Below are 55780 nucleotides of genomic sequence, written 5' to 3'. Positions count from 1 at the left end.
GGCTACGCTGGTGTACAACGGTGCCATGGTGCCCCTGCTGGTGGAGCGCGACGATGCGCTTCGAGTTGCCCTAGGGCAAGACCGTTGGGAGGTTGGCGATCGCCTGATTTACCTCTGGCATGACTCCAAGCCCAAACTGCTCAAACAGCTTGCGGGTGGTATTCAGCCCAGTCGGCTCACCCTAGAAATATTGCCTGTGGTGGAGGCCGTGCCCTCAGCGCCAAAGGATTCTCCAGCAGAAACCGCCATAGCAGCAACATTGATTTCTGAAGGGCCAGTTGCGTCAGATTCTAGATAAGCTGAATTTCCTGACGCTATGGCGCTCCAGTCTTCACCATCGACTTTATGGCTTCCAACCCACCTCACGTTTCAGCACTGGGTACGCTCACTGGCATAGGCGTTGGCCCTGGAGACCCCGACTTAATTACGCTCAAGGCGCTCAAGTGTCTTCAGTCAGCTAATGTTGTAGCCTTCCCCCAGGGGCGCAGCGGTCGACCCGGTTTGGCCCAAACAATCATTGCGCCGCACCTGGATCAGCAACAGCTACTGCCGCTCGATTTTCCCTATATTTTCGACCCAGACCAGCTCACCAGCGCTTGGCAGCAGGCAGGCGATCGCGTTTGGCAGTGTCTCAGCCAAGGCCAAAACGTGGTGTTTGCCTGTGAAGGTGATCTCAGCTTTTACGGCACTTTCAACTACCTGGCCTTGAGCCTTGAGCGCCGGTACCCAGCAGCACAAATCACTCGCATCCCTGGCATTTGCTCACCGATGGCAGCGGTCAGCGCCCTCGGGTTGCCGCTCACGGTGCAGTCAGACAAGCTGGTGGTACTGCCTGCTCTTTATACCGTGAATGAGCTGGACGCTATTTTGGCCTGGGCTGATGTCGTAGTGCTGCTCAAAGTGGGGTCAGTGTACAACCAGATTTGGCAATTGCTACACCAGCGACGTCTCTTGGAGCACAGCTGGGTCATAGTGAACGCCACTCAACCCACCCAGATCGTCTATCGCCCCCTGACGACCCATCCCAGTCTAGAGCTGCCGTACTTTTCGCTGATGGTCATAAGGTCGGGGGCAAATCCGCTACCCTAGAGATGACTAGGAACCCAGGTTTACAGGGTTAAGTCAATACCTCATAGCGATCGCAAACAGCACAGTACGGCATGAATTCACCTAACTCGCCCAGGTTAAACCAACTGCTCAAAACCGCCCGTCAACCCCAGTGGATAGCGGCGCTGTTGTCCTTGGGGTTTCACGTAGTGTTGTTTGCTGCTGGTCCCTCCTTTTCCAGCTTAAGCGCTACCGCTATGGGAGAAGGCGATTCAAATTCAGAAGAGCGTCGGGTTCCGTTGATTGAGCTCACCCCCGAGGAGCAAAATCGTCTACCCGACTTTTCGACCCCTGCCTATTCTTTAGATAGTGGAGACGATTTGTTGAGTTTGTTTCCCCCCTCAGGCAGCAGCCTACCCCTTGAGCCCGGTTCAGACTTTGGTGCGTCCTTGGCGATCCCTGCTCCTAGGTTGCCCTCTAATCCTTTTCCTTCGGGCATCTCACCCTATACCTCCTCTGGTCGTTCCTCTATAACGCTGTCTCCCCGCCGTACTCCTTTCCCGTCTTCACTCAATAGGAGCGTGATCCGACGCCCTGTTAGGCCTCCTGCTGAAGATGCTGCATCCCAAGGTGCTTCGACACCAACCGCTACTTCTCCAGAAGATATCAGCGAAAATAGTGCTGCTGATTTAGAGCCAAACCAAGCTAATGGACAGGGACCTGATGCCGCGAGTGCTCCGTTAGAACCTACAAACCCTGCTGCTCCATCAGCAGAACCAGAGACCGAGCAAGCTAGTGAACTGCTAGCTAGGGTAGAGTTTGACGATGCTCAAACCAGCGCCAGTGAGGTTGAAATTGCCAAGGCGGCCTGGCTGCAATCCGTGCAAGAAAAATTAGGAGATACGGTTACCGAGGCATCTGATCCTATTGTTCTCAAAGTTCCCTACAGTGGTCGACTCTGCCTATCTCCTGAACCTGCCGATGCGTTACTGGGCGTAGTTGGTTTACCCGGTGAAACTAGCGACAGCCTCGAGTTATGGACCACAGTGCTCAAAAGCACCGGTTACCCATTCTTAAACCAAGCCGCTGAACAGGCTCTTCAAGACCTCCAGAAACAGAATGCCGACGGTAGCGCCTTGGCAGTAAATACCTTGTATCAAGTCACTGTAGAGATAGAATACGACGACCAAAACTGCATCAGTCGTGAGGCTCTTCTGCAATCGCGTACAGCTGCATCAGAAGAACCTAGCAACTCAACAGCTGAGTGAAAGCCTCTCAGAGAACTTTGACTGATTTTACAGAACGGTAGTTGGTTAACTGAGCCATTGAGCTTTGACCTCAGCGCTTAGTCACTAAAGGCCACCAGTAAGCATTTGTTCAAGCTCACTGGTGGCCTTTCAATAAGTACGATCTATTTTTGAGGTGCGAGAACGACATCAGCATAGGTTCCAGACCGAGCTACTGTGCCTTTGTCGAGAACGTAAATGCGATCGCAGTGCTCAATCGTTGACAACCGGTGGGCAATGATAATTAGAGTTTTAGAACCAGCTAAAGCCCTGATTGATTCGCTAATCAATCGTTCCGTTTCATTATCTAAAGCAGAGGTTGCTTCGTCCAAGACGAGGATCTCTCTTTGGTGATAAAGTGCGCGGGCAATGCCAATGCGCTGGCGTTGTCCGCCCGAGAGACGTACTCCACGCTCACCTACTGCAGTATCAATGCCGTTGGGCAAGTCTTGAACCAGTTCCTCAAGCTGCGCTGCTTTGATTGCATACCACAAACGTTCATTGTCAATCTCAGCTTTCGGAACTCCAAAAGCAATATTTTTCTCAATAGTGTCGTCGGTCAAAAAGATGGACTGAGGTATATAGCCAACCAGCTTTCTCCAGTTCGGCAAATCACCATAAATTGATTTCCCATCGAGAAAAATATCGCCACTCTGAGGAATCAGCAAACTCAACATCACATCTACTAGAGTTGTTTTCCCTGCCCCAGATTGACCTATCAGTCCAATAGACTCTCCTCGCTTGATCTCCATTGAAACGCCCACTAGAGAAGGCTTTGGAGAACTGGGATATTGATAAAAGATGTCGGAAATCTTCAGGCTTTCAGAAAAATTAGAAGCATGTTTTTGGTCGGGAGTATAGGAAGAGCTTGCTAGCAATGAGGGGTTTTCATATTTGCTGGACTCGTTGTTTTCAATCTCTTTCAGATCTAAGTACATCATGTCCAGACTATGGGCTGAGTTCCGCAGCTTGCCAACGCACTCTGCCAAGTTACTAGCAGCCGGAATTAACCTCAAAGAAGCAACAGCAAATACACCCATGCTAGCAATTGCTGCTTGAAAGTCCTGGCCTATAAGTAACTGAGAAACACAGACAAAGCCAACAATAGCTGTTATTAAGAGAGTCTCAATCATTGTCCGCGGCACAAATTGAGCACTCTGAAAGAGAATTTCTACTCGAGCTTCCTCGTGTACATGCTCCTCTAATTCCTTACGAAAGTAATTTTCGCAACCAAAGACCCGAGTTTCTTTGATGCCTCCTAATCCATGATTGACAGCCTTGATGGTTTCTTCTCGAGCAATAGTTGACAATTTACCCCACTGCTTTAATCGCTTTACCAAAAAAGAGAAGACCACAAAAGCGGGGAAAAGCGCAGCTAGTGAAACAGTTAATAATAAACTGTTAGTCTTTGCCATTAACACTAAAAGTGTGGCAATTACAATGGCATGAGAGACCGATTCTACCATAGGCAAAGAGACCATAAAGCAGAATCGATGCGTTTCATTAGTTATTTTATTAATATAATCCGCAGTATTTCTTGTTAAGTGAAAATCGTAAGGAGCAAGCAGATAGGTATTAAAGAGACGTTCTTGAACAGCGGCTCTCTGATCGAAGAGAACTTTATATGAATAACGCTTGCTCAAGAAGTAAATAGCTCCTTTTAGCAGAAAGATAACAATAATAAAGATACCAAACCAAAGAACAAACTTCTCTAGGCTGTTGAATCCGAAGGTTTGATAGATCCAATTAAATGTATCGCTTTGCTGAACAACCTTTTCTGCATCACCTGCCAAGTTTAGAAATGGACCAATTAAGCCTATTCCAAAGGCTTCTAAAAGAGATGTAAGCAGAAAAATGCCAACTAACCAAATTAATTGGCGTTGATGTCCAGAAAAAACATAAAGAAATTTTTGAAAATAACTCACTACTTCTCCCTCAAAATAACTGCTAAATGCTCTAACTGAATTAGCCGAGCAAAAGTACTTGACAAACCTTCTATACTAAGCATGCAGCAGAACAAATGATCTATCGTCTAGATCCCTATGATGTTTGACCGAACAATTATGCAATTGATTGTAACCTAAGCTATGGGTGGAAAAAACTGCTAAGTGTCCCATTACTATAGTACCCAAATCTTAGTAACGATAGATTTAGTAGAGCGAATTATTCATGCTCCTAGGAAAACACTTTAAAGAAGCTTCACAGCATCTTCCTGCTTATCTAAATCTATCCTCAGAAAGTTTCTCTTTCTCTGATTTTCTGCCAATAGGGGAAGACTCGTTAATGCCAGCTTCTCATCACGCTTATAAAATGACTTTATGGGTGAAAGCAATTGGCAAAGAAAGAACCGTGCCATGAGGTTGTGTAATCCAGGAGCTCGTCAAGCCTTTTGACCATGAAATTTCATCAGATATTTACATCTACACCTTGCCGCATAGGATATATCCAATAAAAGGCTAATGCTCATCCACATCTAATATAATTATTTCTAAATAGATTTCAAAAAAACGTTGTGGTGAAATAGCTACGCAAAACGCCAGAATTTGTTCCCATATTGTTTGTTAAAGCCCTTGACGCCATGCAAGCTCAAAAACTTACCCTTAACGGTAACACCGTAGTATCTGGAAAGCAAATTGATTTTGCGGAGACATGCTTTGCAGTCTTCTATCTTCTATTTTTTGCAGGAGCTTTTGGCTTTGGAGCAGATCTCGCCGCAGCTCCGGTTATTCCAACACCAATTATTACCTTGATTCGGTATGCTGCCTACGCAGCTGTTGTGTTGTTATTGTCACTGCGTCCTATTGAAACACTGAAGACGGCTCTTAGTAACAAATGGGCATTGGGGATAATTTTCATTACTTCCATTTCCTTTTTGTGGTCCTACAATCCTTCAGTCACGATAGATTCCATCTGGAAAGAATTTATCCCAATGTTTTTGTTGAGTCTTTATATTGCCTCTAGGTTTACGCTAGAGCAGCAATTTAAGATAATTCTATGGGTTTTGGTTATAGTTTTTCTAGAAAGCGTAGCTCTAGCGGTTGCTATGCCGGGGGTAGGGCGTCATATTGAGGGCCCTTTTGTTGGTAGTTGGAAAGGGGTATTTGCTCAGAAAAATCAGTTTGGTGCGCACTCAGCAATGACTTTAATAGCTCTTTTTATGTTAGCTAATTATGCCAAAGAGAAGCAGAGATGGGCGCTAATACTTCTTGGGGGATGTTTTGCGGCGTTACTTGTTAGTAGTTCCGTTACAGCATTAACTCTTTCTTTTGTAGGACTAACGCTAACAGTTTTCTATCGTCGCTTTGCTTGGCTAGGCAAACGCTCAGTTCTACTAGGTGCTTTGTTTGTGCTAGTTTCAGTTAGCTTCTTTTATGTTCTATTCTCCAATTGGGTAGATATTCTTGATTACTTTGATAGAGATCCTACATTATCTACGCGAACACTTATCTGGCATCTTGTTATCAATGCGAAAATTCCAGGCAGCCCATACCTTGGATATGGAAGAGGTGTATTTTGGGATTCGGTAGGTTTGACGACTGGCTTTGAGTCTTTCGCATATCATGTTCCACCTCATGCGCATAATGGCTTTTTAGATCTTATTCTGGATGTTGGTTTTATCGGCTTTTCGTTCTTCTGCGTCACATGGTTTATGACTTATGTCAGGGCAGCAAGGCTTGCCTATGACCGGAAAGAAGCAGCTTATCTGTGGCCTCTTTTATTTTTATCAATGCTTGTTTTGTTCAACACCTTCGAAAGTTATCTGGCTCGTCTAACCACCTTGTATTGGATCATTTTTATTATCCTAGCTTTCTCTTTAACCCCAAAAGTTTTCGCCTCAAAGGATTAGAGCATTTTTATAGAACTTAAAGCAGTAGACCTTTTAGAGTAGGTATTGGAATACTATTCAATTTACTGCAGAATATCTGTTTAGTGGCAAGCTACTTTTGAGAGGTTGAAATTGCACCTATTAATTTTGCAATGGAGTGTTGGTCGATAAGCTTCCCATGCATATAGCCAAAAACGAACTAACATTCGAAAGTAAATCAGCTCATCATCTTGATAGTCTAGTTATCAGTTTAGTGGCTTATTAGTCAAGCAAGCTTAGGGCAAAAGTCTAGAACTAACGTTCCTGATTACAAGATGTTAGGGAAGGCTATATTTTAATCAGTAATTGAGCTTTTTGACAGTGAAGGCTAGTCTGTATTAACTCACCGGTAGAATGCAAAACTTGGATCTTTTAGATGTTAATGCTATAGATGATGAATGCTTGATTTTGCATTCTCTTCTTTATATGGCTGAACAGAGGATTGCTCTAGAGTTTCCATACAAGTAGCGAGACTGACGAAGTGTTATAACACTGACTGCTGTGTTTAGCACACAAGTCATTGCCACTGATAAAAAGGGGCCACACTACACAGACTATCGCAATCAAGGGCGATACAGCGTACTTTGATTGATTTGGCGATGGCTATACTACGAATATCAGACGCTAAAAAAACTCCTTGGTCAACCAAGGAGTTTAAGTATAGTAGAGTGCTTTGCTTAGCTAAGCAGTATTGATCTGATAAAATACCTGAACTTTAGGCAGGCCAACTACATAGAGCTAGCTCTCTTACGGTAACCTTGCTTCAACACAGTTGCTTAGTCATCATTAAATATGTTAAAGACATCCAGAATGTTGAAGATCCCACCTAAAGGAGCCAAGATTGGAGTTAAGGCTCGATTTATAGTATCAATACCGACCAGGTAACCTTTCTTAGGTACTAAAATTACATCTCCATCCTGAACTTGATAGTTATCTACCAAGCTGGAAAGGTCTACTTTCTGTTCTTCAACCTGCCCTGTCTCTGAAAGCCGCACGAGGCGAACTTCTCCTAGTGCTGCGTCAGAATTAGGGCCACCAGCCGCAGCGATCGCGCCAGCCACCGAACTGTTGGGCTGTATCTGTACTTCCCCTGGTTGAACTACGCCATCGCCAATAACGCGTACTCGAACGTTGTCTGGAGCAATGCTTGAACTTGCTACTAAAGATGGATCAATCTCAGCACCGGGCTGTGCCTTAGGTACGAAGATAGAATCTCCATCTCTGAGCACCAAGTTGTTGCCTTGACCACCACTGGAAATTGCATCCCATAGGTTCACAGAAATATCCTGCGCCTGACCGTTTGATAGCTGTCGTCGGACTATAACTGAGCGAATATCTGCTGTGCGGCGTATCCCGCCTGCAGCCACTAAGGCCGAAGATAAGGTTGGTGTTGTTGTGGCTGCTGTAATCCGGGCATTTACGTCTAGCTGCGTTTCAGCTGAGGTTAAGCTACTCAGCTGTACAGGTCCAGGACGATAAACCTCACCCGCTACATCTACAACTACTGGACGCAGCGCCGTTAAGCTGACATTGACGACTGGGTTTACCAGATAGGCATTGAGCCCTTGGGTAATTTCTTCGGATAAATTGTCGACAGTTTTTCCTGCTGCTTGAATAGACCCTAAGAATGGAAAAGGCATCGTGCCATCAGGCAAAACCACCCGTGAACCAGTGAACTCTTCGTATCCGAAGACCTCAATAGCAATTTGGTCACCTGCTCCTAAAATATAGTTTCCAGGAGCCTGTGAAGTTGGCAGCTCGATAGTTGGAGAATTAAACTCTGTTGATTGTTGAGCATTTACTGACTCGGTTGGAGAGCTAAATTCTACCGATTGTTGAGCATTTGCTGCTCCTAGGCTCCACAAGCAACTGTGAGCTAATGTGGCTGAGAGCGAAATTAGCGCAATAGAAAACTTATCTAGTTTCATAATCTTAAGCAATAAGTCTAACGAACCGTTGTTTGCATTTCTGATAGCGTTGTCTTCCCATACTCGCCAGCTTTAATGCGAGAGACATAATCGCCGTGCTCGTTATTGATATCCACTCCATTGGCAACTACGCCTAGGACGTTTGCCTGCGACCGTTCTAGGAAAGACTTGGCTGCTAGGGCATTTGCAGAGTCTACTTTTCGAGGTCTCAGCACCAACAGAACACCGTCAGACATACGCCCTAGCACAGCTGCATCTGCAGCCCCTAGGAGCGGCGGTGTATCAATTAAGATGTAGTCGTACTGCCGCTTCATCTGCTGGAGAAAATCTGCCATTCGCTCAGAATCTAGGATGGCTAGAGGGTTAGGTGGAAGAGCACCAGCTGTCATGAGAGTTAGGTTCTCAGAGATTTTGTGAATAACGTCTTGTTGGGTTTCTTCTCTAATTAGTACTTGGCTTAAACCAGCTCGGTTAATAACATCCCAAATATGGTGCTGAGATGGAGAGCGAAGGTCAGCATCAATCAACAATACCTGCTTACCTGATTGAGCCAAAGTAGCAGCTAAATTGGCTGAAACTTCGGATTTACCTTCTTCGGAAACTGAACTAGTAATTGCGATGACGCGATGAGGGGTGTCAGAGCTGGTGAATTTTAGATTTGCCTGAAGCATCTGAAAAGCTGCCGAGACCATGGGTTGATCTCTATCAAGGGCAGGAATATAGGCAGCTCGGTCAAGTCTACCTGCAAGGTAGGCTGTAGAGCCTTCACTCTCAGACTTCGTGCGAAACTTAGGAATTAAACCGAGTAGAGTGTAGCCCAGCAACATCTCGCCATCCTTGGCAGTTTTGACTGATTTGTCGACCAAATCTAGGAAGAAGGCGCAAGCAATACCAAGCAAACTACCTAGAAAGGTGCCAACGACAAGGGACGGAATAAGTAGGCTACCAGCGTCTTCTGCAGGTTCAGCCCTTTCCAAAATTTCGGCGCTGCCGACGGTTTGGTTTTCAGCTAGCTGAGTTTGTTGAAAAGCTGCTAAAAGATTTTCATAGTTTAGCTGAGCTGACTGAAGACGCTGAGTCAATTCCAATTGGCGCTTCTCAAGGGCTGGAAACGCTTGAATTCTCTCGGCATAACGATTTCGAGATTCAACCAAACTTTGCAGTTGACTAGCCAAACTAGAACGGTTTACGACTGCTGTGGCTAAGTCTGTTGTGAGCTGTTGATCTAGAGGGCTCATCTGTAGATTGCCGAGACCCGCAAGCTCAGTTGTGCCTACGATGTCTTCAACTCGTTCCCTAAGCAGGCTTTCCAGTGATTCTACTCGGCGCTCTAGGTTGATTACGGTGGGGTGAGTCTCTCGATAGAGACTACGCTGACTTGCCAACTCTGCTTGGGCTAGCTGTAAATCTGCTAGTGCTTGCTGAACAGCCGTAGACTGGCTTAAAGTTTCGATGCGTTTGGCTTGCTCTAGTGGGATTGCTAATTGTTCTTGTAGCTTGCTTGCCTGAGTGTTGGCACTAGCGAGAGTAGAAGACACATCGCGAATCTGGGTGTCTAGCTCAGCGATCGCAGTAACGGCTACGACAGCTTCGTCTTCCAGAACAACAATGCCATTAGCATCCTTGAACTGCTGCAGTGCTGCGGCCGAACGGTCTAGATCAGCTTCAGCAATAGGCAGTTGCCGCTCAATGAATTCTCTAGCTGTAGCTGCCTTCAGGCGGTTGCTGAGAATGTCTCGTTCTAGATACGCATCCATTACGGCGTTAACAACGGTAGCAGCCTCATTCGGATCGTCGGAACTATAGGCAATCTGTAAGATGTCTGCCTGTTCTGTAGACTCTACTTTGAGTTTGGTGCTTAGATCTGCTGGCTTTAGAGGCACGCCATCATCATCCGTAAGACCCAGGTTCTCAATAACGGATTCCATAACTGCAGTTGAAAGCACAACAGAACTTTGGTTCTGCAGGTTGTTCACTGAGAGAGGGAGTTCCCTAATATCTGTCCCTACCCCAGTCAGTGTTGGCGTAAGGTCTGGCCTAACCAGTATGCTGCCTTCTGCGCTATAGGATGGATCCCGCGTCAAGGCAAAGAGTACTGAACCTGCTATACAGGTGCCTAGCACAAGAGTCGCTGGCAACCAACGCCGTTTCAGCACCAGCCAATAGCGTTGTAGGTCAATTTCTTCAACGTAATCTTGGTAGGTCTTGTTAGTCATAGACGAATAGAAGTGAGATACGCCTGAAAACAATTCGGTTACTTACGCAATGCGGTAAGCTACTGTCCCATTCCACATAGACAACTCGATTGCTTAGACTACAGGTTTTGACCTGCAGTCGGCCGCATTAAGTGAAAATGTCTAGGTCGCCTTAGTGGTGAACGCTAGTAGGTCTAAATAATGAGTCAAAGACTCGTATAACTGCCTATCTGATTTAAATAGATGCTTAAACCCTTTACGCAAGCATATCCTATGGAAGCAGCCGCGGGGGGAGGGGTGTTGAGCTGTCTAGCACTGTCTTAACAATGATGACGATTCTATGATGCTCAAAGCCTATCAGGAACTTGATGTCGTAAGTCTGCTCACTCAGGTGCAGTTTTGCAGGCACAAGCAAATTCGGTGAACAAGACCATCTACGGAAAATAGCCTGATGAAAGAACATCAGGCTATTTCTCAAACCCAAAGAGCTGCGCCACAGGAAACCAGCGACTTACTCAATTGACACCCTGCGGAAATATAGCCTGCCGAAAAAGTTGCTCGACTTAAACACAGGCATATCTGGAAGCTGTACAAGAGGTGCACGGATTGGTGATAACAGCTTTTAATAACCGCTTTACAAGCATAAACCTCATGCTGGAGCCTCAATAGGCATCCTGAAGCTCATAGAAGTCAGGAGAAATATAATCTTTGCGAAGCGGCCAGCCAACCCAGTCCTCAGGCATGAGCAGTCGCTTTAAATTGGGATGGCCCTCGTAAACGATGCCATACATATCATAGCTTTCCCGCTCTTGCCAATCGGCTGCCTTCCAGATCCAGTACACCGAAGGTACTCGAGGATTGCTGCGAGGCAAAAATACCTTAACTCTGACTTCTTCGGGGTTATCGATGTTGTCGTCCAGTTTTACCAAATGGTAAAAACTCACCAGCTCCTTGCCTGGACCATCATCGTAGGCTCCTTGGCACTGGAGATAATTAAAGCCATAGGCATATAGAGCAGTACAAATTGGAATAAGGAATTGCGGTTCTACCGTAATTATCTCTATTCCTAAATGATCGCGGGGCATTAACCTGTGGTCAAACCCGTTTTCAGTTAACCAACTAGATACAGCACCCGCCTCTACCAGAGGCGCTGCCGATGATTCACCGGCAGGCTCTGGCTGCGGAGATGATACCTGGGAGTCTTCTTCAGCCATTTAAACCTCCTTATTCTCGGGAGTCAGCTCTGCTACAGTTTCAGACATGGGCATCCCCATAGCTTCCATAAGCTCCTTGGGCGGCACCGTATGAGTGCCTGTCTGTAAGTACTGACCTGTTAGGATTGCAGGCACTGCTTTAAGCTGATGGCTGCGCTCATAAAAACGATGGGTTTGCAGGGTGTAAGCACGATCCTGCATAGATTCTGTCGCTACTTTCTTCCTGAGCTTGATAATGGCATCAATGATCGCCTCAGGTCTGGGAGGGCAGCCAGGAATATAAACATCGACCGGAATTAACTTGTCGACTCCACGCACTGCCGAAGTGGAGTCGCTGCTGAACATGCCGCCAGTGATAGTGCAGGCTCCCATAGCAATAACGTACTTGGGATCTGGCATTTGCTCGTAGAGCCGTACTAGGGCAGGGGCCATCTTCATGTTGATGGTGCCAGCGGTAATGATTAGGTCGGCTTGACGGGGGCTGGCCCTAGGCAACAACCCGAAGCGATCGAAGTCGAAGCGAGAGCCAATCAACGCTGCAAACTCAATGAAGCAGCAGGCGGTGCCGTAGAGCAAGGGAAACAAGCTGGATAACCGACACCAATTATAAAGGTCATCGACCGTAGTCAAGATGACGTTCTCAGAGAGCCCATGGGTTACAGCAGGCGGCGCTGAAGGATTGGCAAGCCTTTCCCCTGGGGCCAGAGAAAGCGGATCGGTGGCTGGGGGGGGTGTCATGACCATTCCAAGGCTCCTTTACGCCAAGCGTACACAAGACCAACAACCAAAATGGCAATAAAAATCAGTGCTTCTACGAATGCTAACAAGCCTAGCTGGTTAAACGCTACCGCCCATGGATACAAGAAGACAGTTTCTACGTCGAAGATCACAAAGACCAGCGCAAACATATAGTAGCGAATGTTGAACTGAATCCATGCGCCACCAATGGGCTCCATGCCCGACTCGTAGGTGGTTCTGCGGGCAGGACCTCGGCTAACAGGGCGCAACAGCTTGGAGGCTGTCAAAGCGGCCACTGGCACCAGACAGGATATGAGTAAGAAGACTAGGAAATATTCGTAACCAGATAAGACGAACACAGGTTCACCACCCTAGAAGGCTATTACACACAGTGCGGTCTGAGACTTAGCAGCCCATGCGCTTTAGGTGTATTCTAAGGCAATTTAGCTGAAAAACTAGGGTCAAAGTTGATTTGGCAATGGGAGCTTGGTCGTGCGATCGCAAACTTAAGCCAAGGATTAGCCCAAAAGCTGGGTGGCCCAACTGTGTCATAATTGTTTACAACGAGCATCTTTGCCCTGCACGTTGTTTGGTGAGCTTTTTCTGGTCACAGAGGACGGACCACGGAGAATTCTGACCGCCCGGTAACTCTTGATTGAATTTAAGGTGCCTTAGTCCTATGAGTGTTGAGTCTGATCCTTCGGCTAATTCATCTGAATCTGTAGATCTGGCTGCTAATTCTGAGGGAGCTGATGGCCTTGAGAGTAGCCCGGCTGAGGTGGTTGTCCTTTCTCCTGAGGAAATGGATTGCTACGAATGTCGATCCTGCGGCTACTCCTATGAGCCAGTTAAGGGTGACAGTCGGGCTAAAATTCCCCAAGGCACTGCCTTTGAGGATTTACCCGTGAACTGGCGCTGTCCGGTGTGTAGTGCTCCGAAGAAGCGATTTGCCAACATTGGCCCGGTCAACTCTCCCTCGGGCTTTAAGGAGAATTTGAACTTCGGCTTGGGCGTGAATCGGTTGACTCCTGGCCAGAAAAATATTTTAATCTTTGGCGCTTTGGCCGTAGGGTTTATGTTTTTCATCAGCCTTTACGGCTTGAGGTAGTGCTGTAAGCGCTTTTGGGAGGCGCCTCAGAGGTAGAGAGCTGGCTCTGCGGATTTGACTTGAGTGTTGTTTAGGAAGTACGGGTTTTGATTGTCTATGCACGCTGCGTTTGACTGGTTAAAGCGAGGCTTAGTGATGCTAGTGGCAGTGCTGCTGGCAACCAGCTGCTCTGGTTATTTTTTGCCGGACGCAGACGTGCATCCCTGGGAAGTCATCCAGGTGCCCGTGAAGTCTACTCTATCTGACATTGCATTTACCCAAGATGCCAATCACGGCTGGATTGTGGGTAGCCGGAATACCTTGCTAGAAACCCAAGATGGCGGTAACACCTGGCAAGTCCGTGAATTGGCTTTGGAAGATCAGGCTTATACGTTTACCTCCGTCGATTTTGCCGGTAACGAGGGATGGGTTGCGGGTCTCCCGTCGGTCCTCTTGCACACTGGTGACGGGGGCAAGACTTGGGAAAGCGTACCCTTGAGCAAAGAATTGCCGGGTTCACCCTTTTTAGTCACGGCTATTGGTGACAAGTCGGCTGAGATGGCTACCGACATTGGTGCGATCTACCGTACAGAGGACGGTGGCCGCACTTGGAAAGCCCTAGTGCAAGGGGCTGTTGGGGTAGTGCGGAATATGGTCCGTTCTGATGACGGTCGGTATGTGGCAGTGTCGTCTCGAGGAAATTTTTACTCTACTTGGGCGCCGGGGCAGGATCAGTGGATTCCTCACAATCGTCAGAATTCAAGACGTCTGCAAAACATGGGGTTTGATAGCGACGGCAAACTTTGGGTTATTGCCCGCGGCGGCCAGGTGAGGTTTTCTAACTCTCGCTCTTCAGACGACTTCACCGAGGCTCTAAGCCCTGAGTTCGGAACGAGCTGGGGACTGCTAGACATGGCTTTTCGCACCGCCAATGAGATTTGGGTGACTGGTGGCGGTGGTAACCTGCTCTGTAGCTTTGACGGTGGCGAGACTTGGTTGAAAGATCAATCCGTTGGGGATGTGCCCTCTAACTTCTATAGAGTGAAGTTTTTGGGTCCTGAGAAAGGCTTCATCTTAGGTCAGGATGGAACGATCCTCAAATATCAGCCTGAGGTTGCTTAAGGAAAGTTGGGAGAACTTCGCTCAAATAGCTTGTTAGGGTTTCCGGGGTTCTCTATGATTAGATTAGATTCTTCGTGTTCAGAGAGGAGACGTTGATATGGCAGGTTCTACAGGCGAGCGCCCCTTTGGCGACATCGTAACGAGTATTCGCTACTGGATTATCCATAGCATCACCATTCCCATGTTGTTTATTGCGGGCTGGCTCTTTGTGAGCACGGGCTTGGCGTACGATGCCTTTGGCACGCCTCGCCCTAACTCCTACTATCCCGACAATCAAATGCAGCTGCCGATTGTGAGCGATCGCTTCGATGCGAAAGATCAGATCGACACGTTCTCAAATCGATAACGCTTTAGTATTCCAACGTTTGATTGAACCTATGCAAAGCAATTCTCCGAACGAGCCCATTACTTACCCGATCTTCACCGTGCGCTGGCTAGCTGTGCATACCTTAGGGGTACCCAGCGTGTTTTTCCTAGGGGCGATCGCGGCAATGCAGTTTATTCAACGATAAGAGAAAACCATGGATCGTAGTCCAAACCCGAATAAGCAACCGGTAGAGCTAAACCGCACCTCCCTATATCTGGGTCTGCTGCTAGTTTTTGTGCTGGGTCTGCTGTTCTCTAGCTACTTCTTTAACTAAAGTTCTAGGGCTGTCTTAGCCGGCAGTTCTGTGGTGCTCAGACTGTGTTGAGTTTTTTACCAGATTAGTAGGAGGTGGATATTATGCTTCAGAGTGGACGAATTCCGTTGTGGATCGTGGCAACTGTTGCCGGTACTGGTGTGCTGGTGGTGGTGGGTCTATTTTTCTATGGTGCCTACGCTGGTGTAGGGTCTGCCATGTAGCTGCTTCGAGCAGTTCTAGATTTAGAGGCTGGGGCGAGTTGGGTTTAACCCGCTTGTCCCAGCCTTTTTAAGTAGGTTTGGGGATAGCTAGGGGCGATCGAGGGCGCTGACATAGCGCTGCACGAGGTAATCAATACCCGTAATCGCCGTGCCTACGACGACGGCATAGGCACCTAAATCAAGGGCTTGCTTGGCCTGGGCTGGGGAGGCAATGCCACCTTCACAGATGACTGGCACGGGGCACTGTTTTACCATAGCTTGGAGTAGGTCAAACCCGGGCGGGGTTTCGGTTTGAGTTTCTGCGGTATAGCTAAAAAGGGTAGTGCCGACGCAGTCTGCCCCAGCATCAATGGCCTTTAGCGCGTTGTCGAGGGTATCGACATCGGCCATGACGGCGCGGCCTAGACGCTCGTGAATTTGCTGAATAATTTGCTCTAGGGTTTCACCGCTGGGGCGGGGCCGTTGGGTAGCATCAACGGCAATAATCTCGCTGCCGGCCTGGGCTACTGCCTCGGCGTGATGAAACTGAGGGGTGATGTAGACCTCTGAGGGCGGCATAACCTGCTTCCATAGGCCGATAATGGGGGAATTGCAGCGGGCCCGTACGGCTTGGATGTGGTCAGGGCTGTCGATGCGTACCCCAACGGCTCCGCGTTTAAGGGCAGCTTCGGCCATGGCTGCGATCGCCGTCGCATTGCGCAGAGGCGAGTCAACCGGGGCTTGGCACGATACGATTAGCCCGCCCTGCAACGATTCCAAAATGCTCTTCAAGGTAGGACTTACTCCACAACAGCGCTATCTAGTTTGATCTATGGCAACTCGGATTTCAAAAACCCTGCTGGTGGCCTCTATTGGTCTGCTGGCCTTGGTAATTGTGCTCAATAATCTGACGGATTACAACGCCAATTTTAGGTACATTCAGCACGTGATGAGCATGGATACGGTCCTTGCAGACAGTCAGTTAACCTGGCGAGCTGTGACCTCATTGGGCCTTCAGAAGGCGGCCTATGGGGCGATCATAGGGATTGAGTCGGCGATCGCAGCTCTCTGCCTAGGTGGAGCCGTGCGCTTGCTGAAAGTTGTGAACTGTGATGGCATCACCTTCAACCGGGCTAAGGCTACGGCTATTTATGGGCTGACCCTGGCGTTTCTATTTTGGTTTGTGGGCTTCATGGTGGTGGGCGGGGAGTGGTTCACCATGTGGCAGTCGTTGGAGTGGAATGGGCAGCAGCCCGCCTTTCGCTTTATCAGCTGTGTGGGCTTTGTGCTGCTCTACCTCAGCCTGTCCGATGGCAACTTGCTCGAGTAGGTTGGGCTTGGCTTGAGGAGGGGCGATCGCACCCCCCAACCGCGCTTTTACACCCAGGTGAAGCCTGATCTACACCTTGGCCAGTGTCACCTGTTCTGCTTGGTCTTGATATTTGCCTCGGCGGGTTTCGTAGCTAACCTGGCAGGGCTCACCCTCAAAGAAAATTAGCTGCACCACTCCCTCGCTGGCGTAGATGCGACAGTCGGCGCTAGAGGAATTAGAAAACTCTAGGGTGAGGTGGCCGCGCCACCCCGCTTCAGCTGGAGTCAGATTGGCAATGATGCCACAGCGGGCGTAGGTCGATTTGCCGATGCAAATCACGCTGATGTTGTTGGGAACAGAAATTTTTTCTAAGGCTACTCCCAACCCGTAGGAGTGGGCCGGCAAGATAAAGTAGCTGCCGCTCTCATCAGTTTTAAGGGCGGTAGGTTCTAAATTGGCAGGGCTGAAATTTTTGGGATCAACCACCGTACCCGGAACATGGCGAAAGATCCTAAATTCGGCAGGGGATAGCCGAATGTCGTACCCGTAGGACGATAGGCCGTAGCTGATAACCGGCTGTCCTAGGGAGTGGTCGGCGTTCTCTAGCTGCCGCACCAGGGAAGGCTGAAACGGTTGAATCATGCCCTCCTTAGCCATTTTGTCGATCCAGGCATCGTTCTTAATCATGGCAAAGCTTCCTGGACGGCTAGGGCAAAAAGTTACGGCGAAATTCGGTTACTTGGTCGGCCACTGTGAGTAGCGGATCAGGCATGTCAGGGCCAGTGAGGATGACATCGACCTGGGGAGGGCGCTGCTTGAGAAAGTCTACAACGTCCTGGGTGGGAATCAGACCGTAGTTGACGGCTAGGCTGAGTTCATCGAGCACGATGAGTCCATAGCGACCTCGGGCTATCACCGCTTTGGTGTGAGACCACAGGTCTTGAATAGCCTGCTGCTCGCTGGGGCTCACCACTGGGTCGTGAATACAGCGCGGCATATCGGCGCGAATCCAGTCTAAATTTTGGCCAAACTGCATCGGTTGATCAGGCCCCTGATGAATGCCTCCCTTGAGAAATTGCACGATTAGCACAGCCTTGCCCTGGTCAGCGATCCGCAGAGCCTGCACCATAACATTGGTAAAAAAGTTGCGGTGTACGGCGGTAAAGACTTGTACGGTGCCCTCTACCGTCTGTAAGAGCGGATGGCGAACGAGCGAGGCAGGGGACGGCGCTAGGGAAAGAGGTTTGATCTGGGAGACCATGGGCTAGTCCAGCGGGGGCAGAAGAACGGCAGTTATCCATTGACCACACCAAAGCCGGCAGCATAACGCTACGTTTCTAGGTTGGGTAGCTTGGATTGTAGGGCTAAATATAGCGTGATTCCCCTAACGTGACTCGACAAATTACTCTATATGCATTCATGAAGTGCATATGTACTGTAGTTTGGCCCTAAGGGCTCGGCCCGATTGACTCTCCTTTCGAACCTGCGCTTGGGGAGGCGGAAAACCCGCCTAGTCTAGGGGAGTCTGCTGTATTCTAGGGAGGGCATTAGGGGCACCTTGTATGGCTTGGCAACGTCCAGATGGTCGGCAACATCACCAGCTGCGGCCAGTGAGTTTTGAACGCCAATTTACGAAATTTTCGGCAGGCTCTGTACTGACCCGCTGTGGCAATACCCAGGTGCTCTGCACCGTGTCTGTGGAAGAGGGGGTGCCGCGGTTTTTGCAGGGGTCGAGTCGGGGCTGGCTAACGGCTGAGTACCGCATGTTGCCAGGGGCTACCCCCCAGCGCCAGGCTCGCGAGCTCATGAAGCTATCAGGTCGCACCCAAGAGATTCAGCGTCTGATTGGGCGTAGCCTGCGATCGACTCTTGATTTTGAGCTGCTGGGGGAACGCACTCTCCTGGTAGACGCCGACGTGCTCCAGGCCGATGCGGGCACCCGCACCGCATCAATTACGGGAGGCTATGTGGCCTTAGCCGATGCGGTGCAGGGTCTGATAGCGCAGGGATTGTTGGCGCGATCGCCCCTGGTGCACGGCGTTGCCGCTGTCTCCGTTGGCCTCATTGAAGACAACGTCTTGCTCGATTTGCAGTACGACGAAGACGTGGCGGCAGCCGTAGACTTCAATCTGGTGCTCAACGAGGAGCTCAACATTATTGAAGTTCAGGGTACGGCCGAAGAGGGTAGCTTTAGCCGTCAGCAGATGAACCAGATTCTAGAGGTGGGTGAGCTGGGCATTAAGCAGCTCTTAGAGGCTCAGCAGGCGGCGTTGCTGTAGGTACATCGCTTGAGCCGATGGCTGTTTTATCCAGCGCTGCCCTGCTAAAACGGGGGGCGCTGCTCGGAGTTGCATCGGAGTTGCGATCGCTAGAGGGCACTTCTTTCCTAGAACGAGAGAGTAAAACTAATTCCTATCGTTAAGAAACGCATCAAGACTATCAGCTGAATTTTGCCCTTGGGCAGTCTGAAATTAGGCCACAGTCTGGAATCGTAGTTCTCTCGCGCAGGAAGGTTTGCCATGACATCTATAGATGCGTTTTCGATGAAAGAAATCACGGTGAGCCGGCAGTCTCCGGGAGAAGAGCGCCAGGCAGCCCTACACCAAATTTATGCTCAGGTGCTCGAGCGCCAGCCCTACGGGTTTGAACGTAAACAGCTTGCCAAAATCGAAGCGGAATTCTTGCGAAATAAAATTGGTGTCAAGCGGTTTCTGCGCGAGCTGGGCCATTCTGAGGTCTATCTCAATGAGTTTTACTACAATTCTTCCAACCCAAAATTTATTGAGCTGTGCTTCAAGCACTTCATTGGCCGTGCCCCCAGTGATTCGGCAGAAATGCATCGCTACTGCGACATTTTGATGCGTCAGGGCGTTAAAGCCATGATTACTGCTCTGCTCGACTCTGACGATTACAGTAAGCACTTTGGCTGCTTTACTGTGCCTCACGCCTGGGCCGAGGATAGCTACCCGTCTCCAAGAACGTTCTGGGAAACTGAAGTGCTGCTGCATGAGCTGCACGGTCGACGCGGCTGGATTGTGCCCACAATGACCTGGCACGACCTTCAGCTCAACTGCGACGGCGGCAGCTGTAGTTTGCCTGGGGCACCAATACAATCTAGCCATTCCCTGCGGACAACGGCAGCGGCTACAGTAGCCATATCGGGAGCAGAGGCGCTGCACCAGGTGCTGAGTACGATGGGACCTCAGGATTTGGAAGTGTTTGCCGCGACCCTCTCTGTCACTGAGCGCGACAAGCTGCGCCACTTGCTGATGCAGCCCGCCCGATAGGTCATCGCGCTTAGAGCATTCAGCAGCATGTTCCACGGTGGCGGACTCGAACTGGGCTCGGACTCGTCACGGGCCATTTAGTACTTGAGCAAGCCAATTGTGACCAGCTCTAACGGCTTAGGGTTCAAAGTGTAGATAGACAGCAGGCCTTGAGCCATACACCTTAAACCCTGAACCCTACTAGCCTGTCACCTTCGGCTTCGCAGACTACTAAGCTGTGAGGCGAGCGAATTTTTTCTTGCCCACCTGCACCACTTTGCCAATGAGATCGGCGGGGCTGCCAAACTCCTGGTTAGGATCGGTCACTTTCTCGCCGTCGAGCTTCACGGCACCTCCTTGAATTTGGCGGCGGGCCTCGCTGCTGCTAGCACACAGTGGGGTAGACCCCACCAGGTAGAACAGCTTGGCCGGGAAGTTAATTTCAGCTAGAGAGAATTCGGGTACCCCAGCTGCAGGTTCACCAGTGCCTTGAACAAGGCTAATGGCAGCCTGCTGCGCCTGTTGTGCCGCCGTTTCGCCGTGGAACTGGCGGGTGACCTCTAGGGCCAACAGCTTTTGGCGATCGCGCGGGTTCTCCGGCAAGGTGTCAAGCGCGAAGGGCGTCAGCAGCTCAAAGTAGTCTTTAATCAGCGCGTCGGGAACCTTTTCGAGCTTGGAATACATGCTCAGAGGATCTTCCTGGAGCCCCACGTAGTTGCCCAAGGATTTCGACATTTTTTGGATGCCGTCGGTGCCCAACAGCAGCGGCACGAGCAGTCCAAACTGGGGTAGCAGGCCAAAGTGGCGCTGCAAATCGCGCCCAACGGCAATATTGAATTTTTGGTCGGTACCACCCAACTCCACATCGGACTGCACCGCCACTGAGTCATAGCCCTGCATCAGTGGGTAGAGAAACTCGTGGAGAAACACCGGCTCGCCCTTGCCGTAGCGCTCGGAGAAGCCTTCTTTGGCCAGCATCTGCCCTACGGTCATCGTGCTGAGCAGCTCAAGAATTTTGCCCAGGTCGAGGGAAGACAGCCACTCCGAGTTGTAGCGCACCTCCAGCCGACCAGGCGTATCGAAATCGAGAATGGGGCGCACCTGATCCAGGTAGGTCTCGGCATTGGCCTTCACATCCGCTTCTGTGAGCTGGCGGCGCACCTCCGACTTGCCGGTGGGGTCACCGATGCGAGCGGTGAAGTCGCCAATAATCAGCACGGCGGTGTGGCCAGCATCCTGAAAGGCGCGCAGCTTGCGTACCGGAATGCTGTGGCCCAGGTGAATTTCAGCGCCAGTAGGGTCAATGCCCAGCTTGACCCGAAGGGGGCGATCGCACTTCAGCAGCCGCTGTGTCAGGTTCTGCTCTGGGTCGCTAGAGTCTGGCTGGTGGGGAAAAACCTCGCTGATGCCCCGATAAATGCTCTCAAATTCAACCGGGGAGGAGCTGGGGTTAGCCTGGGTCATGGTGACTGAGTTCATGGGATAGGGACGGCGGGTTGGTATTGCCCAGGGGCCAGAGAAAACGGGTTTAGCGCACTAAAGCCACTGACTGATAAGTTGTGGCAAAAGTGGCTCTTAGCTTCTCCTTATAACCATCTGTAAGGCTAGGATAGGCGTGCCTGCGATCGCCCTCAAGCGGTCTTTAGGGCCACCGCTGGCGCTCACTTATCTAGAGGGTCATTATAATGGCCTAACCGTCACCTACTGACGGCCATCTACACCCCACAAAATAGCCCTCTCGCTACGCCGCACCGTCGTTTTACAAGCAGCCTTTAAGAGCCAACGTGTCAACCAACACCATTCGCCACAAAAGCCGACGTCAGCCTCAGCCCCTGCGCCGAGCACCCAACGCGCTGAAGTACGTTCAAGACGTAGGGCAGGTAGCAGCGGCAGCCCTGCTTGGCACCACCATGATCGCCAGTTCGGTACTGGCGGGCGGGCTGGTGGGCTTGGCCATCAGCTTCCGCAACCTGCCTGATGTGCGGGTGCTGCGCAACTATGTGCCTAGCGAGACCAGCTACATCTACGACATCAACGGCACCCTGCTCTACAGCCTCCACGACGAAGCGAACCGCGAAGTTATCGACCTCGACGAGATGTCGCCGCATCTCAAGCGGGCCGTGCTAGCGGTAGAAGACAGCTACTTTTACTCTCACAACGGCATTAACCCCAGCAGCGTGGGCCGGGCCTTACTGGCCAACGCCCAAGCTGGAAGCACGGTAGAAGGTGGCTCGACCGTCACCATGCAGCTGGTAAAAAACCTGTTTCTCACTCCTGAGCGAGCTGTCAGCCGCAAGGTGGCAGAGGCCGTGCTGGCTCTGCGCCTAGAGCAAATCTTCAGCAAAGACGAAATTCTGGAGATGTATCTCAACCAGGTCTACTGGGGCCACAACAACTACGGGGTCGAAACTGCTGCCCAAAGCTACTTCAATAAGTCAGCCAGAGACCTTACCCTACCCGAAGCGGCTGTGATGGCGGGCTTGATTCAGGCTCCAGAAAGCTACAGCCCCTTCCACAACTATGAAGCCACCAAGGAGCGCCAAGCCGTCGTGCTTAACCGCATGCGCCAGCTGGGCTGGATCTCCCCAGAAGAAGAGGTGGCCGCCAGGGATGCGCCCCTGCTGGTGGGCGAAGTGAAATCATTCCGCAGCAGCATTTCTCCCTACGTTACCGAAGCGGCGGTCCAGGAGTTGAAGCAGCGCTTTGGCAACGAAGCGGTGGTGAAGGGCGGTATGCGCGTGCAAACCACCGTCGATCTCAACATGCAGCGCATGGCCGAGGCTACGGTGCAGCGACACAATGCCCGCATTCGCCACATTGCCGATCAGATGGCTCTAGTGTCTATCGATCCCCGTACCCATTTTGTGAAGGCAATGGTGGGCGGGGTCGACTATCAAACTAGCCAGTTCAACCGAGCGATTCAGGCCTACCGCCAGCCGGGCTCAGCGTTTAAGCCGTTTGTGTACTACGTGGCCTTTGCGACAGGGCGATACACCCCAGCCAGCAGCATTGCCGACACGCCGGTTAGCTATCCCGATGGCTATCGCTACTACAGCCCCAAAAACTACGACAGCAGTTTTATGGGGAACATCCCCATTCGCACAGCTCTAGAAACCTCGCGCAACGTGCCAGCGGTGAAGCTGGGCCAAGCGGTGGGAGTGAACCAAATTATTGAACTGTGCCGCACCCTCGGGATTGACAGTCCGATGCAACCGGTCACCTCGCTGCCCCTAGGTGCCGTGGATTTAACTCCAATGGAAATGGCCGGAGCCTATGCCACCTTTGCCAATAATGGCTGGCACTCTGAGCCGACTTTTATCGTGCAGGTGAGCGACAGCAGCGGCAATGTGCTGCTGGACAACACCCCCCAGCCTCAGCTGGTGCTTGACCCCTGGGCAGCTGCGTCGTTGACCGATGTTTTGCAGGGGGTAATTGCTCGGGGAACCGGTCAAGCCGCTCAGATTGGGCGACCAGCAGCGGGTAAAACCGGCACCACCGACTCCCAACGAGACGTGTGGTTTGTGGGTTATGTACCCCAACTCTCGACCGCCGTGTGGATCGGCAACGATAACTACTCACCAATGCGCTCTGGAACTACGGGCGGCACCTACGCTGCGCCGGTGTGGCGAGACTTTATGCAACAGGCCCTGGCCAATACGCCGGCCGAAAACTTCAAGCGACCTTCGGAATTCGTGCAACCCTAGTGGGCTACGCGTCTTGCTCTACGGCCTTATTGCGCTGAGCAATTAGGCGATGTGGATGAGCCATGGGATCTAGGGGAGTGGATGAGCCATGGGATTTAGGGGATCTGAATTTAGAGCCCAGATAAGGATGGTTAGAGATTGACTTCATCGATTTGGGCGAGGACGCGATCGCGAAATTCTGGGTCGCTGTTGGCGAGCCCTAGCAGTTCCCAGTAAGCGGAGAGGGTGAGACCATTGGCTTGAATCAGATCGAGGGCTGCGGCCTGAATCTCCTGCTGCATCTGGCGCGATTCGGTGTCGGTCTCGGCCCGCTGTAGGCCGAGTTCGCGCGACTCAATCAGCTTGACGACGGCCATGTAGGCATTAACAAAACGGCTGACGGTTTCTGAGGGAATATCGTTGGCGTCGGGTTGGGTGGGGGAAACTGCTGGTGTTGGTAGATCCGCCGCTGGTGAGGATGCGGCGAAGGCAGGGGTAGCTGTACCCAGCAGCAGGATGACCACGCCCAGATACACCACCCGATGTACTAGGCGCTGGCCTTGCATACCTAGCGAAGAATTGCGCCGGGTGCCCCACTGTTTCAACCAACGGACGCAGGACTTAACAGCAGCAGTCATCCACTCGAAACCCATAGACCGATGACTCAGAAAGCGTTTCACCAGCCTACCCGAAACCAGATGGCCTATAGTGGTACTAAGCCTAAGCATAAATACATAATGACAAAGGAAACAGACTGTCATGGCAAGCGATGATACGGCTCCAATGCCTGGTCAAGGGAGTCTCTCTGACCGAGAGCTACAGATCGTTGAGCTTGTGGCATCGGGGCTAACCAACCAAGAAATCTCAGAGAAGCTGGAGATCAGCAAACGCACCGTCGACAACCACATCAGCAATATTTTGACTAAGACCGCTACGGGCAACCGGGTGGCTTTGTTCCGCTGGGCGCTCCAGTCTGGTAAGGTCTGCATCGACGAGGTCAACTGCTGCCTACTGCCTGAGGTTAAGGTCGAGAGTCAAGAGGCTTAGGCACCGTCACCGGCCAACCTCAGGCTATGATGGGTGTTCTGTATTGCCCATTGAGAGCGTCTGCCCCGTTATGGAGTCGATTCAATCGCTGCCCGGAACTGAAGACATTTTGCCTAAGGCGCAGTTTGTTGGCCAAGACTTAAAGGTGGCCGATATTCACACCTGGCAGCGGGTAGAGGCGACAGCGAGAGAGATTTTGGGCCGGGCCGCCTACCGCGAAATTCGCACCCCTACCTTTGAAGCCACCGCCCTGTTTGAACGGGGCATTGGTGAAGCTACCGATGTAGTGGGCAAAGAGATGTACAGCTTCAAAGATAAGGGCGATCGCGGCTGTACCCTGCGCCCTGAAGGTACCGCTGGGGTCGTTCGGGCCTACGTGCAGCACAGTCTCTACGCCCAGGGTGGTGTCCAGCGGCTCTGGTATACTGGCCCCATGTTTCGCTACGAGCGCCCCCAAAAAGGTCGCCAGCGTCAGTTTCACCAGGTGGGAGTCGAGGTGCTGGGCAGCGCCGACCCCCGCGCCGATGTAGAAGTGATTGCCCTGGCTACAGATATCTTGCAGGCTTTGGGCCTTAAGAATCTGACGTTTTACTTAAACTCGGTGGGCGATAGGGGCGATCGCACCCGCTACCGCGAGGCTCTAGTCGCCTATCTCACCCCCTATGCGGCAGATTTGGACGAGGATTCGCGCGATCGCCTCATCCGCAACCCCCTGCGCATTCTCGACAGCAAAGACGAAAAAACCCAGGCCATTACCCAGGCGGCCCCCAGCATTTTGGACTACCTGGGCCCCGACTCTAAGCGCCACTTTGATCAGGTGCTGACCCAGCTCAACGCCCTGGGCATTGTCTACGAACTCAACCCACGTCTAGTGCGAGGGCTTGACTACTACACCCACACCGCCTTTGAAATTCAGTCAAGCGATCTAGGGTCTCAGGCCACGGTGTGCGGCGGTGGCCGCTACGACAGGTTAGTGGAAGAACTGGGCGGGCCGTCTACCCCGGCGGTGGGTTGGGCCATTGGGCTAGAGCGTCTCACCCTGCTGCTCGAAGCCCTGGAGCAGGGTAAGGCCACGGCTCCAGATATCTATTTAGTCTCTCGCGGTGAGCAGGCCGAAGCCAATGCCCTGCAGCTGGCCCAAAAACTGCGCCACCGAGGGATAGCGGTAGAGCTAGACCTCAGCGCGGCCGCCTTTGGTAAGCAGTTTAAGCGGGCCGATCGCAGCGGGGCCGCCGCCTGCCTGATCATTGGTGACGATGAGGCGGCCCAGGGAACTGTGCAGATCAAGTGGCTAACCTCAGGCGACCAAACCAGTCTCTCTCAGGCGGCATTGCTTAGCGATACCGATGGTTTTTTGCAGCAGCTTCAAAGCCGAGTATAGAGATAGCTAGAGTCCATGCCAAATCCGATCACATAATCCCGATTCCTCAAAAGGCCAAACTGTAGGGGCGTAGCCGTAGCCGAGCTAGAGGTATGGTATTCGCCCTGTTCAATCAGCCAGGGGTTAACCAAGAAAGATTTGGTATCAGAGCGGTCTGGCTCTCCCTCAAGGGAGGAGTTTCTGTCGCCCGGAAGACCCCACCCCTCCAAGAAATTCGTTACGATTGTTTACATTGGCGATTTTTGTCCAACAACTAATTTATCTGCTGGTTGTATGCCTGACACCATCACAAAACTGGCCTACCAAGCCTTTCAACAGGGCAAAAGCTACTTTGGGCTAGCCCACAAAGCCGTTAGTACCCAAGTTATGCAGACGGTCAGTCCACCCAAAGACCTTCAAACCACGCCCCTAGACATAAAGTCTCTTCAACTGCTACAGCAGCGTATGGGTGACTTGCTAGAACGCGATTGGCAAGATGCAGAAGCTGGAGTTTATCCCAAAGAGCTGCTGTTTGATAATCCTTGGGATGACTTCTTCCGGTTTTATCCCCTTGTTTGCCTCGATCTACCCCAGATTTGGGATCGCTTGAACAAGCGCGATCATCACCGGTTTTCTGACGACATCGACACAGCTGGGTATCCCAAATACTACTTGCAAAACTTTCACCACCAGACCGACGGCTACCTGAGCGACATGTCGGCTAACCTGTACGACCTTCAGGTTGAAATCCTCTTCAACGGCACCGCTGACCCTATGCGCCGCCGCATTCTGGCTCCTCTGAAGCAGGGCCTGGCAGCGGCTGGCGTTGAGGATGGAGCAAAGGTTTTGGATGTCGCCTGTGGCACGGGGCGGACCCTCGGCATGATTCGCGATGCCCTGCCTAAAACGTCGCTCTACGGCGTTGACCTGTCGCCCACCTACTTGCGCAAGGCTAACGAAAATCTGCTGGCCAAGCCCGGATTGTTGCCGCAGCTCGTGCAGGCCAACGGTGAAAGCCTGCCGTTTGTAGATAACTACTTCGATGGCGTAGTGAGCGTTTTCTTGTTCCACGAACTGCCAGCAGTGGCGCGGCAGAATGTGATTAATGAAATGTATCGGGTGGTAAAACCTGGCGGTACTGTGGTGCTGTGCGACTCGATTCAGCGGCTTGACTCTCCTGAGTTTGAGGCGGCAATGGAGAACTTCCCAGCGATGTTCCATGAGCCCTACTACCGGCACTACACTACCGATGACCTCAACCTGCGCTTGACTGATGCAGGATTTGAATCGGTCAGTAACCAGGTGCACTTTATGAGCAAGTACTGGGTATGCCGCAAGCCAGCGACGGTCTAGCATAGCTTAGAACTGAATAAGCGTGTTAATGCTTTGGCCCTCGATTATTCGAGGGCTTTTTTGTTGGGCATGCGCCACAGATAAAGCACCGAATCTTCTTCGGAGGGTTGTAGGTGCAGGGTGCGGTAGGGGGCCCAGTCGCCCATGTCGAACATGTGGGTGACGATGCGGCTGCCAGGTTGCAGTTGGGCCTGGAGCCGAGGCCGCAGGCGCAGGTTGAGGTGAGGCAGTAGGTAGATGAAGACTACCGTAGCGGTGCGGAAATCGGTTTCAAACAGGTTTTCTTGCTGAAAAATTAGGCGATCGCCTACTCCTGCTTGCTCAGCCTTAGCTTGGGCCCGCTGCAGCAAGGCCGCATCCACATCCACCCCAACCCCCCGAACGCCATAGTCTACAGATGCCCGAATAAGCAGCCGCCCGTCGCCACAGCCCAGGTCGTAGACCACATCGCTGGGGCTGAGCTCGGCCAGCTTGAGCATGGCTACCATGGCATCGCCAGGGGTGGGTATAAAACCAATGTCGGGTCGGGGCGCTGACATCAGACCGGGTTAACGGTAGCCCAGTGGGCCTGGATATCTCGGATGGTAAATAGAGCTTTGAAGGGTAGATTGTGGCTCTGATACAGCTCGGCACCGCCCTGCTGGCGATCGACTAGGGCAAGAATCTGGTTGACCTGGTACCCAGCAGCCTGAAGGCGATCGACGGCTTTAAGGGCTGATTGGCCAGTAGTGACGACGTCTTCAAGCACGGTGACAGGGCTGCCCGAGGGTAGCTCAAGCCCCTCAATATAAGCGCGGGTGCCGTGTCCCTTAGCCTCTTTGCGAATGATTAGCGGGAAGAGGGTGCGTTGGCCCTCGGGAGTCGGGCTTTGCCCATCGCCATAGACGCCCACCAGACTCACTGCCGTAACCAAGGGGTCGGCGCCTAGGGTGAGCCCGGCCACTGCTACGGTCTCTGGCGATACGAGGTCTAGCAGGAGGCGACCAACCATCAGTGCCCCCTGAGGGTGCAGCGTCACCAGCTTGCCGTTAATGTAATAGGTGCTGCGCTGGCCCGAACTGAGCACAAAGTCACCCTCTTGATAGGCACCTCGGCAAAACAGGTCGAGCAAGGGCGATCGCAGCTCATCGGTCTTGAGGCTGAGAAGAGTGGCAGCGGGTGCATCAATCAAAAGCTGATCCATGGGTGAGTAATTCCTTTAAAAATGCTCCGGTTTTTTGCGATCGCGCTATAAAGGACATGCACTGGGTGATCGGTGCGGCTAGGTTTCGCGTGATCGGAGGGCCTTAGGGTTCTAGATGTTGCGGGGCTTGGGGTTTGAGCACCACCAGAATCGCATCAATCCAACGAGTTGAGGAGGCTTGGCCATGGGCATTCAATTAAATCATATTTCTGGGCTGACGCTGGCGCTGCTAGCCGCTGCCGTTGTCGTGGCTCCGGCAGGGCAGAGTCAAGAAACCCCCCAAACCATTCCCGAGGCCATGGACGAACTGACCACAACCTACTCGGGTGATTTCTTCAGAAACCGGGGTCTTACCCGTCAGGCCAAGCGGCTATTTGGCCTTGACTTTCCCGATCGCTCTCTTGACTGGGATGGGAACGCCACAGCGGCAGCGGTGAGAGACATTCTGCTGCTGCAGAATACCTCCGATCCCACCATTCGAGTGCCCGACCTGGCGAGCCCTTACACTACAACTCTGCTCACCCAGCCCAGCACCAGCGTGCCCTACGTCGGGTCTGAGTTTATTTTTGAGGAGGAGTTCTAATCGCTGAGCTCGCGCTTCCTCATAGGCAGGTTCAACGTCTAACCGCCCCAAAAAGGTACTTTGATAACGAGTGCAATCCAGGGTGCAGGAGTTGAACCTGCCTGACGCGAATTATGAGTTCGCTGCCTAATCCGCTCGGCCAACCCTGGGATTTATGACCTTACCCAATGGTAAAACATGTCCTATTGTAGGGCTTGAGCCCAAAATCAGATCTTAAAATTTGTTTGAAGCTCAAACCTTATAATTTAGGTGCGTCTGAGTCTGGCTCAGGTTGAGCTCTATAAGGTATTTTTGATCTTAGGTTTTATCCTGCCCCTGCCATGAATCCTGCTGTAGCGTTTACGTTGATCCTACTCTCGCTGATGATTGGTTCCGGGGTGGTGAGCGCGTCTTGGGGGTTTACCCTCGGGCGACAGGCGTTGACTGGTGTGCGTCAGCCAGAAACTCGACCGACTAGCGGTTCCCCTGTAGCCCGCGAGGCAGGTGCAGCGAGCCACGGGAATGTAGTTTTAATCAACGAGGCTGAGGTTTTAGAGCAGGTAAAGGCTCGCGTTAATGGCGGTGGCCAGTAGCGTTTAGGCGCTGGAGCATGGGCGTTTTACCTCATTTATCAACTGTCTTTATCCCTGAGCAGCTGCCTGCCGCTGCGATCGCGTCTCGACTGCTAGCGGTATTGCTGCTGATCAGCATCAACGCCTTTTTTGTGGCGGCAGAGTTCTCGATGGTGTCAGTGCGGCGATCGCGCATCAGCCAGTTGGTCTCCCAGGGGGATTTGCAGGCAAAAACGGTGCAGCAGCTTCAGCGCAGTCTCGACCGCCTGCTGTCGACCACCCAGTTAGGCATTACCCTATCGAGTCTGGCTCTGGGGTGGGTGGGTGAAAGCACGATGGCTGTCATCTTAGCCTTTTGGATTACTCAAACTCCCCTAAGCGCTGCCCAGAGTGAGGCCCTAGCCCACGCGCTAGCGATTCCGGTAGCCTTTTTTCTGGTCGCCTATCTGCAAATCGTGCTAGGCGAGCTTTGTCCTAAGTCGGTGGCGATGCTCTACCCCGAGCAGGTAGCCCGGTTTCTAGGCCCTCCTAGCCTCACTATCGCGCGGCTGTTCAACCCCTTCATCTGGATCTTGAACCAGTCGACCCGACTGCTGCTGCGACTGGTCAATATTCAGTACAGCGACCAGGTAACTTACAGCCGCCTCACTCCCGAAGAGCTTCAGCTAATCATTCGCACCAAGGCCGAAACCCCTGGCTTAGAGGCCGAAGAGCGCGTCATTCTCAACAATGTGTTTGAGTTTCGCGATGTCACGGCTGGAGAAATTATGGTGCCTCGCACTCAGATCAATGCCATTCCTCTAGCGGCGACCTTTGGTGAGCTGATTGAGGTAGTAGCCGACACTGAGCATTCTCGCTACCCGGTGATAGGGGACTCCCTAGACGACATCCAGGGCATGGTTGAGCTGAAGCAGTTTTTGCAGCCTCTGGCTCACCAGCAGATTAATGGTGACACCCCCATTCGTCCCTGGGTCAAGCCCGCTCGATTTGTGCCCGAGTACACGCCCTTGCATGAGCTGCTGGCCACGATACAGCGCACTGGCGAGGAGTTGGTTGTGGTAGTCGATGAATTTGGTGGCACTGCTGGCCTGCTCACCCTGCGTGATTTGACCACTGAAATCATTGGCGAAATCCACGAGCCCGACAGTGAGACTGAGCAGTCTGTGCAGCTGCTCGAAGACCAGTCCTACCGTATTAAAGCCCATACCGATCTTGAGGAGGTCAACACGCTGCTTGACCTTGCGCTACCCTACTCGGACGACTACCAGACCCTAGGAGGATTTTTGATCTATCAGATGCAAAAGATTCCCCATGCGGGCGATCGCCTCACGTTTGCCGATCGTGAATGGGTGGTTTTATCAACTGATGGCCCCCGGCTTGGGGATATTCTGGTGCGATCGCTCGATCTGCCCCCCCCGTCTGGGCGCGGGCCTAACGCTTCAGCAGCGGCGGCCACCGACTCCGATGGCTTTCCCCTCAGCTAACCTCACCTAGACAGCTCAAGAACTGCCACAGCTTACTGAGCGCCCCAGCTCAGTCTCGGTAAGGTGAAATGGAACAGCGAGAAAATCAAGAAATGGTCTGCTAGACCGCGATCGCGCTATAAATCTGTGGCTCTCTCTTAAAGAATGTCGCTATTCTTTACAGTGTGAAGCATTGTGATAATATCTGAGTAATTTTACCTGGCCGTCTCAGTTCTCCACTCGCTCTGACGTTCGCACTATATCAACTGTCGGCGTATCTTTGTCTCCTAGAGGAAGGACAGGCGTGCAAAATCCCATATTGTCATCTGCCTTAGACATGCACCTATCGCGAAATTTGCCCGATCCCATCCGCGTTGGCGTTATCGGTGTAGGTAATATGGGCCAGCACCACACCCGCGTGCTAAGCCGCTTTAAAGATGTCGAACTGGTGGGTGTGTCTGATGTCAACGTAGAGCGAGGCCTTGACACCGCTGGCAAGTATAGAGTGCGGTTTTTTGAAGACTACCAAGAGCTACTCAAGCACGTCGATGCCGTCTGCGTGGCGGTACCCACCCGACTACATCACACTGTGGGTATGGCCTGCTTGCAGGCTGGAGTTCATGTCTTAATCGAAAAACCCATCGCCGCCAGCATCGCCGAGGCAGAATCGCTGGTCAATGCGGCCGCGGCCGCCAACTGCATTCTACAAGTGGGGCACATCGAGCGATTTAACCCCGCCTTCCAAGAGCTCCATAAAGTACTCAAAACCGAAGAACTGCTGGCCCTAGAGGCCCGTCGTATGAGCCCTTACTCCCAGCGGGCCAACGACGTGTCGGTGGTGCTTGACCTCATGATCCACGACATCGACCTGCTGCTAGAGTTAGCTGGTTCTACGGTCTCTACCCTAACCGCTAGCGGCAGCCGCGCCTCCAATTCGGGTTACCTCGACTACGTCACCGCTACCCTAGGCTTTAGCAACGGCATTGTGGCCACGCTAACATCTAGCAAGGTCACTCACCGCAAGATTCGCAGCATTACGGCCCACTGCAAAAACTCTCTGACCGACGCCGATTTTCTCAACAACGAGATTTTGATTCACCGGCAAACTACCGCTGACTGCTCTACTGACTACGGCCAGGTGCTCTACCGTCAGGATGGCCTGATTGAAAAGGTCTACACCAGCAATATTGAGCCTCTCCATGCCGAGCTGGAGCATTTTGTGAACTGCGTTCGCGGCGGCGAGAAGCCTTCGGTCGGTGGCGAACAGGCCCTCAAGGCGCTGCGCCTCGCTAGTCTGATTGAGCAGATGGCCCTAGACGGCAAGCCCTGGCATCATTTTGACCCCACTGCCCTCGGCAAAGAGCTGACGGTGGCCGTGTAGGTTCTCTACATAGTCAAGCTAAGGCACCACTTTTATGGGAGTGCCCACCTTGACGTGACTGTATAGGGTGTGGATGTCGGCTTCGAGCATGCGTACGCAGCCGTGGGAAACGGCCTCGCCGATCAGGGTTTCCTGGTTCGTGCCGTGGATGCCAATGTGGTACTGCCCTTCCACCAAAAAGCCAATCCACCGCGAGCCTAGAGGATTGCTAGGGCCGGGGCCAATGGCTTCTTTGGTAATCGGGTGCTGCCACACCGGGTCGGTGCGCATGTCGCGAATCGCAAATTCGCCCGCCGGGGTTTCCCACTCGTCTTTACCAATAGCTACCGGAAACTCGCTCCGCACTTCGTCGTTCTGATAGAGGATGAGTCGCCGCCGGCTCAGGCTAATGACCACACGAGTGTTGGCGGTCATGAGGGTATCTGGGGCCTGGGTAATGACGGTGGCGAGTCGCACCAGGCGGGTGCTTGCGAAGGGTTCTTCAAACTGCCAGCGAGAGCTAACCTGGTCTTGCCAGGCACCAGCGGCCAGCAGCCCCGCTGCGGCGAAGCACAGCACCATGAGGCAGCGATTTAGGGGAGAGGGCGTATCCATCGAAGTTGGTGTAGTCTCCCGGTACTCTTCTTCAGCATACTGCCGTCTATTAGGGGCAGAACAGGTCCCAACAAGTGATGCTGGGGGTTGATATGATTAAAGCGCAATCACAAAGTCGGGGTTGAAGACGGTGGCCGTAAAACCAGAGTGGCTACGGGTTAAAGCGCCTCAGTGGGAACGGGTGGGCGAGGTCAAGGCGATTTTGCAAGATCTCGGTCTCAACACCGTTTGTGAAGAGGCTTCGTGCCCCAACATTGGCGAGTGTTTTAAAGCCGGTACAGCCACATTTTTGATTATGGGACCGGCCTGCACCCGCGCCTGTCCTTACTGCGACATTGACTTTGAGAAAAAGCCTCAGGCCCTTGACCCCACCGAGCCCCTGCGTCTGGCTGAGTCAGTGCGGCGCATGAAACTCAAACATGTGGTAATTACCTCGGTCAACCGCGACGATCTGGCCGATGGTGGTGCCAGCCAGTTTGTAGCCTGCATCGAGGCGATCAAACAAACGACCCCAGACACCACGATTGAGGTGCTGATCCCCGACCTGTGTGGCAATTGGCAAGCGCTGGAGACGATTTTGGCGTCTCGGCCCCACGTGCTGAACCACAACACTGAGACAGTGCCCCGACTCTATCGGCGCGTGCGACCCCAGGGAGATTATGGGCGATCGCTCGAACTACTGCGCCGCAGCCGCGAACTGGCCCCCTGGGTCTACACCAAGTCGGGGTTAATGGCGGGTCTAGGCGAAACCGACGCCGAGGTGCAGCAGGTGATGGATGACCTGCGGACTGTGGACTGCGACATTTTGACCCTCGGGCAGTATCTCTCGCCGGGGCCAAAGCACCTGCCCGTAGCGGAGTTTGTTACCCCAGCCCAGTTTGATGCTTGGCGACAGGTAGGCGAGACTAAGGGGTTTTTGCAGGTGGTATCGTCGCCGCTGACGCGCAGCTCTTACCACGCTGAAGACGTACAGCGACTGATGGCTCAAAACCCTCGCTAGGCCTGCGATCGCTACTGAGATCCTGAATTGGCCCGTAGCGTTAGGCTTGGGCATCCTAGGTGGAATCGATGGAACCGCGAATTCTGCGCTGCCGTCAAAGGGATGGCAGGGTTGTCTATCGCCGTTAATCGTTCACCTCAGGAGATACCCATGCACCCATGGAAACAGATTTTAGGCACCAGATCGGCGAGTATTGCCCTACTGGCCACAGTAGGGTCAGGACTGCTGCCAGTAGCAATCGTGCTACCGGCGATCGCCCAACGCCCAGCGATAACAGTGGCCCAAGCCGACGTGACGGTCGCCCAGGAGATTCTGCGCCTGGTTAACGTCGAACGCCAGCGGGTTAATGCGCCGCCCCTTGTTCTCAATGACAAGCTCGCCGCCGCCGCTCAGCACCATGCTCAAGACATGGCTACCAGCCGCCGCATGAGTCATACCGGTTCGGACGGTTCAACTATGCGATCGCGCATTGACGCCACCCAGTACAACTGGTCAACTATCGGCGAAAACGTCGCCATGGGGCAGCCCACCGCCGCCGCCGTCGTGGCCGCATGGATGAGTAGCCCTGGCCACCGCCAGAATATTCTCAATCCTGCCTTCACTGAACTGGGAGTAGGCTACGCCACGGGGGCAAATCGCCCCTACTGGGCTCAAGTGTTTGCCAGACCGCGCTAGGTCTCACCTTGAGGATTTTGGGGATCAAGTTAACGCCAGTATTGGCCAGCGGCAAGGATGAGTGTTCTAAGCGCTGACATCGCTATAGCTCTGAGTACTCATCCAGCCGTAGCCACTTTTGAACAGGCTCACAACGGTATACCAGACTACATTGTTGCGGCATATGAACAAACGTTAAGGATGCGTAGCAACTGCTTCGCTCCCTTTTGTCGGGTTGCACTATGTAGTTGGGGTGGTAAGTAGATATTCTCATTGCCATCCAATTGTTGGAGGGCTTTCCATGATTACCACAGCAGCTAATTCAACCCTGACCCGGCATTACACCTTAGACGACATTCGCGATGAGGCTAGGCAACTTGTAGACTGCGGCACTCTAGATCGCTGTCAACCTATCTATGCCCTGTGCGGCTACATTGCTGCCCGAGAGTGGCCATTTATTGAGGCTGAGCTAGAGAGTAACGACTACGGTCTGCGCGATCGCATCGGCGATCTGATCCCCCACGAAACTTGGAGCAATGACTAGCGACTTCTTGAACCATAGAGGGTGGTGGGGCGCTTTCCAGGGGAATCGCTGCGCGAATCGCTAGGGCTATGCACTAGCCAATGCTCCCCCACTTGGTTGAGAGCCGCCATAATGGGCTGCACTTCTCGCCCCTTAGGGGTAAGTGAGTACTCAACCCGTGGCGGAACCTCAGGAAATACAGTTCGCTTGACCAGGCCGTAGCTCTCTAGCTCTCGTAGCCGAGCAGTAAGGGTTTTGGTGCTAATGCCAGGCAGGGCCGACAAAAACTCATTAGTGCGGCGGCTGCCCTGAAACAGCTCTTGTAAGATGAGAATGGCCCACTTGCCGCCAATGTATGACAACACCAGATGAACCGGACAATCAAGCTTCGTACCGTTAAATGCGTGAGGCATAGGCATCACTCCGGTATGGGTGTCATTTTCCATTGTGAAGGATTATTCCGGGGATGTTGGTTACTCTGGCACTGAATGCCAAGAATTTAAGCTTCTTTTTAGATCGATCCCCAAGACTCTCGGGATAGGTCTGTAATGAACCGCTGAGGACTTAGGCTAAAGTGAGTTTGGCTGCACCTAGGCTGATGGGAGAGTAGCTAAGCTCTTAATCAATAGCGGGCTAAGGAGCTGAGGCTTTTGTCACTCCTGCGCTTGCCCGCTCAGATCAGTACCCAGGCAGTCGGCTGCAGAAATTAGGAGTGATAGGGTAGTCGTACGCCGTGCTAGCCTAGGCTTTCTGCTTAATTTTTTGGTTTTTAACCCCTATCAGGTGTGGCCATGTCGTCCCAAAAGCCTTTCCGCAACCCTAACCGTTCTTCTGGGTCGGAGCCTCGCCGAGATGCTGAGGGTTACCGAGGCGACAAACCCCGCCAGGGCGGTGAGGGTAAGCCCCGTTATGACAGCGATAAACCTCGCTATAACAGCGGCAAGCCCCGTTCTAAGGACGACAAACCTCGCTACGGCGAGGGCAAACCTCGCTACGAAGGCACTAAGCCCCGCTACGGCGACGAGAAGCCTCGTTATGACAGCGATAAACCCCGCTTTAAAGACGACAAGCCTCGCTATGAGGGCAGCAAACCTCGTCAAGGGGGTGACAAGCCCCGCTATGGGGACGAAAAACCTCGCTATGCCGGCGACAAGCCCCGCTTCAAAGACGATAAGCCTCGTTATGACGGCGGTAAACCCCGCTTCAAAGACGACAAGCCGCGCTACGACGGTGGTAAGCCCCGTCAAGGGGATGACAAACCCCGCTATGACAGTGGCAAGCCCCGCTTTAAAGACGATAAACCTCGCTACGGCGGCGACAAGCCTCGTTATGAGGGCGACAAACCTCGTTATGGCAGCGATAAGCCTCGCTATGAGGGTGGCAAGCCCCGCTATGACGAAGGTAAGTCTCGCTATCAGGGCGGTGACCGCGCTGCCTCTGCTCCACGCTCGTTTGGGGTCAGCAGCCAAGGGGCGGGCGATAGCGACGATGGGCAGGACGAAACCGATTTGATCTACGGTCGTCACGCGGTGGAAGCCGCTCTCCAAGCTCAGCGGCCCCTAAATCGCGTGTGGGTTAACGATCGCATTCGCTACGATCCCCGGTTTCTACCGCTGATCGATGAGGCCAAGGCCAACGGCGCAGTGATTGATGAAGTAGACACTCTACGGCTCAACCAGATCACCGGCGGCGCCAACCACCAGGGGATCGCGGCCCAAGCCGCTGCCCACAACTACCACGACCTCGATGAGATGATCGAAACCGCCCTGGGAGCGGCTAAGGTGCCAGTGATTATTGCTGCCGACAGCATTACTGATCCCCACAATTTGGGGGCGATTATTCGCACCGCCGAAGCCCTGGGGGCTCAAGGGATCGTGATCCCGCAGCGTCGAGCGGTAGGGGTAACATCAACCGTGGCCAAGGTGGCCGCTGGTGCTTTAGAAAGCCTGCCCGTAGCGCGGGTGGTTAACCTAAAGCGCGCCCTCGATACCCTCAAAGAAAAGGGATTTTGGATCTATGGGCTGTCCTCAGAAGCGAGTCAGCCAGCGCATCGCACCACTTTCGATCGCCCAACGGTAATTGTGGTCGGGTCTGAGGGCAGCGGTCTCAGCCTCACTGTGCAGCAGAGCTGCGACACGCTAGTATCAATTCCGCTGCGAGGAATGGTTCCTAGCCTAAATGCATCGGTGGCTACAGGCATGGCTCTCTATGAGATCTATCGTCATCAATGGGTGGCCCAGGAGCAAATTTCCTCTTTGCAAAATCAAAAGCAAAGCAGTATAACCAAAATTGGTGCGGCGCTGCCTAAGAATGGCCTAGAGCCGTAGCTATCCCTTAAGAAACGTTCGAACCTAGGCAGATAGGCAGGAGCTATGAACAACCTTTTAGGTCGACTTTTAAGTAGCATTTTAGGCTCGAGCAAAGCCTGGTGGGTCGAAATTAAGACCAGTCAGCCCGCCTGCACCTACTACTTTGGCCCCTTTGATAGCGAGTCTGAGGCCCACAGCGCCAAGGGCGGTTACGTTGAAGACTTGGAGCAGGAAGGGGCGCAAAACATTCAGCTAGTGGTTTCGCTGTGCAGCCCCCCTAAGCAGCTCACCATTACCGATGAGTGGGATACCCCAGTGGGAGAATTTGCGACTCCTGCCCTCAGCGGTCAGCCTTAGGGATTAAAGTTTTCCTCTAAAAAGCGTCCTCTTCAGGACTCGTAATTATTCTGCTAAGCCTGCCGTGATAGCCTGAACAGCTATTGCGTTTAAGCGGGTTTATCTTGCTGGCTGTCGGTGTTCCTCAGTGTCAGCTCTGCCCGGTGCCGTCCTAGCCAGATGTCAATATCGGCCAGCAGCTGATCTGTAATTTCCCAGGGCAGCAGGTGAGCTGTGTTGGGGTAGCAGTGGCTTTCTGCCCTAGGTAGATGGTCAGCAGTTTCGAGGCTGGCCTGGGCAGTAATGTGGCAGTCGTCTGCTCCACAGAGCACTAGGCAGGGCACGGCGATCGCCCCCAGGTCGGGCAGGCGGTTATAGTGGCGGGCCAGGGCCCGGTTGAGGGCGCGGGTCGCCAGGGGCGAAGTGCCGAGGTAGGCCCAAAAGCCTTCTTTAGCCAAACGGTGATAGGCATGGGGAGTATGCTGCCGCAGCAGGTAGTGGTAGAGCGATCGCGGCCCCAGTCCGTATCGCACCAGCTCATTACCAGGAGCGATCACATTCAAAATTGATCCCAGACCAGTGTTGACCAACTCCAGCCAGGTGGTGGGCGGGTGGGCCCCCACGGGGCGGGCTGCGGTGGCAATGAGAATCAGCCCCGCTACCCGTTGAGGGTGGCGCAGGGCCAATTCCATTGCCAAAATGCCCCCCAGCGACCAGCCCAGCACCAGGCAGCGATCAATGCCCTGGGCATCGAGCAGCTCTACTAGATCTGTGAGGCTGTCGTCGAGGTCAAAGGGCGATCGCGTTTGGCTAGCACCGTAGCCTCGCAGGTCGGGGGCTATGGTTTGATAGCGATCGCTCAGCCGTTCTGTAAACACCCCCATGGTTTTGGCAGAGCCTGGGTGCCCATGCAGGCAAAGAATGGGAAAGCCTTTGCCCTGGATGGTGCAATGAAGTTTCATGATATGTGGCGATCCCCGCTGTAGCGCAGCCGATTCACCATAGCTTGGCTGAGCAGGATGTTGCTAGACAACCTTGGATCTGAGTTCAGCAAAACGGCTCTAGTCTGGGGTGGCGGAGGTAGTAGCCGGCTCCGGGGCGGCAGCGGGCAGGCCCATGCAGAGTTCGGTGGAATCGTCTTTGCTCAGAGCGCCTAGCTCAAAGCTGGGATCGCTTGGGCTAGCGGGGCTGAATTTTGGCAGCGATGCCAACGAGCTTTGGGCTTCAAGCGCAGTGGGCAAGAGCTGACCACTGGGGGATATGCAGTAGGCAACTGGCAGCCCCTTAGAGAGAGTGCCGTCTGTCGGAATCAGTTGAACCGTTTCGGGGTCAATTTGGCTTTGGTGATGTAAGACAGGCGCCGCGGCGTCCCTCAATGCGGTGACTTCAGTCTGAGCGCTGGGGTTGGGGAGAATGTCTGCCGGTTCAGTGGGTGAGGGCGCGATCGCAGCTTCTTCCGTCAGCATGACCCTTGGGTCAGAGCCGATATCTGTCGCCGCCGGGTCAAGCTGGGGACGAACGAGGTTAGTTCGGGGAGATGCTGAGTTGAGAGGCAGGCTCTCGGGCAGCGCGTTGGAACGGACCGCTTCGCCAGTTGCCGCCCCTGCGCGGACCGACTCCCACAGCACGGGCGACTGACCGACTGTGCTAGGGTTTACCGCCGCTGTCCTGCCCTGGCTCTGGTGGTCTGCGGTGCCTGCTTGGCTAACCAAGTCTGGAGTAGGAGTCAAGGCTACGCTGCCGCTAGACTGATGGGTCGCAGACCTGGTAGCTGGGTCGGGGGATGCTGCTGGTAGGGCGCTAATGGGTGTCGGATTGTTGTTGGCAGCGGTACTGAGGCTAAGGCTACTAGGCTCAGGGGGCGTTTCCAGACGGACAGCAACCTGAGGGATTGTGGTCGCCCTTGGAGCAGGATCCGTTTGTTGGGCCGTCAGAGCTTCCCCGTGGAGCCTAGCGGTAGTGCTAGAGGCGGTTTCTGCTTCGGCCTGGGCTACGGTCAATACGGGGGCCTGCTGCTGTGGGCGGGCGCTATAGCCCTGGTGCGTGAGCGGGGCAATGGGATAGTTGCGGGCTACGCTAGCCGACTGTGCTGGGTTCAAGGCGGCGCTGCTAAAGCCGGGAGCATTGACGGCGGAAGAGTTTGCCTCGGGGGCAATGGGCGTAGGCTGGGAGGGCGTGGGCAGAGGGGCGATCCCCTGGGTGCTGAAGGTGTTGCCCTGGGTAACGTTAAAAGCTGGGTTTTCCGCAACCTCTGCCTTGGGCTGAGAGAGATTCGGCCGGGCCAAAGCTGCGGGCTGGGGAGCGTTCACCAGCGAGGTCGATGGCGATAGACGAGCACCCTGTTGGCCTCGCAGGCGCTGTAGCCGATCGCGCAGGGCTGCCGCTTGGGGGATAGTTTCGCCATTGCTCCTAGCTGTGCTAGAGGCTGTGCCCGCTGGGTTGAGGCGATAGCTGCCTTGGATGACCTGGCGAGGGCGCACTTCGGGGCGGGCCATGGGGCTAGAAGCCGTGGCTGTGAGCCCTGGTTGAGCCTTGATTTCGGCGGCGTCCCCATCAGGGGGAGCCGCGCTCGGGTTAGGAGAGCTGGATTGTTCGGCGCTACAGGCCGCCAAAGCCAGTAGCCCGCTGCATGATGCTAGAGCCCAGACACGCATAACTCAAATTTTCCTAGGATTGGTCAGTCTGTCTTGGTTCTCTCTACGACGATTGCCTCCTCGATCAGCACATTCCTGAGGCAGAAGTGTAAAGATTCTGTTGCATTCCGCTATGGTGGCATTACGCAAAATTCAAACGTTGTAAAGCAGGGCTTTCCCAGTTATGCGAGGTGAACTAGCGGCCCTGATGGCCGCCTTTTTGTGGGCGGTGGCCACGGTGGTTTTTGGGCGGCTGGGCAAGTCGCTGTCGCCGCTGGTGCTCAACCTGGCCAAGGGAGCGATCGCCCTGGTGCTGCTCTCCCTAACCCTGGTGCTAATAGGCCAGAGTGCGGCGGGCCTAGATCGCCAAGCCGTAAGCATTTTGGCTCTCAGCGGTGTGATTGGTATTGGTTTGGGTGATACAGCGTACTTTGCTGCCATCAACCACCTTGGTCCTCGGCGGGCGCTGCTGCTCGAAACTCTGGCTCCCCCCCTGGCGGCCCTGCTGGCCCTGGTGTTCTTGCAGGAGACTCTCAGCGGACGGGCCTGGCTAGGCATAGGGCTCACCCTGGCTGGGGTGGTGTGGGTGATCGCTGAGCGAGCGCCGGGGGCGGCCCCTGGCCGAGCCGACTATCGGGGCGTGCTGTATGGGGTGCTGGCAGCCCTGGGGCAGGCCACCGGAGCAGTGATGTCGCGGGCCGTGCTGGCCGACACCGAGGTTGCCCCCATGTGGAGCTCGCTGCTGCGGCTGGGGGGCGGCTTCATTATCATTGTGGGAATTTTGCGCTGGCAGGGGCTAGTAGTGGAGCAGCTCAGGCCCCTGCGATCGCCCAAGTTATTGGCCGGGGTGGCCCTGGCGGCTGGCTTTGGTACCTACCTGGCCATTTACCTTCAGCAGATGGCGCTGAAGTACACTGCTACTGGTGTCGCCCAGGCGCTGACCTCTACCAGTCCGCTGTTTGTGCTGCCCTTAGCGGCGGTTCTGGGCGATCGAGTCAGCCTGCGGGCAGTGGTGGGGGCGGTGGTGGCCCTAGCCGGCATCGGCATTCTAGTGAATGGCTAGATAGTCATTAAGCGGTGGCGTTGTCGGGGCCCGTTTGAGGTGGGCCAATCAGCTGACTCAGGTTTTGAGGGTCAACGGCGTAGGCAGCGCCAAACCCCATCACAAATCGTCCGGCCTGGGGGCTGAGACAAAAGATTTGAAAGTCGTCGAGCGATCGCAGCATGGGGATAATCTCCCCAAAGCGCTGCTCAAAGCGATCGGCCACCGCCTCCCAATCAGCGGTACCCCGGGGCAGCAGGCTAGCCTGGCAGTCGTAGGCAATCCGCTGTCGGGCAAACACTTGGGAGGCGACTGCTTCGTCTTCAATCAATAAGACGCTCGCTAAACCACTGCTTTGCAGGTTTGCGGTGTGGGCCGACAGCCCGCTGGTAAAGATGTAGATCTGGTAGTCCGCGTCCATGACATAGGGCGCATAGCTGGCGTGGGGCTGACCATCGCTGTTAACGGTGCTCAGCATCAGGCTGTATACCCGGCTGGGCAAGTCTTGGTAAGCCGCTAAAACCGCTGCAAAACTAGGCATTGGCGAATGGCAGTAAGCTATAAAAACAACAGAGCAGGGCTGTGCCGCCACTGCGGCTTAGCGCTACAGTAATTGAGTTTTGGCACTCTGGATATTATGTCGCGTTTATCTCGTCAGGTTCAGCCCGCTGAGGCCTATCTGGGCAAACTAACCCCGGCTGATTGGGCGACCTTAGCCAAACGCGATGTGTTGGTGAAGGGTGGCAAAGGCCAGTATGGAATTATGGCCGCTACCCCGGCATCCCACGCTACGGCTTGGAACGTGCTGACCGACTATGACAACTTCTACCAATTTTTGCCAACGGTGGTAAAAAGCCGCGTGGTCGAGATTGACGGCGATCGCACCGTAGTCGAGCAGCTCGATCGCCGTCGCATTCTGCTCACCACTATGGAATCGACGGTGCTGACCGAAAACCTGGAACTGGACGGTCAGCAAATTAGCTTTCGACTGCTCAAGGGCAACTTGGAGTATATGTATGGCCACTGGCGCATCGACACCGCCACCCTAGCCCCGGGCACTGAGCCGGTGCGGCTACTCTCGCAACAGGTGCGGGCCGAAGCAGATGTCGGTCCTTTCAAGTCAATGTTTTATAACTTGTTTGAGGCTGGCTTAGTCGACACCATCAAGGCCCTGCGCGGCGAAATGGAGCGCAGAACAACTTCGCTTAATCTTTAGGAAACATAAAATCTTAGGCATTTTTACGCAGATCAGAGCAAAAAGGTCGACGGGCAACCGCAACTTGTTCGATACTTAAATCAATGATCCCCAACGCTTTGCTCTATAAGCGTTAGGGTAGTCTAATCAGAACCTGGCCAAAACCAAGGCCAATTTCTTACAGGTTGTAATATTTATCCGGATGCCGATTGTTCCGGGAATTCCACGAAATGACTGTAAGGAATTCATAAAGACCCCTTAGATTGTGACCCTGGCTATGGGTACTCTCAAAGAAGGTGAAGGTGCTGCTGCCGGCTAATCGTTCTTCTGGTCGTTTGATTCTGGTCTTTAGGACATGCAAACTCCGCTTTCCGCTAACCTCAGCCGCTATGCCCCCGACGTCGATCATCTGCTGTTCTACAAGATCGTGCCCGATGCCGACGGCATTCGGCTGCGCATTTGGGAAAGCGCTACTGACTTAGATCAGAGTCCCTCACCCTACCTCTACATTCTCAATTTCCGAGTAAGCTCCATGGCGGAGGCCAAAAGGCGCTTAAAAGCTCACTTGGCGCTCAATGGGGGAACTCTATCCGTTGGCCAAGAGCTGCCTCAAAAAGGCAAAGTCAAGCTTTTGCCCCACCCCACTTGGGACGGCACCGAAGGCATGGAAGACAGCTACTAACGTACTTTGACAACTCAAAAGACGAATCTATCTTTGGTTATAGATTGCTAGGTTCGTGGGCCTGGCCAGCAAGCTGTTCCAATCAACTGGCTACTCCTGGCGCACCTTAAACGATCGCCCGCTCCATGCCTGCTGCGCCGGATAGTAGCTGGCCACCAAGGCGATCGCCATCCACCACAGCGTACTGATTTGAGGCCGATACATCACGGTGTCGGCAATGCCCTGGCCGAGGATGCCGCTAATCGAGGCGATCGCCCCCATCAGCCAGTAGCCCTGCTGATCTTGCGTGGCTCGCAGTCGCTGGAGTTGTACCCAGGCCTGGTGAAAAATTAGCAGCAGCAGCCACAGAAACGCCGTCAACCCGATAATTCCTCCCTCCACTAGCACTTCTAAAAAGACTGAGTAGGCGCTCAGAGCGGTATAGCGAGGCCGTTGAAAGAGGGGATAAACCGCGTTGAAGGCATCATTGCCGGGACCGATGCCCAAAATAGGGCGAGCGCGAACCATGTCAATGACGGCGGCCCAGACATTCATGCGAAAATTGTTGCTGCTGTCGGCCCGGCCCACAAAGATACTCAATACCCGCGCCCGCAGCGAATCGACCGCGATTACCCCTGCTATGACTACTGCCGCCGCTCCACCCAGCAACAGCGGCAGCGCCCAGCGCTTCCAAAATGGCGAAAACCAAACACTCCAGTACTGCACCAGCAGCGTCATCAGTACAAAGCCTGCGATCAAAAAGCCAATCCAGCCGCCGCGGCTCAAGGTCAAAATCAGGCATAGAGTGTTGATCAAGGTGGCCAGCAGGGCTAGACCCTTTGGTGCCCAGCGGGGCCAGGCAAACACAGCCGCCGCGCTCAGCATCACCCCCGGAATAAGGTAGCCCGCCAGCAAATTAGGGTTGCCCAAAAAGCTGTACACCCGCGTCACATCAGCCACCGCCGATTTGCTGTCTACCCAGGTGGCTAGGGCGGTTGCCCCAAAGAAATATTGCCGCAGGCCGTATATCGCCACCGGTAAGGTAGTCAAAATGTAGGCCAAAATCAGCAGGCCCCTGGCCCGAGGCCGTCGCGCTACCCGCGCAATCAGCAAAAACAGCAAGATATTCAGCGTCAGCTTGATCAGCCCGCTGACAGCCGCCCCGCGCACAGGCGAAAGAGCCGTGGCCAGCACCATCACTCCCCAGTAGACCGCCACCGTCAGGTGAACCGGCGATAGGCCCACCCCGGCTTCATCGGTGAGGGTGAGCAAGGCCCACAGGGCTGCCGCCGCCAGCAGCAGCACCCCAATCAGCGTGGTCGAGACGTAGGGAGCCAGGGCAAACAGCACCACCACAATGGCCAGGCCAATCCAGTCACCCCAGCGCAGCAGCCAGCTGCCCTGCCGCCACCGCCGCAGCGGAGCCAGCAGCCGATGGATCAGGCTGGCATCGCGCCACTGTTCTAGGGCAAAACCAGAGAGGGTGAGCTGTTGCCAAAAGTCAGTCAGCATTGATTGAAGAGGGGCGATCGCCGATAAAATCCCTCCCATCATGCCAAGCTTTGACCGAGTTGAAGCAATCGGTTAATTTCTCTTGGCAGTGAAAACCGGGTATAGGGTTCAAGGTACAGGGTTTAAGACGCCGCCTTGAACCCTATACCTTGAATCCCGAACCCTTAAGAAACCGTTAGTAATGGGGGCTCGTTTAGGGGGCACACAATGTTTTGTAACTGCCCTGTAGCTTTAACTAAGGGTTAATGCCTGGCTCAGAATCCCCTGTTTACAATGAAGTCAACACCAGAAGTCCCCTTTTGCCCCCAAATTTGAGGAGAAACCCATGGCCAGCCTCTTAGAGCAGCTTCGGCAAATGACCGTTGTTGTCGCCGACACCGGAGACATTCAAGCCATTGAGAAATTTACCCCCCGCGACGCCACCACCAACCCTTCATTGATTACGGCGGCGGCGCAGATGCCCCAGTACCAGGCCATTGTTGATGACACCCTGCTCAAGGCCAAGGCCGATGCCGGAGAGGGCGCATCGGATAAAGACGTGGCTAACCTGGCCTTTAATCGTCTGGCGGTCGCCTTTGGCCACAAGATTTTGGGCATTATCCCTGGCCGGGTTTCTACCGAGGTCGATGCTCGCCTCTCCTACGACACCGAAGCCACCGTGTCCACCGCCCGCGATATTATCGCCCAGTACGACAAGCTGGGCATTACCCCCGAGCGGGTGCTAATCAAAATTGCCTCTACCTGGGAGGGCATTAAAGCCGCTGAGATTCTTGAGAAAGAGGGCATTCACTGCAACCTCACCCTGCTGTTTGGCATTCACCAGGCGATCGCCTGTGCCGAAGCTGGCACTACCCTGATTTCTCCCTTTGTGGGTCGCATCCTTGACTGGTACAAAAAAGATACCGGTCGCGAAGAGTACTCCGCTCCCGAAGACCCCGGTGTGCTGTCGGTGACCGAGATCTACAACTACTACAAGAAGTTTGGCTACAAAACTGAGGTGATGGGGGCCAGCTTCCGCAACGTAGGCGAAATTACCGAGTTGGCGGGCTGCGATCTGCTGACCATCTCACCCCAGCTGTTGGCTAATCTCGACGAGACTCAGGCCGACCTGCCCCGCAAGCTCGACCCCGCCAAGGCCGCGTCGCTGGATATTGAGCAGATCTCCATCGATGAAGCAACTTTCCGGTCGATGCATGAGAGCGATCGCATGGCCACCGAAAAGCTCGACGAAGGCATTACAGGGTTTAGTAAGGCCCTCGAAGCCCTAGAGGGCTTGCTTGCTACCCGTCTGACTCAGCTCACCGAGAGCAACGGCACGACCACCACCGCTCGGGATGACCAGTTTGACCTATTCAAAGCCTATGACCTAGACGGTGACGGCTTTATTACTCGGGAAGAATGGCTTGGCACCGATGCCGCCTTCGATGCCCTTGACCTCGACCACGACGGTAGGCTTTCCTCCTCGGAGATTGTTGCCGGACTGGGGCCTGCCTTTGAGATTGCTCAGGTCTAAATTTTCTAGGGTTGAGATAATTCAGGCCTTTGAGAACCTGAAGTTTCCCGTCGTCGATACGGGCATGGGAAAATTCTGAGCTGGTTAGCGATCGCCAGCCGAGCCTAAATGCGGGTTCAGCTGGCGATTGTCTTATACAGTTGCCTGACCTAGCCCGCGATCGCTGGGCTGGGTTTGGTGGCTCTGCCAGGGTGTTTCCGCAAAACCGTATTGAGCGCTACAGCTTGTCGCGCCCTTACCCCAGTATTGGTTAGAGCTACTGTGCTTTTCTCTACCCCTGAGAAAAGCCCTGCCCCATTCCTATTGCTGTGCTGGCTAGCGACCCAGGCACCATAGAGATGACCCCTAACCCTGGATTTTTAGGAGACCCCTGGTGCTATTTGACGCCTATGACCCCGGCGACTTTTTTGACGAACTGTTTTTAAGCCAGGGCCAGCCTCGCCCCGAAGCCGAGCTGTTGGTGCGGCGGGTCAACGCCATGTCGTTGGTAGAGCTACAGCAGCGGCAAAAAGCGGTGCAAAACGCCTTGTTTAAGCTGGGTGTCACCTTTAATGTCTACAGCGACAATCAGGGCACCGAGCGCATTTTTCCCTTCGATGTGATTCCGCGCATTGTGCCAGGGCACGATTGGGAATGGATTGAAAAGGGCCTCAAGCAGCGCATTTATGCGATCAACTGCTTTATCCACGACGTTTACAACGATCAGAAGATTTTGAACGATGGCGTGATTCCGCGCCATGTGGTGGAGTCGGCCCCTGGATTTCTCAAGCCCTGCATAGGCCTCAACCCACCCAACAACATCTGGTGCCACATCACCGGCACCGACTTGGTGCGCGACAAAGAGGGCACCTGGTATGTGCTCGAAGACAACATGCGCTGCCCCTCGGGCATCTCCTACGTACTCGAAAACCGGCGGGTGATGAAGAACACCTTTCCCCACCTGTTTGCGGCAATGGATATCGCGGCGGTGGATGACTACGCCAGCCAGCTGCTCGAAACGCTGCTAAACCTGGTGCCTGAGACGCTGATGAACCCTCGGGTGGCGGTGCTTTCCCCCGGCATGTACAACTCGGCCTACTTTGAGCATTCGTTTTTGGCCCAGCAGATGGGGGTCGAACTGGTGGAAGGGCGTGACCTGGTGGTGTCGGACGGCTACCTGAAAATGCGCACCACCAAAGGGCTAGAGCGAGTCGATGTGGTGTATCGCCGCATCGATGATGACTTTATCGATCCCCTAGCCTTTCGGCCTGATTCGCTGCTGGGGGTGCCGGGGCTGATGGAGGTGTATCGGTCTGGGCGGGTGGCCCTAGCGAACGCCCTCGGCACCGGCGTCGCCGACGACAAGCTGGTCTATGCCTACGTGCCGCAGATGATTCGCTACTACCTCGACGAAGACCAGCTGATCCCCAACGTGCCCACCTACCTGTGCGAAGACGCCACTCAGCAGGCCCACGTGCTCGATAACTTAGATCAGCTGGTGGTGAAGGCGACTAACGCCTCCGGCGGCTACGGCATGCTGGTCGGCCCCCATGCCACCGAGGAGCAAAGGGTTGAGTTTGGCGATCGCATTCGCGCTAACCCCCGCGGCTACATCGCCCAGCCCACCCTCTGCCTGTCGCGGGTACCCACCCTGATCGAAGACACCTTCGAGGGCTGCCATGTCGATCTTCGGCCCTACATTCTCTACGGCCAAGATATCTACGTGAACCCCGGTGGTCTCACCCGCGTCGCCCTCAAGCGCGGCTCTTTGGTGGTGAATTCTTCCCAGGGCGGCGGCAGCAAAGACACCTGGGTCGTGAAATCCGTCGATCCCAACGCCAAATTGCCCATTCACCTTGAAGGAGTGGGAGTGTAAGCAATTGATTGTTTAGAAGAGTTTTGTCACTCCTAAAATCATCCACCTAGCCATCCCTCCCTAACTCCCTCACCCCCCTACCCCCTCACCCCTCTACTTCCTCACCCCCATGCTGAGCCGCGTCGCCGATTCGATCTACTGGCTAAACCGCTATGTGGAGCGGGCCGAAAACGTGGCCCGCTTTGTGGATGTCAACTTGAATCTACTGCTGGATGCCCCTCCCGGCATGGAGCAACAGTGGGAGCCCCTGGTCAGAACTACTGGCGATCAGGGGCTGTTCAAGGCCCGCTATGGAGAGGCTTCGGCGGAGAATATTCTGAAATTTCTCACTTTTGATCGCGAGTACCCCAATTCGATCATCTCCTGCCTCAGGTCGGCGCGGGAGAATGCGCGATCGGTGCGGGAGGTCATTTCCTCAGAAATGTGGGAGCAGGTGAACTCGTTCTATCTAATGGTGAATGAGGCTGCCAACGTCGGGCTGCTGTCGGAGCTGCACAACTTTTTCCCGGAAGTGAAGATGGCTAGCCATCTATTTGCCGGGGTGATGGATGCCACCATGGCCCACAACGAGGGCTGGCACTTTGGTCAACTAGGGCGACTGCTGGAGCGGGCCGATAAAACCGCCCGCATTCTCGACGTGAAGTACTTCATTTTGCTGCCCTCGGTGACTGACGTGGGCTCGCCCCTCGACGATTTGCAGTGGATTGCCCTGCTGAAGTCGGCCAGCGCCTACGAAATGTACCGCAAGTGCCAGTACCGAATCACCCCACGCGGAGTGACGGAGTTTTTGATTCTCAATCGGGAATTTCCCCGCTCAATTCAGTTTTGTCTGATTGAAGCGGAGCGATCGCTCCATCAGATCTCCGGCACCTCGATGGGCACCTGGCGAACCGGTAGCGATCGCGCCCTTGGCCGCCTGCGCTCAGAGCTTGACTACCTCACCATCGACGAAATTACCCAGCGGGGCCTACACGAATTTCTCGACGATCTGCAAACCCGGCTCAACACTGTCGGCGGGCAAGTATTCTCTGACTTTTTCGCCCTAGAGCCAGCCTCACTGCCCTAGCGCACCAGCACCAGCACCAGGCTCAGCAACAGTAGCCCCCCCAGGGCCATCAGTCCCGGATGGTTGCGCAGCCAAAAATTCAGGCGCTGACCGAGCGCAGGGCCGGGCAGCGCCAGGTCTTCAGCAGGCTTGACTGAGCGGTACAGGGTGCAGGTTGTGGCCTGGGGGCGCTGGGGAAAGTTGCAGGTGTCGTCGGCGTCGTAGCGGCAGGTGGCGCAGAGGGGCTCATCCCCCTCGGTGCGGTGCAGCGGCATGCCGGGGTGCCCGTGGGCCTTGAGGGTCAGCTGGCAACGGGGGCACTGAATCGTGGTGAGTTCGATGGGGGCTTGGCAGCGGGGGCACGAGAGCATAGCAACGGGGGCAGCGCATACCGTCAACAACTATGGCCGTATGCTAGCGCAGGCCAACGCCCACCAGACGGCGAAATAGGCGATACCCAACCCGCACCCAGTCCAACATAACGTAGGGCATTCGCAGGCCCAAGGGGCGAAAAAAAGGACGATAGATCCACCAGTAGGCCCGTTTGACGTCCTGCCAGGCGCGATCGGGCGCTGTATTTAAAAAATCAGACACATCAACTACCACCCCGCGCCCCTCGTTCTGCATCACATTGCGCCCGTGGACATCGTGGGGAAACAGCCCCCGCTGGCGGGCGTAGGCCAAGGCAGCATCAATATCTCGAATTACCTGGGGCGGAATGTCAATGCCCCGGTGCAGTGAGTCGTATAGGTTTACCCCAGGCAGACGCCTCAAAATCAAAAAGGGAGTTTCACTGAAGTAGCACTGCGAAAAGGCAGGATGCTCGCCCAAACGGCGATAGACTTCCACCTCCGCCTCAATCCCCGGTCGGCCGGGAGCATAGACCTTGACGACCTGATCGGGATAGTCAGGGTGCACAAACACGGCCGCATAGTTCCCGGCCCCCAGGCAGTTCCAGGGCACTGGCAGCCGATGCACTACGACCGGATCGCAAGGGTCGATACTCTCTAGGTGCAGGTTTGGCAGTAGCTCTTGGCGAACGCGTTTTACTAGCGCCTGAATTGGGTCCAGCATGGGGTGAGATGAGTTTGCCGGTTAGGGGGAAGGGTAGCGCCGCACCTGGTATTCGCGGGCATCGATCATGCGGTAGGAGAAATTTACGGCAGCGTCAAACTGCTGTTCGATCGCATCTAAATCGGCTTGAGGAATGGCCTTCCACTGCTCGCGAGTTTGCCAGCGCACGACATACACCACCTGGTCGAGCAAATCGGGTGAAATCCACACTTCCTTGGAGATAAAGCCAGGATACTGGCTCAAGGCAGCTGTCCAGATATCGTTGTCGAGGCGAACAAAGGTTTCACGGTTTTCGGGATCGACCGCGAAGGTGAGCCATTCAATCACCATTAGGATGCTTCCTCTAGGAGACGGGCAATCTGTTCTTCAAAGTAAGTTTGTTGGGAGCCGAGCACTCGCGCCAGCACCAGCCCTTCTCGGTAAGCGGCCAGGGCTGACGGAGTGGCCCCTAACTGCTCGTGCACCTGGCCCAGCTGGTCGTAGGCCGCCATCATGCCGTAGGCGCTGTGGGCCTGCTGCTCTACCAGCAGGAGCTGTTCGTAGAGGTAGCCCACATCGGCCCAGCGGCCGAGGGTCTTGTAGATTTCGGCTAAATCGTTGATGGCGATCGCGGCCACCTCGAGCTGCTGTTGCTCGATCGCATTGGTGTAGGCAATTTGGTACTGGCGGGAGGCGGTGTCGAGATCGCCCAGGGTGCGGTAGTTGTTGGCAACCCGGTGCTGTAGGGCAGCAATTTGCGGCCACAGGCTTTCGTCGCTTTGGTAGAGGGTGAGCAGGCGCTGCTGTAAGGCGATCGCCCCAGCAAAATCCTGAGCCTCCTCCAGATTCTCGGCCTGGAGCCCGAGGTAGCGAATTTCGTCGTCGCGATTGCCGCCGGTTTGGGCTAGCGCCACCAGCTCGCCATAAACCTGGGCCGCCTCCGGAAAGTAAAACCAGTCGGCCCGCAGCACCGCCAGGGCATCGAGCTGGCGGCGGTGCTCAGCGCCATCGCCTCCGACCAGGGCGGCATCGGCTAGATCGCGGCGGATTTCGGCAGCGGCATCGACATCCCCTAGCACTTCGTAGGTGGTGGCCATGCCCTCTAGGCGATCGGCGTCATCTGGCAGCGTGAGGTCGGCGCGAATCTCGTCGAGGCGCAGGGCGTAAAGCTGTAGATCGGGGGTGGCGTTGCGATCGCGCAGCACCTGGCCTACCCGCCCAATGGCGGCGAGCTCGGCGTCAATGCCTACCAGGCGGCGCAGGCGAATTTCCCGCCGCCAGACAAGGCGGGCCGCCTCTAATTCCCCCGCTTCATCTAGGGCGATCGCCTCTAGGGCCAGCTGGTCAAGTTCTTGCTCCAGAGCGTAAAGCTCTAGCGGGCTGAGGGGGCGAGACACTGTCGGCCTCGGCGGCAGCAGCGGGTCGAGGGGGTTGTCTTGCAGCGGGTCGGCCAAAAAGGGAAATCGAACTTCCGGGCGCAGCGCCTGGGCCAGTGCCAGGGGAGTGGTGCTGAGGGTAAGGGCGATCGCCACAGAAAGACTGCCCAATAGGCGAGTGAGCGGCCTATTTGTCGGTAAAAAACGGGGTGCAAAAAACTGGCGAGGCAACGGTTTTTCCCAAGCTGCTCACCCATCATAAACGCCGCTAACCCCCTAATGTGACAACCCCGTAACATCTCTGGAAGGCTCACCCTAGAGGGAGCCGCATCCTGTAACCTGAAGATTCGGCAGTGATTTAACCGCCCTACCCATAGCGCTGCCCAAACGGCTGAAGACCGGTTGCCTCGTCCGTTGATCGGGATGGCTGTTTGGCCCACAACTGCCTAGGCCGATCTCCCCAGGATCCTGACGTAAATGGCGGTTGTCGTAGCGCCGTTACTAACCCTTTGCAAGCTTGTTTCAGACTATGCAATCCACCGCATCCCCCACCGTTTCGACTTCCCGGCGCACCGTTCGCATCGTGTCTCGCAAGAGCCAGCTGGCGCTGATTCAAACCCACTGGGTGCGGGATGAGTTGCAGCGGCACTTCCCCAATCTCGCCTTTGAAATTGTCACCATGGAGACCCAAGGCGACAAAGTACTCGACGTGTCGCTCTCCAAAATTGGCGACAAGGGCCTGTTTACCCAAGAGCTGGAAGACACCATGCTGCGGGGCGACAGCGACTTTGCCGTGCACTCCCTCAAAGACTTGCCCACCCGTCTGCCCGAGGGGCTGATGCTGGGCTGCATCACCCACCGCGAAGACCCAGCCGATGCCCTGGTCGTCCACGAGAAAAACAAGGACAAGACCCTGGCTACCCTGCCCGAGGGCGCGGTAATTGGCACCTCCTCCCTGCGGCGGCTGGCCCAGCTGCGTCACCACTATCCCCACCTCACCTTCAAAGACATTCGCGGCAACCTCAACACTCGCCTGCGCAAGCTTGACGAGGGCGGCTACGACGGCATTATTCTGGCGGCGGCGGGCCTTCAGCGCATGGATATGAGCGATCGCATCCACGAAATTCTTCCCGCCGAGATCTCTCTCCACGCCGTGGGGCAGGGTGCCCTGGGCATCGAGTGCCGCACTGGTGACGAGGAAATTCTCAAGCTGCTGAGCGTGCTTTCCCACGAACCCACCACCGCCCGCTGTCTGGCTGAACGTGCCTTTTTGCGCGAGCTAGAGGGTGGCTGTCAGGTACCCATTGGCGTGAATACGGAACTGGCGGGCGACACCCTGACCCTCACCGGTCTGGTAGCCAGCCTCGACGGCCAGCGGGTGATTAAGAACGTTGTGCAGGGGCCAGTGGCTGAAGCCGAAGCGTTGGGCGAACAGCTAGCCCGGCATCTGCGAGCCGAGGGAGCGCAGACCATTTTGGATGAGATCAACGCCACCAGCCGTGCTTAGGTAAGCTGCGATCGCATCTCATGGCTAAAGCCTGCCAGTCTGGTCTACCAACTCGCTAGGGGGTGGGTAGACCAATGTTTAATGAGCAAGCGCCAGCTCAAGGTAATCAGGGGGCCAATTTGAAAAGCGGCCCCATTTACCCAGCAGAACTAAAGAAAAGCCTAAAATCTCCACAAAGTAGCTTCTGCATCTGGCCAAAGAGATAAACCATCGGTCACAATAAGCTCAAGATTGGCCGGATGTTTGTGGCCCCGACTCGTCTTCCCTCCGTGTCCAGGCTGGTATTAACACGATGTCAATTTCCTCCTTTCCCCGGCTACTACTGTCTCTAGCGCAACCTTCCCTCCTAGCCTTTATTCCCCTGGTAGCTGCTGTGGCCGCTGAGGCCGCCTTGGCCGCTACACCGCTCACTGAGTTCGAAGACAGCCCTAAGGTTGTTATTGATGAAGCCTGGCAAATTATCAATCGTGAGTACGTAGACGACAGCTTTAACCAAGTTGATTGGCAAGCTCTGCGCCAAGATCTGCTCGGGCGGGAATACACCTCTAAAGAGGCGGCCTATGGGGCATTGCGGGCCGCCCTGCAGCAGCTCGATGACCCCTACACCCGATTTCTCTCGCCGACGGAATACGCTGACCTCACCGAGCAGACCTCTGGCGAAGCCTCGGGAATTGGCGTGCGGCTAGAGCGCAATAGCCAGACTGGGGCGGTGGCAGTGACGAGCGTGGCCCCAGGTTCGCCAGCCGAGCTGTCTGGGATTGTTGCGGGCGATCGCATTCTGCTAGTCGACGGCCAAAGCACCGAACGGCTTACCGCCGAGGGCGTGCTGCAACAGCTGCGGGGCAACGAGGGCTCACAGGTAACCCTTACCGTTTCTCGGGACGGCGGCGCTCCCCGCACCGTAATCATGACCCGCGCCCGCATGGATCTGCCTACCGTTGAATACTCCCAAAAGACGGTGGGCGGTCGCCCCATTGGCTACATTCGACTAATTGAGTTCAACGCTAACGCCCCTGCGCAGATGGCCGACGCGATTGGCAACCTGACCGAGGCTGGGGTCGAAGGATTTGTGCTTGACCTGCGCGGCAACCCTGGCGGACTGCTGATGGCCAGCGTTGACATCAGCCGCATGTGGCTGCAGCATGGACAAATTGTCCGCACCCTCGATCGCCTGGGCAATGACGAAGCGATTTCGGCCAACCGCACCGCCCTCACCGACCTGCCGCTGACCGTGCTGGTTGATAGCCGTTCGGCCAGCTCCAGCGAAATTTTGACCGGGGCTCTACGCGACAACGACCGGGCCACGGTGGTGGGCAACACCACCTACGGCAAAGCCCTAGTGCAGTCGCTCCACGGGCTCACCGATGGCTCTGGCCTGACCGTGACCGTAGCCCACTACTACACCCCCGATGGCACCGACATCAGCAGCCGGGGCATCACCCCCGATGTGGAGGTGGGCTTGAGCGATCGCCAGCGCCGCGAGCTGTTTAGCAACCCCGCCCTGCTCGGCACCGATGCCGACACCCAATACCTCCGTGCTGCCGAGGTGCTAGAGCAAACCATTCTCGCCAGCCAGACCCGACCGACCACTGGCGCTAGCCGTTTAGGCCTCATCAACCCGGCTGAGTAACGGCCAAACCAACTGTTCAGAACGGGAGGGCGCATATCCTGCACCCTCCCGCTCTGGTTTCAAATCCGTCCGGCTTAGAGACGCCCAGCGTAGGCGGTCACCGGCTCTTTGATGAAGCGAATGTAGAGGTGCTTAAAGGTGGACTGCACCACCCGAGGCATGCCGAAGTCAATGGGCATGAGTTCGGCGGGTAGCTGCCAGTCGGTCACCCCAAGATCTTCGGGGGTAAGCAGCGGAAAGGCTATTTCCTCCCAATCGGGGCAAACTCCCAGCCGCATCGACTGAGCTACCGTGGGCACCGTCAGCGGATCAACCCCCAGCAGGGCGACCATGGCGCGATCGAGGGCAAATACGTTGGCCGAGGCCCCCAGTACGCCTAAATCTCTAGGTTCCCCGCCGCTGGGTCCGTTGCCCTCATGGCCCACGATGCCGTCCACAATGGTCAGCTCAGGATCGATCAGCCGCGCTGTTTCTACCAGCATGGTGCCAAAGCGCTGCACATCTTTGCCCGCTTCCATGTGCCACCAGGCCTTCATCTTGCCAGGTACGCAGCCAAACAAGTTTTTGACCCCTAGGGTTAGGGTGAGCTGCACGTGGGACTTGACCTTGGGCAGGTTGATCACCACATCGGCCTCCATCACTTCTTTGGAGAGGCGCAGATGGTCAAACTCGGGATTGTCGGTAGGGTAGCGCTCGCCATGTAGCTCCACGATCGGTAGCCCGAGTTCTTGGGCCAGGGGCAGCAAACCGTTGGCCTTGGCTACACCCCGGGCGCTGCCGAAGGCGGGGCTGTCACCCAAAAAAGGCAAGCCACCAGCGGCCATGACCTGCTGGGCCACGGCGTAAATTAGCTCA

58 protein-coding genes and 1 tRNA gene (2 of these 59 cut by a window edge) are annotated in these 55780 nt (G+C 54.5%); 34 read left to right on the top strand and 25 right to left on the bottom strand.

Annotated elements, in window-relative coordinates:
- From NC979_RS23370 to NC979_RS23360, 3 genes are all read left to right on the top strand, one after another.
- Positions 1–298, top strand: the final stretch of a protein-coding gene (locus NC979_RS23370) for a cation:proton antiporter (RefSeq protein WP_190519980.1). 1661 nt of this gene lie to the left of the window's left edge; only the last 298 of its 1959 coding nucleotides appear in the window; the start codon falls outside the window, past its left edge; the stop codon is at positions 296–298.
- Between the two features lie 47 nt (positions 299–345).
- Complete coding sequence (locus NC979_RS23365; RefSeq protein WP_190519978.1) at positions 346–1089, top strand: precorrin-2 C(20)-methyltransferase; 744 nt, start codon at positions 346–348, stop codon at positions 1087–1089.
- A 71-nt stretch (positions 1090–1160) separates the two neighbouring features.
- Complete coding sequence (locus NC979_RS23360; RefSeq protein ID WP_190519976.1) at positions 1161–2315, top strand: hypothetical protein; 1155 nt, start codon at positions 1161–1163, stop codon at positions 2313–2315.
- Positions 2316–2458: 143 nt separating this feature from the next.
- Here NC979_RS23360 and NC979_RS23355 read toward each other — a convergent pair whose 3' ends face one another.
- On the bottom strand, positions 2459–4258 hold the full coding sequence (locus NC979_RS23355; RefSeq protein WP_190519974.1) for an ATP-binding cassette domain-containing protein: 1800 nt from the start codon (positions 4256–4258) through the stop codon (positions 2459–2461).
- A gap of 653 nt (positions 4259–4911) precedes the next feature.
- Between NC979_RS23355 and NC979_RS23350 the strand changes: the two genes are divergently transcribed.
- Entirely contained in the window at positions 4912–6180 is a 1269-nt protein-coding gene (locus tag NC979_RS23350) for an O-antigen ligase family protein (RefSeq protein WP_190519972.1), read from the top strand.
- A gap of 794 nt (positions 6181–6974) precedes the next feature.
- Here NC979_RS23350 and NC979_RS23345 read toward each other — a convergent pair.
- The 5 genes from NC979_RS23345 to ndhC form a co-directional block, all read right to left on the bottom strand.
- Positions 6975–8126 carry a polysaccharide biosynthesis/export family protein gene (locus NC979_RS23345; protein ID WP_190519969.1) on the bottom strand — a complete coding sequence of 384 codons (1152 nt, stop codon included), beginning with the start codon at positions 8124–8126 and terminating at the stop codon, positions 6975–6977.
- A gap of 17 nt (positions 8127–8143) precedes the next feature.
- Complete coding sequence (locus NC979_RS23340) at positions 8144–10342, bottom strand: GumC family protein (protein ID WP_190519968.1); 2199 nt, start codon at positions 10340–10342, stop codon at positions 8144–8146.
- Positions 10343–10983: 641 nt separating this feature from the next.
- Positions 10984–11535 (bottom strand): NAD(P)H-quinone oxidoreductase subunit J, encoded by a 552-nt coding sequence (locus tag NC979_RS23335; RefSeq protein WP_190519966.1) that lies wholly within the window; start codon positions 11533–11535, stop codon positions 10984–10986.
- Positions 11536–12273 (bottom strand): NADH-quinone oxidoreductase subunit NuoB, encoded by a 738-nt coding sequence (gene nuoB / locus NC979_RS23330; RefSeq protein WP_190519964.1) that lies wholly within the window; start codon positions 12271–12273, stop codon positions 11536–11538.
- Positions 12270–12632 carry a photosynthetic/respiratory NAD(P)H-quinone oxidoreductase subunit C gene (gene ndhC / locus NC979_RS23325; protein ID WP_073607322.1) on the bottom strand — a complete coding sequence of 121 codons (363 nt, stop codon included), beginning with the start codon at positions 12630–12632 and terminating at the stop codon, positions 12270–12272. Before ndhC ends, nuoB begins: the two co-directional genes overlap by 4 nt.
- 320 nt (positions 12633–12952) lie before the next feature.
- On the opposite strand from ndhC, the gene NC979_RS23320 reads away from it, so the two are divergent.
- The 6 genes from NC979_RS23320 (at position 12953) to NC979_RS23295 (ending at position 15326) form a co-directional block, all read left to right on the top strand.
- Positions 12953–13381: a rubredoxin gene (locus tag NC979_RS23320; RefSeq protein ID WP_190519962.1), complete on the top strand. Its 429-nt coding sequence runs from the start codon at positions 12953–12955 to the stop codon at positions 13379–13381.
- Positions 13382–13477: 96 nt separating this feature from the next.
- A complete protein-coding gene (locus NC979_RS23315; protein WP_190519960.1) occupies positions 13478–14482 on the top strand; it encodes a photosynthesis system II assembly factor Ycf48 in 1005 nt (334 codons plus the stop codon).
- 97 nt (positions 14483–14579) lie between these two features.
- Complete coding sequence (gene psbE / locus NC979_RS23310) at positions 14580–14828, top strand: cytochrome b559 subunit alpha (RefSeq protein WP_190519958.1); 249 nt, start codon at positions 14580–14582, stop codon at positions 14826–14828.
- 31 nt (positions 14829–14859) lie between these two features.
- Positions 14860–14994, top strand: a complete 135-nt coding sequence (psbF, locus tag NC979_RS23305) for a cytochrome b559 subunit beta (RefSeq protein ID WP_073607318.1) — start codon at positions 14860–14862, stop codon at positions 14992–14994.
- 9 nt (positions 14995–15003) lie between these two features.
- The gene (psbL, locus tag NC979_RS23300) at positions 15004–15123 is read left to right on the top strand and encodes a photosystem II reaction center protein PsbL (protein WP_190519956.1); all 120 of its coding nucleotides are present in this window, start codon (positions 15004–15006) and stop codon (positions 15121–15123) included.
- A gap of 83 nt (positions 15124–15206) precedes the next feature.
- Positions 15207–15326: a photosystem II reaction center protein J gene (locus NC979_RS23295; protein ID WP_071527210.1), complete on the top strand. Its 120-nt coding sequence runs from the start codon at positions 15207–15209 to the stop codon at positions 15324–15326.
- An 87-nt stretch (positions 15327–15413) separates the two neighbouring features.
- Here the strand turns inward: NC979_RS23295 and NC979_RS23290 are convergent, their stop codons facing one another.
- A complete protein-coding gene (locus tag NC979_RS23290) occupies positions 15414–16097 on the bottom strand; it encodes an N-acetylmannosamine-6-phosphate 2-epimerase (protein WP_190519953.1) in 684 nt (227 codons plus the stop codon).
- A 40-nt stretch (positions 16098–16137) separates the two neighbouring features.
- Between NC979_RS23290 and NC979_RS23285 the strand changes: the two genes are divergently transcribed.
- On the top strand, positions 16138–16635 hold the full coding sequence (locus NC979_RS23285; RefSeq protein ID WP_190519951.1) for a DUF2165 family protein: 498 nt from the start codon (positions 16138–16140) through the stop codon (positions 16633–16635).
- Between the two features lie 69 nt (positions 16636–16704).
- On the opposite strand, the gene dcd is transcribed toward NC979_RS23285, so the two are convergent.
- Positions 16705–17304, bottom strand: a complete 600-nt coding sequence (gene dcd / locus NC979_RS23280) for a dCTP deaminase (RefSeq protein ID WP_190519949.1) — start codon at positions 17302–17304, stop codon at positions 16705–16707.
- Positions 17305–17323: 19 nt separating this feature from the next.
- A complete protein-coding gene (locus NC979_RS23275) occupies positions 17324–17878 on the bottom strand; it encodes a P-loop NTPase family protein (RefSeq protein ID WP_190519947.1) in 555 nt (184 codons plus the stop codon).
- Positions 17879–18179: 301 nt separating this feature from the next.
- Between NC979_RS23275 and rph the strand changes: the two genes are divergently transcribed.
- Both rph and NC979_RS23265 read left to right on the top strand, forming a co-directional pair.
- Positions 18180–18896 carry a ribonuclease PH gene (rph, locus tag NC979_RS23270; protein ID WP_190519945.1) on the top strand — a complete coding sequence of 239 codons (717 nt, stop codon included), beginning with the start codon at positions 18180–18182 and terminating at the stop codon, positions 18894–18896.
- Between the two features lie 240 nt (positions 18897–19136).
- Complete coding sequence (locus NC979_RS23265) at positions 19137–19904, top strand: phycobilisome rod-core linker polypeptide (protein WP_190519943.1); 768 nt, start codon at positions 19137–19139, stop codon at positions 19902–19904.
- A 210-nt stretch (positions 19905–20114) separates the two neighbouring features.
- Here NC979_RS23265 and tyrS read toward each other — a convergent pair whose 3' ends face one another.
- Entirely contained in the window at positions 20115–21362 is a 1248-nt protein-coding gene (gene tyrS / locus NC979_RS23260) for a tyrosine--tRNA ligase (RefSeq protein WP_431191112.1), read from the bottom strand.
- Positions 21363–21667: 305 nt separating this feature from the next.
- Here tyrS and NC979_RS23255 point away from each other — a divergent pair, with 305 nt between their 5' ends.
- Positions 21668–23587 carry a PBP1A family penicillin-binding protein gene (locus tag NC979_RS23255; protein WP_190519941.1) on the top strand — a complete coding sequence of 640 codons (1920 nt, stop codon included), beginning with the start codon at positions 21668–21670 and terminating at the stop codon, positions 23585–23587.
- A 131-nt stretch (positions 23588–23718) separates the two neighbouring features.
- Here NC979_RS23255 and NC979_RS23250 read toward each other — a convergent pair whose 3' ends face one another.
- Entirely contained in the window at positions 23719–24204 is a 486-nt protein-coding gene (locus NC979_RS23250) for a DUF4168 domain-containing protein (RefSeq protein ID WP_199308868.1), read from the bottom strand.
- 121 nt (positions 24205–24325) lie between these two features.
- Between NC979_RS23250 and pedR the strand changes: the two genes are divergently transcribed.
- From pedR to NC979_RS23235, 3 genes are all read left to right on the top strand, one after another.
- Positions 24326–24613 carry a photosynthetic electron transport-dependent transcriptional regulator PedR gene (gene pedR / locus NC979_RS23245; RefSeq protein WP_190519938.1) on the top strand — a complete coding sequence of 96 codons (288 nt, stop codon included), beginning with the start codon at positions 24326–24328 and terminating at the stop codon, positions 24611–24613.
- 70 nt (positions 24614–24683) lie between these two features.
- Positions 24684–25994: a histidine--tRNA ligase gene (gene hisS / locus NC979_RS23240; RefSeq protein WP_190519936.1), complete on the top strand. Its 1311-nt coding sequence runs from the start codon at positions 24684–24686 to the stop codon at positions 25992–25994.
- A gap of 273 nt (positions 25995–26267) precedes the next feature.
- Complete coding sequence (locus NC979_RS23235) at positions 26268–27326, top strand: class I SAM-dependent methyltransferase (protein WP_190519934.1); 1059 nt, start codon at positions 26268–26270, stop codon at positions 27324–27326.
- A gap of 44 nt (positions 27327–27370) precedes the next feature.
- Here the strand turns inward: NC979_RS23235 and NC979_RS23230 are convergent, their stop codons facing one another.
- Both NC979_RS23230 and pyrE read right to left on the bottom strand, forming a co-directional pair.
- Entirely contained in the window at positions 27371–27865 is a 495-nt protein-coding gene (locus NC979_RS23230) for an SAM-dependent methyltransferase (RefSeq protein ID WP_190519932.1), read from the bottom strand.
- On the bottom strand, positions 27865–28509 hold the full coding sequence (pyrE, locus tag NC979_RS23225; RefSeq protein WP_190519930.1) for an orotate phosphoribosyltransferase: 645 nt from the start codon (positions 28507–28509) through the stop codon (positions 27865–27867). The genes NC979_RS23230 and pyrE overlap by 1 nt, the downstream gene beginning before the upstream one ends.
- Before the next feature lie 184 nt (positions 28510–28693).
- Here pyrE and NC979_RS23220 point away from each other — a divergent pair, with 184 nt between their 5' ends.
- Positions 28694–29092 carry a hypothetical protein gene (locus NC979_RS23220; protein ID WP_190519928.1) on the top strand — a complete coding sequence of 133 codons (399 nt, stop codon included), beginning with the start codon at positions 28694–28696 and terminating at the stop codon, positions 29090–29092.
- 76 nt (positions 29093–29168) lie between these two features.
- On the opposite strand, the gene NC979_RS23215 is transcribed toward NC979_RS23220, so the two are convergent.
- Positions 29169–29241, bottom strand: a tRNA-Ile gene (locus NC979_RS23215).
- 171 nt (positions 29242–29412) lie between these two features.
- On the opposite strand from NC979_RS23215, the gene NC979_RS23210 reads away from it, so the two are divergent.
- From NC979_RS23210 to NC979_RS23200, 3 genes are all read left to right on the top strand, one after another.
- The gene (locus NC979_RS23210) at positions 29413–29664 is read left to right on the top strand and encodes a hypothetical protein (protein WP_190519926.1); all 252 of its coding nucleotides are present in this window, start codon (positions 29413–29415) and stop codon (positions 29662–29664) included.
- A 17-nt stretch (positions 29665–29681) separates the two neighbouring features.
- Positions 29682–31127, top strand: a complete 1446-nt coding sequence (locus tag NC979_RS23205) for a hemolysin family protein (protein ID WP_190519924.1) — start codon at positions 29682–29684, stop codon at positions 31125–31127.
- A gap of 283 nt (positions 31128–31410) precedes the next feature.
- Positions 31411–32487 (top strand): Gfo/Idh/MocA family oxidoreductase, encoded by a 1077-nt coding sequence (locus tag NC979_RS23200; protein WP_313887296.1) that lies wholly within the window; start codon positions 31411–31413, stop codon positions 32485–32487.
- An 18-nt stretch (positions 32488–32505) separates the two neighbouring features.
- Here the strand turns inward: NC979_RS23200 and NC979_RS23195 are convergent, their stop codons facing one another.
- Positions 32506–33081, bottom strand: coding sequence for a L,D-transpeptidase (locus NC979_RS23195; RefSeq protein WP_190519922.1), 576 nt, complete (start codon positions 33079–33081; stop codon positions 32506–32508).
- Positions 33082–33211: 130 nt separating this feature from the next.
- On the opposite strand from NC979_RS23195, the gene lipA reads away from it, so the two are divergent.
- The 3 genes from lipA to NC979_RS23180 all read left to right on the top strand — a co-directional run bounded on the left by lipA (position 33212) and on the right by NC979_RS23180 (position 35279).
- On the top strand, positions 33212–34081 hold the full coding sequence (gene lipA / locus NC979_RS23190) for a lipoyl synthase (protein ID WP_190519920.1): 870 nt from the start codon (positions 33212–33214) through the stop codon (positions 34079–34081).
- A 150-nt stretch (positions 34082–34231) separates the two neighbouring features.
- Positions 34232–34756 carry a CAP domain-containing protein gene (locus tag NC979_RS23185; RefSeq protein WP_190519918.1) on the top strand — a complete coding sequence of 175 codons (525 nt, stop codon included), beginning with the start codon at positions 34232–34234 and terminating at the stop codon, positions 34754–34756.
- A 280-nt stretch (positions 34757–35036) separates the two neighbouring features.
- Positions 35037–35279 (top strand): DUF4327 family protein, encoded by a 243-nt coding sequence (locus NC979_RS23180; protein WP_190519916.1) that lies wholly within the window; start codon positions 35037–35039, stop codon positions 35277–35279.
- Here the strand turns inward: NC979_RS23180 and NC979_RS23175 are convergent.
- On the bottom strand, positions 35276–35671 hold the full coding sequence (locus tag NC979_RS23175) for a winged helix-turn-helix transcriptional regulator (RefSeq protein ID WP_242024043.1): 396 nt from the start codon (positions 35669–35671) through the stop codon (positions 35276–35278). The two genes, NC979_RS23180 and NC979_RS23175, sit on opposite strands and share 4 nt — an antisense overlap.
- A gap of 378 nt (positions 35672–36049) precedes the next feature.
- Here NC979_RS23175 and rlmB point away from each other — a divergent pair, with 378 nt between their 5' ends.
- Both rlmB and NC979_RS23165 read left to right on the top strand, forming a co-directional pair.
- A complete protein-coding gene (gene rlmB, locus NC979_RS23170; RefSeq protein WP_190519914.1) occupies positions 36050–37585 on the top strand; it encodes a 23S rRNA (guanosine(2251)-2'-O)-methyltransferase RlmB in 1536 nt (511 codons plus the stop codon).
- Between the two features lie 45 nt (positions 37586–37630).
- Positions 37631–37924: a DUF1816 domain-containing protein gene (locus tag NC979_RS23165; protein ID WP_190519912.1), complete on the top strand. Its 294-nt coding sequence runs from the start codon at positions 37631–37633 to the stop codon at positions 37922–37924.
- Between the two features lie 89 nt (positions 37925–38013).
- Here NC979_RS23165 and NC979_RS23160 read toward each other — a convergent pair whose 3' ends face one another.
- The gene (locus tag NC979_RS23160; RefSeq protein ID WP_190519910.1) at positions 38014–38865 is read right to left on the bottom strand and encodes an alpha/beta fold hydrolase; all 852 of its coding nucleotides are present in this window, start codon (positions 38863–38865) and stop codon (positions 38014–38016) included.
- Between the two features lie 99 nt (positions 38866–38964).
- Complete coding sequence (locus NC979_RS23155; protein ID WP_190519908.1) at positions 38965–40557, bottom strand: hypothetical protein; 1593 nt, start codon at positions 40555–40557, stop codon at positions 38965–38967.
- A 163-nt stretch (positions 40558–40720) separates the two neighbouring features.
- Between NC979_RS23155 and NC979_RS23150 the strand changes: the two genes are divergently transcribed.
- Positions 40721–41599 carry a DMT family transporter gene (locus tag NC979_RS23150; protein ID WP_190519906.1) on the top strand — a complete coding sequence of 293 codons (879 nt, stop codon included), beginning with the start codon at positions 40721–40723 and terminating at the stop codon, positions 41597–41599.
- Between the two features lie 7 nt (positions 41600–41606).
- Here the strand turns inward: NC979_RS23150 and NC979_RS23145 are convergent, their stop codons facing one another.
- Complete coding sequence (locus NC979_RS23145; protein ID WP_190519904.1) at positions 41607–42119, bottom strand: HugZ family pyridoxamine 5'-phosphate oxidase; 513 nt, start codon at positions 42117–42119, stop codon at positions 41607–41609.
- 96 nt (positions 42120–42215) lie between these two features.
- Between NC979_RS23145 and NC979_RS23140 the strand changes: the two genes are divergently transcribed.
- Both NC979_RS23140 and NC979_RS23135 read left to right on the top strand, forming a co-directional pair.
- Positions 42216–42794: an SRPBCC family protein gene (locus NC979_RS23140; protein WP_190519903.1), complete on the top strand. Its 579-nt coding sequence runs from the start codon at positions 42216–42218 to the stop codon at positions 42792–42794.
- Positions 42795–43128: 334 nt separating this feature from the next.
- The gene (locus NC979_RS23135) at positions 43129–43455 is read left to right on the top strand and encodes a hypothetical protein (RefSeq protein WP_190519901.1); all 327 of its coding nucleotides are present in this window, start codon (positions 43129–43131) and stop codon (positions 43453–43455) included.
- 90 nt (positions 43456–43545) lie between these two features.
- Here the strand turns inward: NC979_RS23135 and NC979_RS23130 are convergent, their stop codons facing one another.
- The gene (locus NC979_RS23130) at positions 43546–44985 is read right to left on the bottom strand and encodes an IctB family putative bicarbonate transporter (RefSeq protein WP_431191111.1); all 1440 of its coding nucleotides are present in this window, start codon (positions 44983–44985) and stop codon (positions 43546–43548) included.
- 286 nt (positions 44986–45271) lie between these two features.
- Here NC979_RS23130 and NC979_RS23125 point away from each other — a divergent pair, with 286 nt between their 5' ends.
- The 3 genes from NC979_RS23125 to NC979_RS23115 all read left to right on the top strand — a co-directional run bounded on the left by NC979_RS23125 (position 45272) and on the right by NC979_RS23115 (position 49380).
- The gene (locus tag NC979_RS23125) at positions 45272–46459 is read left to right on the top strand and encodes a transaldolase (RefSeq protein ID WP_190519897.1); all 1188 of its coding nucleotides are present in this window, start codon (positions 45272–45274) and stop codon (positions 46457–46459) included.
- A gap of 373 nt (positions 46460–46832) precedes the next feature.
- Entirely contained in the window at positions 46833–48314 is a 1482-nt protein-coding gene (locus tag NC979_RS23120) for a circularly permuted type 2 ATP-grasp protein (RefSeq protein WP_190519895.1), read from the top strand.
- A 109-nt stretch (positions 48315–48423) separates the two neighbouring features.
- Positions 48424–49380 carry an alpha-E domain-containing protein gene (locus NC979_RS23115; protein ID WP_190519893.1) on the top strand — a complete coding sequence of 319 codons (957 nt, stop codon included), beginning with the start codon at positions 48424–48426 and terminating at the stop codon, positions 49378–49380.
- Here NC979_RS23115 and NC979_RS23110 read toward each other — a convergent pair.
- Genes NC979_RS23110 through NC979_RS23095 form a run of 4 tightly spaced genes read right to left on the bottom strand, consistent with a single transcriptional unit; the run spans position 49377 to position 51959 of the window.
- A complete protein-coding gene (locus NC979_RS23110; RefSeq protein ID WP_190519891.1) occupies positions 49377–49730 on the bottom strand; it encodes a hypothetical protein in 354 nt (117 codons plus the stop codon). The genes NC979_RS23115 and NC979_RS23110 overlap by 4 nt on opposite strands.
- 43 nt (positions 49731–49773) lie before the next feature.
- Entirely contained in the window at positions 49774–50433 is a 660-nt protein-coding gene (locus NC979_RS23105; RefSeq protein ID WP_190519889.1) for a serine/threonine protein kinase, read from the bottom strand.
- Positions 50434–50454: 21 nt separating this feature from the next.
- Positions 50455–50763, bottom strand: a complete 309-nt coding sequence (locus NC979_RS23100; RefSeq protein ID WP_190519888.1) for a TIGR03792 family protein — start codon at positions 50761–50763, stop codon at positions 50455–50457.
- Positions 50763–51959, bottom strand: coding sequence for a tetratricopeptide repeat protein (locus tag NC979_RS23095; protein ID WP_190519886.1), 1197 nt, complete (start codon positions 51957–51959; stop codon positions 50763–50765). The genes NC979_RS23100 and NC979_RS23095 overlap by 1 nt, the downstream gene beginning before the upstream one ends.
- Before the next feature lie 358 nt (positions 51960–52317).
- Between NC979_RS23095 and hemC the strand changes: the two genes are divergently transcribed.
- Both hemC and NC979_RS23085 read left to right on the top strand, forming a co-directional pair.
- Positions 52318–53295: a hydroxymethylbilane synthase gene (gene hemC / locus NC979_RS23090; RefSeq protein WP_190519883.1), complete on the top strand. Its 978-nt coding sequence runs from the start codon at positions 52318–52320 to the stop codon at positions 53293–53295.
- Between the two features lie 292 nt (positions 53296–53587).
- Positions 53588–54925 carry a S41 family peptidase gene (locus tag NC979_RS23085; protein ID WP_190519881.1) on the top strand — a complete coding sequence of 446 codons (1338 nt, stop codon included), beginning with the start codon at positions 53588–53590 and terminating at the stop codon, positions 54923–54925.
- 74 nt (positions 54926–54999) lie between these two features.
- Here NC979_RS23085 and NC979_RS23080 read toward each other — a convergent pair whose 3' ends face one another.
- Positions 55000–55780: the 3' portion of an Npun_F2552 family protein gene (locus NC979_RS23080; RefSeq protein WP_190519879.1), read on the bottom strand. Its footprint extends 185 nt past the window's final position; only the last 781 of its 966 coding nucleotides appear in the window; its start codon lies beyond the right edge, outside the window — the gene reads right to left on this strand; its stop codon occupies positions 55000–55002.

Origin of the sequence: Leptolyngbya subtilissima AS-A7 (assembly GCF_039962255.1) — a bacterium.
In the GTDB taxonomy this organism is placed as follows: Bacteria; Cyanobacteriota; Cyanobacteriia; order Phormidesmidales; family Phormidesmidaceae; genus Nodosilinea.
Note: the sequence above shows the minus strand (reverse complement) of the source record. Positions and strands in the feature narration are given on the sequence as shown.

Bases quoted from the DNA above. Each gene is read 5' to 3' on its own strand.
- NC979_RS23220 (WP_190519928.1), top strand. From the start codon at position 28,694: ATGGGCATTCAATTAAATCATATTTCTGGGCTGACGCTGGCGCTGCTA.
- NC979_RS23135 (WP_190519901.1), top strand. From the start codon at position 43,129: ATGCAAACTCCGCTTTCCGCTAACCTCAGCCGCTATGCCCCCGACGTC.
- NC979_RS23140 (WP_190519903.1), top strand. From the start codon at position 42,216: ATGTCGCGTTTATCTCGTCAGGTTCAGCCCGCTGAGGCCTATCTGGGC.
- hemC (WP_190519883.1), top strand. From the start codon at position 52,318: ATGCAATCCACCGCATCCCCCACCGTTTCGACTTCCCGGCGCACCGTT.
- NC979_RS23155 (WP_190519908.1), bottom strand. From the start codon at position 40,557: ATGCGTGTCTGGGCTCTAGCATCATGCAGCGGGCTACTGGCTTTGGCG.
- NC979_RS23345 (WP_190519969.1), bottom strand. From the start codon at position 8,126: ATGAAACTAGATAAGTTTTCTATTGCGCTAATTTCGCTCTCAGCCACA.
- NC979_RS23195 (WP_190519922.1), bottom strand. From the start codon at position 33,081: ATGGATACGCCCTCTCCCCTAAATCGCTGCCTCATGGTGCTGTGCTTC.
- NC979_RS23265 (WP_190519943.1), top strand. From the start codon at position 19,137: ATGACATCTATAGATGCGTTTTCGATGAAAGAAATCACGGTGAGCCGG.
- NC979_RS23230 (WP_190519932.1), bottom strand. From the start codon at position 27,865: ATGTCAGCGCCCCGACCCGACATTGGTTTTATACCCACCCCTGGCGAT.
- psbE (WP_190519958.1), top strand. From the start codon at position 14,580: ATGGCAGGTTCTACAGGCGAGCGCCCCTTTGGCGACATCGTAACGAGT.
- NC979_RS23335 (WP_190519966.1), bottom strand. From the start codon at position 11,535: ATGGCTGAAGAAGACTCCCAGGTATCATCTCCGCAGCCAGAGCCTGCC.
- dcd (WP_190519949.1), bottom strand. From the start codon at position 17,304: ATGATTAAGAACGATGCCTGGATCGACAAAATGGCTAAGGAGGGCATG.
- rph (WP_190519945.1), top strand. From the start codon at position 18,180: ATGGCTTGGCAACGTCCAGATGGTCGGCAACATCACCAGCTGCGGCCA.
- NC979_RS23340 (WP_190519968.1), bottom strand. From the start codon at position 10,342: ATGACTAACAAGACCTACCAAGATTACGTTGAAGAAATTGACCTACAA.
- NC979_RS23235 (WP_190519934.1), top strand. From the start codon at position 26,268: ATGCCTGACACCATCACAAAACTGGCCTACCAAGCCTTTCAACAGGGC.
- NC979_RS23110 (WP_190519891.1), bottom strand. From the start codon at position 49,730: ATGCTCTCGTGCCCCCGCTGCCAAGCCCCCATCGAACTCACCACGATT.
- NC979_RS23160 (WP_190519910.1), bottom strand. From the start codon at position 38,865: ATGAAACTTCATTGCACCATCCAGGGCAAAGGCTTTCCCATTCTTTGC.
- pedR (WP_190519938.1), top strand. From the start codon at position 24,326: ATGGCAAGCGATGATACGGCTCCAATGCCTGGTCAAGGGAGTCTCTCT.
- NC979_RS23085 (WP_190519881.1), top strand. From the start codon at position 53,588: ATGTCAATTTCCTCCTTTCCCCGGCTACTACTGTCTCTAGCGCAACCT.
- NC979_RS23205 (WP_190519924.1), top strand. From the start codon at position 29,682: ATGGGCGTTTTACCTCATTTATCAACTGTCTTTATCCCTGAGCAGCTG.
- NC979_RS23210 (WP_190519926.1), top strand. From the start codon at position 29,413: ATGAATCCTGCTGTAGCGTTTACGTTGATCCTACTCTCGCTGATGATT.
- NC979_RS23250 (WP_199308868.1), bottom strand. From the start codon at position 24,204: ATGACTGCTGCTGTTAAGTCCTGCGTCCGTTGGTTGAAACAGTGGGGC.
- rlmB (WP_190519914.1), top strand. From the start codon at position 36,050: ATGTCGTCCCAAAAGCCTTTCCGCAACCCTAACCGTTCTTCTGGGTCG.
- NC979_RS23100 (WP_190519888.1), bottom strand. From the start codon at position 50,763: ATGGTGATTGAATGGCTCACCTTCGCGGTCGATCCCGAAAACCGTGAA.
- NC979_RS23285 (WP_190519951.1), top strand. From the start codon at position 16,138: ATGGCAACTCGGATTTCAAAAACCCTGCTGGTGGCCTCTATTGGTCTG.
- tyrS (WP_431191112.1), bottom strand. From the start codon at position 21,362: ATGAACTCAGTCACCATGACCCAGGCTAACCCCAGCTCCTCCCCGGTT.
- NC979_RS23295 (WP_071527210.1), top strand. From the start codon at position 15,207: ATGCTTCAGAGTGGACGAATTCCGTTGTGGATCGTGGCAACTGTTGCC.
- NC979_RS23275 (WP_190519947.1), bottom strand. From the start codon at position 17,878: ATGGTCTCCCAGATCAAACCTCTTTCCCTAGCGCCGTCCCCTGCCTCG.
- NC979_RS23360 (WP_190519976.1), top strand. From the start codon at position 1,161: ATGAATTCACCTAACTCGCCCAGGTTAAACCAACTGCTCAAAACCGCC.
- NC979_RS23125 (WP_190519897.1), top strand. From the start codon at position 45,272: ATGGCCAGCCTCTTAGAGCAGCTTCGGCAAATGACCGTTGTTGTCGCC.
- hisS (WP_190519936.1), top strand. From the start codon at position 24,684: ATGGAGTCGATTCAATCGCTGCCCGGAACTGAAGACATTTTGCCTAAG.
- NC979_RS23115 (WP_190519893.1), top strand. From the start codon at position 48,424: ATGCTGAGCCGCGTCGCCGATTCGATCTACTGGCTAAACCGCTATGTG.
- NC979_RS23150 (WP_190519906.1), top strand. From the start codon at position 40,721: ATGCGAGGTGAACTAGCGGCCCTGATGGCCGCCTTTTTGTGGGCGGTG.
- NC979_RS23185 (WP_190519918.1), top strand. From the start codon at position 34,232: ATGCACCCATGGAAACAGATTTTAGGCACCAGATCGGCGAGTATTGCC.
- NC979_RS23130 (WP_431191111.1), bottom strand. From the start codon at position 44,985: ATGGGAGGGATTTTATCGGCGATCGCCCCTCTTCAATCAATGCTGACT.
- NC979_RS23165 (WP_190519912.1), top strand. From the start codon at position 37,631: ATGAACAACCTTTTAGGTCGACTTTTAAGTAGCATTTTAGGCTCGAGC.
- psbL (WP_190519956.1), top strand. From the start codon at position 15,004: ATGGATCGTAGTCCAAACCCGAATAAGCAACCGGTAGAGCTAAACCGC.
- NC979_RS23105 (WP_190519889.1), bottom strand. From the start codon at position 50,433: ATGCTGGACCCAATTCAGGCGCTAGTAAAACGCGTTCGCCAAGAGCTA.
- NC979_RS23180 (WP_190519916.1), top strand. From the start codon at position 35,037: ATGATTACCACAGCAGCTAATTCAACCCTGACCCGGCATTACACCTTA.
- NC979_RS23365 (WP_190519978.1), top strand. From the start codon at position 346: ATGGCTTCCAACCCACCTCACGTTTCAGCACTGGGTACGCTCACTGGC.
- NC979_RS23350 (WP_190519972.1), top strand. From the start codon at position 4,912: ATGCAAGCTCAAAAACTTACCCTTAACGGTAACACCGTAGTATCTGGA.
- NC979_RS23320 (WP_190519962.1), top strand. From the start codon at position 12,953: ATGAGTGTTGAGTCTGATCCTTCGGCTAATTCATCTGAATCTGTAGAT.
- NC979_RS23145 (WP_190519904.1), bottom strand. From the start codon at position 42,119: ATGCCTAGTTTTGCAGCGGTTTTAGCGGCTTACCAAGACTTGCCCAGC.
- pyrE (WP_190519930.1), bottom strand. From the start codon at position 28,509: ATGGATCAGCTTTTGATTGATGCACCCGCTGCCACTCTTCTCAGCCTC.
- NC979_RS23315 (WP_190519960.1), top strand. From the start codon at position 13,478: ATGCACGCTGCGTTTGACTGGTTAAAGCGAGGCTTAGTGATGCTAGTG.
- NC979_RS23175 (WP_242024043.1), bottom strand. From the start codon at position 35,671: ATGCCTCACGCATTTAACGGTACGAAGCTTGATTGTCCGGTTCATCTG.
- nuoB (WP_190519964.1), bottom strand. From the start codon at position 12,273: ATGACACCCCCCCCAGCCACCGATCCGCTTTCTCTGGCCCCAGGGGAA.
- psbF (WP_073607318.1), top strand. From the start codon at position 14,860: ATGCAAAGCAATTCTCCGAACGAGCCCATTACTTACCCGATCTTCACC.